The organism is Streptomyces sp. NBC_00285, from assembly GCF_036174265.1.
Lineage (GTDB): Bacteria > Actinomycetota > Actinomycetes > Streptomycetales > Streptomycetaceae > Streptomyces.
In genome coordinates this window covers 3935860-3993530 of sequence record NZ_CP108055.1, presented here as the reverse complement: position 1 = coordinate 3993530, position 57671 = coordinate 3935860, and the positions used below count along the sequence as shown (strand labels likewise).

The following is a 57671-nucleotide window of genomic DNA, read 5'->3' as shown; positions in this document are numbered from 1 at the left end:
GCCCGGGCGACGGCGGGCGCGGACGTCATCCTGTCCCTGAAGGAACAGCCGCTGGGGCTGCTCAACCAGGCCGGGCTGCCGCGCCGCCCGGTCGTGGTCTGTCTGCACCGCTCCGACCCGGAGAACCAGGGCGCCGCCCTCGGCGAACTGAAGGCCGCCATCGCCGACGGCACGGTCGTGGCCTGCGTCTGCTGCGCCGAGTCCACGAGGGCCGCCTACCAGGCCGCCGGCATCCCCGCGGGCCTGCTCCACGTGATCCCCAACGGCGTCGACCTCTTCCGCTTCCGCCCCGACGCGGCCCGCCGTCTCGCGACCCGCACGGAACTCGGCATCGGCCCCGCGGCCCCCGTGGTCGTCTTCGCCGCCCGCTACGACGCCATGAAGAACGTGCCCCTGCTGCTCGCCGCCGCCCGCGCCTGGCTCGGCCGTGTCCCCGACGGGCAGGTGCTGATGTGCGGGGCGGGCATGACGGCGGCGAACACGGGCCTGACGGCTGACGTCGCGGAGGCGTTCGGTACCCGGCCGGGCCTCACGGACCGGCTGCGCCTGCTCGGCGTCCGGCGCGACATGGAGATGCTCTACGCCGCCTCCGACGTTGTCGCCCTCACCTCCGCGTGGGGCGAGGCGGCACCCCTGTGCCTGATCGAGGGCATGATGTGCGGCGCGGTCCCGGTGGCGACCGACGTCGGCGACAGCGCGGCGATCGTGGCGGGCCACGGCCTGGTCACGGCCCCGGACCCGGAGGTGATCGCGGCGGCGTGGTCACAGGCGGTGGCCTCCCGCGCCGACCTCGCCCCGGCCCTCGTCGCGAGCCGTGAACGCTTCAGCCGTACGAGGATGATCGCGTCGTACGCGGCCCTGCTGGACCGCACCGCGGCGGATGTCCTCCCGGAGTTCGACGACTCCCCGGCCGCCTGACCTACTTCACCACGGTGACCGGTGTGCCCATGGCGGCGAACTCCCACATGGCGGCGCCGTCCGCCGCGCGCTCCCGGACGGCGCCGGTGCGAAGACCGGGATTCGGGGACGGCGAGGATCCGTCGACCGCGTTGGAGAAGGCGGAACTGGTTCCGAAGTACACGGCGTGCTCGATCGACACCCCGTCGGATCCCGTGCCCTGTTCCCGCCGGAAGGAGACCTTGTACGACCCGGGGGCCGGGGTGATCGTCCCGGCCCACACGGTGAAGGACCGCAGAGCGGCGCCCTTGTCGTCGACCAGCCACACGCGCTTCTGGCCCGTCGAGTAGACGACCCGCCGCCCCGTGCCGGAATCGCCGGGAACGGGGTTCTGCGGCTTCGGGGTGCTCGACGGGGAGCGCTTGGCGGCCGGCGTGGAGGCGCCGGCACTCAGGCCGTCCTTCGGCGCGTGCTGGTGCGCCTGTACCGTCAGCGCACCCACGGTGACCAGTGCGCCCACCAGCAGGGCGGTTATCCAGGCACCCGAAGGAACTCTGCGGCTCGACACTCGACTATTCTCCACGATCATCCCGACGCGAACACGCGGATGGCCCGCGGTGACCTCAGGCTATCGGAGCGGAGCGACCCGCCCGCCGTCCCGTCCAGGACCGGGCGACCGGTGCGAATCCGCGCCGAACTCCTCGGCCGGCGCCGTGACTTGGAGGAGGGGCCCCCGGCTCCCCGACGCCGACGGCCCCTCCTCTCCCCTCCTGATCCCGCCCCGGTCCGTCACTACCGGGGCAGCACCACGACATAGGCGGCGGGATCCCGGTCGCCGGAGGCCATCAGGGCCGTGCGGACGACCGCCGCCTGCTGTTCCCTCGCGTCCCGGAGCTTGCGCGGGGTGATGTGGACGACCGTGATGCCGAGGCGCTCCAGGTGCTCGCGCTTGCGGGCGTACTCGGACCACACGGCGTCGTCGTCCTGCTGACGGCCCTGACGCGGGGCGCGGGTGTCCAGCTCCACCGCGACAGCCTGCTCCGGCCAGTACGCGTCCAGTCCGCCCAGGTGCGGCCCGCCCGGCAGCCTCAGGTCCACGTTCCACACCGGGTCGGGGAGGCCGTACTCCTCGACCATCCGGTACAGGCGGTCCTCCGCGATCGCGCGGCCCTCGGCGAGCAGGGAGTCCACCGCGTCCACCACGTGCGGGCGGTTCAGGAGCTTGGCGTTGTTCAGCTCGCGGACGACCGCCGCGGGTTCGCAGTGGCCGCCGCGCACCGCCTCGGTGAGCAGCCGGCGTACGGTGCCTGCGTCCGTCAGTTCGGTGACCGCGTCGGCGAGGGCGCGCGGGACCGGGGCGACCGGGACGCCGGTGACCTGCTCGGCGGCGGGGAGTGTCGAGGTGCGGACGATCCGGGCGCCGCCCGCCGAGCGCAGCCGGCGGAGCCGGGGGACCAGGACGTCGATGCGGTCCAGGGAGAGCAGGGGCGGCGTCTCGGTGAAGCCGTGCAGCGTCAGCGCCGCGAGTCCGGTGATCATCGCCTCCGTGTACACCGGCCGGTGCGGTTCCTCCGCGCCCGGCTGGACCGGCACCCCCGTGCCGCGTTCCCGTGCCGCGTACATCAGCACCGCGTGCAGCCGCTCCTCGCTGGTCGGTGGGCCCGCGTGGAGCAGGAACACGCCCGGGAGGATCTGCTGCCAGGGGCCGCCGGGCCTGCACTGCTCGTTCGCCTCGGCGGCAGAGACACCCTGCGAGCGGAGCCGGCCGGCCGTCACGACACGGCGGTGCACCTCGGCGAGGTGGCGCAGGGGGCGGGGGGAGACCGGGGGGACCGGGGCGTTGTGGTTCATGCAGCGGAGATTCCCGCAGTTCGTCCGGCTCCTAACCGCTGTTACACGCCCGTCGACACATACGGACAAGGCGGTACTAAAGGACGGGTGTTCGGGTGCCGAGTACACAGCGAAAACCCCTGGTCCATTCGGGTCGGACCAGGGGTTACGGCTGCTATTGACCGTATTTCGTAACGACTACCGGGCGCCCAAGCTCAGGCCAAAGGTCACCCGTGGTTGACGGCCCCGGCATCGCACGCCTGCCCCCGCAGCGCCCGCGCCAGATCGTCCCGTCCCTCCAGCACCAGCCGCCGCAGCGCGGGTGCCGCGTCCTCGTGCGCGGCGAGCCACGCGTCGGCCGCGTCCAGCGTGGCCTGCGAGTCCTGCAGGGAGGGGAACAGCCCCGACACGATGTTCATCGCGATCTGGATCGACCGCTCCTGCCACACCCGCTCGATCGTCGCGAAGTACTTCTCCGCGTACGGCGCCAGCAGCTCCCGCTGCGACGGCTGCACGAAGCCCGCGATCGTCGCCTCGACCTGCGCGTTGGACAGCGCCTCCGACTCCACGACCTGCACCCACGCCTGCGCCTTGACGGCCGCCGAGGGGCGGGCGGCGAGCGTGCGGACCTGGTGGCGCTTGCCGGACGCGGTGTCGTCCCGGGCCAGTTCGGCGGCCACCACGGCCTCGTCGGCGACGCCGTGCGCGGTCAGCGGCTCCAGGAACGCCCAGCGCAGCTCCTGGTCGACCACCAGCCCGTCCACCTTCTCCGTGCCGTCCAACAGGCCCCGCAGCAGCGCCAGTTCGTCCGGCGCCGACGCCACCGACGCGAAGAACCGCGCCCAGGCCAGTTGTTGCTCGCTGCCGGGCTCGGCGTTCCGCAGATCCCGCTCCGCGATGTGCGCCAGGATCTCCGCACCGATCTCGCGCCACCACGGCGGCGAGTAGTTGACCAGCGCCGAGTTCGCCCACGCGTGCAACATCTGGAGGACGCCGATGTCGGTCTCCCGGCGCCCGTACTGCGCCACCAGGTCGATGAAGTCGGGCGCGAGCAGCAATGCGTCCCGCGTCATGTTCCACAGCGCCGACCAGCACAGGGCGCGCGCCATCGGGTCGGTCAGCGCCCCGAGCCGGTCCCGCAGGGTCGCCAACGACACGGCGTCGAAACGGGTCTTGGCGTACGTGAGGTCCTCGTCGTTGACGAGCACCAGCTCCGGCGCGTCCGCACCGGCCAGCTCCACCACGACCGTACGCGGGCCGTCGACGTCCACCTCGGCCCGCTCGTACCGGACGAGACGCCTGTCCTCCGTCCGGTAGAGGCCCACGACCACCCGGTGCGGGCGGAGTTCGGGGTGGTCCGCCGGGGCAATGGCAGCCGCGTCCTGAAGCACCGTCAGCTCGGCGATCCGGCCACCCTCCACGTCCAACACCACCTGCGGGGTGAGGGAGTTGACCCCGGCCGTCTGGAGCCAGGACCGCGCCCACGTGTCCATGTCGCGCCCGCTGGTCTCCGCCAGCACCGACAGCAGATCACCGAGACCCGTGTTGCCGTACGCGTGCCGCTTGAAGTAGCGCCGCGCGCCCTCCAGGAACGCGTCCTGGCCGACGTACGCGACGAGCTGCTTCAGCACGGACGCGCCCTTGGCGTACGTGATGCCGTCGAAGTTGAGCTTGGCGTCCTGGAGGTCGCGGATGTCGGCGGTGATCGGGTGCGTGGAGGGCAGCTGGTCGGCGCGGTACGCCCAGGCCTTGCGGCGGTTGGCGAAGGTGATCCAGGCGTCCTTGAAGCGGGTCGCGCCGACGTTGGCGAAGGTGCCCATGAAGTCCGCGAAGGACTCCTTCAGCCACAGGTCGTCCCACCACACCATGGTGACCAGGTCGCCGAACCACATGTGCGCCATCTCGTGCAGGATGACGTTGGCCCGGCCCTCGTAGGACGCCTGGGTGACCTTGCCCCGAAAGATGAACTCCTCGCGGAAGGTGACGATCCCCGGGTTCTCCATCGCGCCGAGGTTGTACTCGGGCACGAACGCCTGGTCGTACTTCCCGAAGGGGTACGGGTAGTCGAAGTGCTCGTGGAAGAAGTCCAGGCCCTGCTTGGTGACGAGGAAGACGTCGTCGGAGTCGAAGTAGGGGGCGAGCCCCTTCCGGCACAGGGCACCGAGGGGGATCTCCAGCGTCGTGCCGTCGGCGAAGGTACGGGAGTACGAGTCGGTGACGTAGTGGTACGGCCCCGCCACCACGCACGTGATGTACGTCGAGATCGGCTTCGTCTCCGCGAACCGCCAGACACCGTCGGCCAGGTCCCCGGCCCCGTTGCTCCACACCGTCCAGCCCTCGGGGGCCCGCACCTCGAAGCGGTAGGGCGCCTTGAGGTCCGGCTGCTCGAAGTTCGCGTAGACCCGGCGGGAGTCGGCCGGCTCGTACTGCGTGTAGAGGTAGACCTCGCCGTCCTCGGGGTCGACGAAGCGGTGCATGCCCTCACCGGTGCGGGAGTAGGCGCACTGGGCGTCGACGATCAGCTCGTTGTCGGCCGCCAGGTCCTCCAGGGCGATCCGGGAGCCGTCGAAGACCTCGCCCGGGTCGAGGTCCCGGCCGTTCAGCGAGAGCGCCGTGACGCTCGGCGCGATCAGGTCCGCGAAGCTCGACGCGCCCGGCTCGTTGCACCGGAAGCGGATCGTGGTCACGGACCGGAACGTACGCGGTCCGTCCCCGGCCTGGTCGCCGACCGCCGAGCGCAGGTCGAGGGACACGTCGTACCCGTCGACGGACAGCAGGGCGGCCCGCTCCCGGGCCTCGTCACGGGACAGATTCTCACCGGGCACGGGGGGCACTCCCTCAGGTCGTGTTCAGCATGCGGACAGGCCCGATCCTGCCATGTGCCCCTGACATCGGTCAGCCGGGAATGGGGACGGCGACGGCCGGTGTTGCCAGGGGAAAGAACTCTTCTCTAGGAGACCCATGTCCGAGTCCGCGAGCGCTCCCGGCAAGACCCCCGTCGACTTCTGGTTCGACCCGCTGTGCCCCTGGGCCTGGATGACCTCCCGCTGGGTCCTGGAGGTCGAGAAGGTCCGTGACATCGAGGTGCGCTGGCACATCATGAGCCTGGCGGTGCTGAACGAACCGAAGATCGACGAGCTTCCCGAGGAGTACCGCGAGCTGCTGGAGACCAAGGCCTGGCAGCCGATCCGGGTGGTCACCGCGGCCTGGCAGAAGCACGGCTCCGACATCCTCGGCCCGCTGTACACCGCACTCGGCACCCGTATCCACAACGAGGGCCAGGGCCCGACGCGCGAGGCCGTCGAGGGCGCCCTGGCGGAGGTCGGCCTGCCCGCCGACCTGATCGAGTACTTCGACCAGAAGGACTTCGAGTTCGACGCCGAGCTGCGCGCCTCCCACAAGGAGGGCATCGACAAGGTCGGCCAGGACGTCGGCACCCCGGTCATCGCGGTCCCCGGCCCCGACGGCGAGCAGATCGCCTTCTTCGGCCCGGTCGTCACCCCGGCCCCCAAGGGCGAGGAGGCCGCCCGCCTCTGGGACGGCACCGTGGCGGTCGCCTCGGTCCCGGGCTTCTACGAGATCAAGCGCTCCCGCACGAAGGGGCCGGACTTCAGCAACCTGTAGTCAGTTCTTCGGCTCGGGGAAGGTACCGCCGTCGTGCACGTCGCCCAGCCGCTGGTACCGCCGGCAGCTCCCTCGTGAGCAGCGGTAGTACGCGTTCAGGCGGGTCCACTTCGGCTTGTTCTTGCGGACGTGTGCCTTCTCCTTGTCGTCCCTGAGGGTTTCGAACTCCTCGGACGAGCCGCAGTTCGGGCACGGCATCTTGGGCATGTGACCCCCCGGTGGCCCGAGGCCGGCTGCCTCGGCCCCGCGAGCGTAGGTCCTCGCGAGGCCGGGGCGGCAGCCCGGAACCGGTCCCGCCGCGGCCTCAGCGCCGTGCCCGCCCGCGTGCCTCCCGCAGCCGCACCAGGTGTTCCTCGTACCCCTTCGCGTAGTACGAGGCCCGCCCCGCGTCCGGCTCCACGATCGCCGTCGGCTCGGTCCACGCGGCCGCGTCCAGCGGGACCCCGTAGCGTTCCGCGGCCGCCAGCACCGCTCCCCGGGCGCCCACCTCCCCCTCGACGACCCGCAACGGCCGTCCCAGCACGTCCGCCAGCAACCGCATCCACGCGGAACTCCGCGTCCCGCCCCCGCACACCGCGAGCGACCCCGTCAGCCCCGCCGCCTCCAGACAGTGCCGGGCCGCGTACCCGATGCCCTCGCAGGTCGCCCGGACCAGGTCGGCCCTGGTCGTCTCCAGCGAGACCCCGCTCAGCTCGGCCCGCAGATGCGGCTCGACGAAGGGGGCCCGCTCGCCGGAGGGCGCGAAGTACGGCAGCACCCCGACCCCGTGCGCCCCCGGCGGGGTCGCGGCCAGCAGGTCGTCGACCTCGGCATGGGTGACGCCCGTCGTGGACAGCACCCAGTCCAGCGCCGCCGTCCCGACCATCGCCGGCATCGCCCGCAGCCGGTGCCCCGGCCGGTCGGTGGAGATGTACAGCCCGGCGGGCTCACCGCTCAGATCGAGCTCGGTCGTGGCGACCAGCGCCGCCAGACAGGTGCCGACGATGAGGAGTCCGTCGCCCGGCGCGGTGACCCCGGCGCCGAGCGCACAGGCCGGCAGGTCGTACGGCCCGTTCGACAGCCGGGTCCCGGGCGGCAGCCCCTCTCCCCGGGTCTCGCCGGTGGCGATCGGGTCACCGACGGGAGGCAGCAGCCGACGGCGACGGGTGAGTCCCAGCAGCTCCACCACCCCGTTGTCGTACGACCTCGTCCGCGGATCGAGGAACGGCATGGACGCGTCCGACACGTCCGACACCCCCAGGGTGGCACCCGTCAGCCGCTGGAAGACCATGTCCTTGCAGTACAGGGCGGCCGCGGCGGCATCCAGGGACTTCGGGTCGTGCCGGTCGAGCCAGGCCAGCAACGGCCCCGGCGAGCCGGGGAACATCGCGCCGCCGGTCCGCCGGAACACCGTCTCGAACGTGCCGTCCGCCAGCCACTGGTCGAGCAGTTCGTGGGCCCGCCCGTCCATCCAGGACACCGCGGACCGCACCGGCCGCCCCTCCCGGTCGACCAGCCACACCCCGTCACCCTGCCCGGTCAGTCCGGCCAGCTCCACCGGCTCGGGCACCCGCCCGGTCAGCCTGGCGAGGACGTCGACGACGGCGTCGTAGACCTCCGTCATGTCCTGCTCGACGAACCCGCCGTGCAGGGAGAGCTCCACCGGGCGTGACTCGACGGCCAGTTGACGGCCCTCGGCGTCGAAGGCGGCGGCCTTGACGACGGATGTGCCCACATCGATACCGACGTACATGAAGAAATCCCTTCCAGGTCACGTCAAGCAGTGCGCCAACCGCTCCCCCCGCACCCAGCGGCCCACCTCCTCCGCCGCGATCCTCGCCGCCTTCTCGGCCACCGAGCGGCTCGCCCCGCCGAGGTGCGGGGTCAGGACGACCCGGTCGGCCAGGGCGTGCAGCCGGGACTGGGGAGGCAGCGGTTCGTGCTCGTAGGTGTCGAGGGCTGCGGCCGACAGATGGCCGCTCTCCAGCGCGTCGCACAGGGCGGACTCGTCCAGGAGCGGTCCGCGGGCCACGTTCACCACGACCGCACCCTCGGGCAGCAGCGCCAGTTCACGGGCGCCGATCAGACCGCGGGTCTCGGCGGTGAGGCGGGCGTGCAGGGTGATCACCCGGGAGCGGGCGAGGAGCTGGTCGAGGGAGGAGACGCGCAGGCCGTGGATCTCGCCGCGCACATAGGGGTCGTACACCATCACCTGCGCCCCGAAGGCGCACAGTGCGCGCGCGACCCTGCTGCCGACGGCGCCGTAGCCGACGAGTCCGACGGGCAGGTCCTCCAGCTCCAGACCGCTGTGCTCGTACGTGTAGTAGGCGGCGCCCTCCCAGCTGCCCTGGCCGGCGAGCAGGCCGTGGGCCTGCGGGATGCGGCGCAGCGCGGCGAGCAGTGTGCCGACGGTGAACTCGGCGGTGGCGGCGGCGTTGCGGCCGGGCGCGAAGCACACCCGGACGTCCCGGGCCTTGGCCGCGTCCAGGTTCACGTTGACCGGGCCGCCGCGGCAGACCACGACCAGCCGCAGGGAGTCGGCGGCGGCCAGCACCCGCTCGGTGACCGGGCCCATCTGGGTGACCAGCACCTCCGCTCCCGGGAGCGCCTCGATCAGTTCGTCCTCGGCGTCGCTCGCCTCCGTCACCTCCGCGACGGGACCGAAGGGCTCCAGGGGCCAGCCGAGCGTCAACTCCCTCGTCCTGACCGGGATGCCGCCCAGCTCGGCCGCGACGGCCCCGGCGATCAGCCCCGGCAGCACGAAGTGGTCGCCGGCCGCCACGACACGTACGGGATCGGTCCTCTGGGTCATCGTCGACCTCCGGGTCGTTGCTTCACTGAGACGATGTTGAGCCGCGTGTCCGGGGTACGCATAGACCCCGTGCGGGTGGGAGGCCCCGATGACAGAGATGACAGACGAGAACGAGACGGCGTGGCTGGGGATCGACCTCGGCACCCAGAGCGTCCGCGTGCTGGCGGTGACGGCCGACGGAACCGTGCTGGGCCGGGGCTCCGCCCCGCTCGGCGGCCGGCGCGAGGGCGGGCGGCACGAGCAGGATCCGGGGGAGTGGTGGGAGGCGGTGCGCACGGCGTCCCGGTCCGCGCTCACCACTCTGACGGGCGTACGGATCGGCGGACTCGCGGTGTGCGGGACGTCCGGGACGGTCCTGCTGACGGACGCGGCGGGACGGCCGACGAGCCCGGCGCTGATGTACGACGACTCCCGCGCGGCGGACCGGGCGGCGCGGCTGCGGGAGGCGGGGCTCGCGGTGCAGGACACCTGGGCGCTGCCGAAGGCGCTGTGGCTCGTCGACGCTCACGGAAGGGGCCGCGTCACCCACCAGCCCGACGTCGTCACCGCACGGCTGGCCGGCGGGCCGGTGCCCACCGACTCCAGTCACGCCCTCAAGACGGGTTACGACCTCCGGCGCGACACCTGGCCGGATATCGACCTGGACCTCCCCGAGGTCGTCCTGCCCGGGACCAGGCTCGGCGAGGTCTGCCCGGCTGCCGCCGAGGCGACCGGTATCCCCGCCGGGACCCCCGTCATCGCCGGGATGACCGACGGCTGCGCGGCCCAGATCGCGGCGGGCGCCCTGCGCCACGGCTCCTGGAACTCGGTCCTCGGTACCACCCTCGTCCTCAAGGGGGCCGCCCCGGACCCGGTCCTGGACCCCACCGGAGTGGTCTACAACCACCGGGCGCCGGGCGGGACCTGGCTGCCCGGCGGGGCGTCGAGCGTGGGCGCGGGGGCGCTCCCGGCGGACGCCGACCCCGTGGCGATGGACAAGCGTGCGGCCGCCTTCGAGCCGTCCGGCACGGTCGCCTACCCGCTGGTGTCGCGCGGGGAGCGGTTCCCGTTCCTGGCCCCGGACGCCACCGCCCTCCTCCTGGGCACCCCCGCCGACGACGCCGACCGCTGGGCCGGGCTCCTGCAGGGCGTGGGGTTCGCGGAGCGCCTGTGCCTGGACTACCTGCACCACCTGGGCGCCCCGCTGGACGGCCCGCTCACCTTCACCGGGGGCGCGGCCCGCAGCCCGTACTGGAACCAGCTCCGCGCCGACATCCTCGCCCGCCCGGCCCGCGTCCCCGAACAGCCCGAACCGGCCCTGGGAATGGCCGCGCTGGCCGTCCACGGCACCACCGGGATCCCCCTCGCGGATGCCGCCGAGCGCATGGTCCGCATCCGCACGGTCGTGGAGCCGCGCCCCGGCCGCACCGAGGTCTTCGCCGAGCCGTACGCCCGTCTCCTCGACGAGCTCACGGCCCGAGGGTGGCTCCCCGCGGAGGTGACCGCCCACGCGCGCGCCCGGCTCGACCGGGATGCCGCACACTCATGAACACGCCTTCCCCGCAGCCTTCCGTTGCTCCCGCCGGCCCCGCCCCCGCCCCCGACCCCGACCGAGTGGATCGCCTCATGAGCACGAGTACGACCCTGCTGCTGGCCCGGCACGGGCAGACGATCTGGCACGCCGAGAACCGCTACGCGGGCGTGAGCGACGTCGGGCTCACCGACGAGGGCCGCGCCCAGGCGCAGGCGCTCGGCCGGTGGGCCGCCGTGCACCGCCCCGACGCGGTCTGGACGTCCCCCCTGTCGCGGGCGATCGCCACCGCCGAACCGGCCTGCCGGGCCCTCGGTCTCACCCCGCACCGCGAACCCGGTCTCAGGGAGTGCGACTTCGGGGTGGTGGAGGGCCGTACCCTCGCGGAGTTCGCGGCGGAGGTCCCCGACGCGGCCGAGGCCTTCCGCGCGGACCCGGTGACGTTCCCCTTCCCGGGCGCGGAGGACCCGACGGCGGCCGCCGCCCGCGGCACGGACGCGCTCCGCCGCATCGCCTCCGCCCACCCCGGCGAGCGGGTCCTGGTCGTCGCCCACAACACCCTGCTGCGGCTGGTGCTGTGCAGGCTGCTGTCGATCCCGGCCGGGGAGTACCGCAGAGTGTTCCCGCGGTTGCGCAACGCGGCGATCACCGAACTCCGCCTCGACAAGGACGGATCCGCCGCACTTCTCTCCCTCAATGTGCCGTGCGAGCCGGACCGGTCGTAGCACGATAGGACCATGACGGAGATCGACACCTCGGTGCCGCATTCGGCCCGGATCTGGAACTACTGGCTCGGTGGCAAGGACAACTACCCCGTGGACGAGGCGGCCGGTGACGCGTACACCGCCGTCTTCCCCGGCATCGTCACGATCGCCCGCAGCAGCCGGGCCTTTCTCGGCCGCAGCATCCGGTATCTGGTCGAGGAGGCGGGCATCCGCCAGTTCCTCGACGTCGGCACCGGGCTGCCCACGGTCGACAACACCCACGAGGTCGCCCAGCGCAGCGCCCCCGAATCGAAGATCGTCTACGTCGACAACGACCCGCTGGTCCTCGCCCACGCCCGCGCCCTGCTCACCTCCACCCCGGAGGGTGTGACGGCGTACGAGGACCTGACCCTCTACGAGCCCGAGAAGATCCTCGAAGCGGCCTCCCGCACCCTGGACCTGACCCGTCCCACGGCCCTGATCCTCAGCGGCCTGCTGGGCCATGTCGCCGACTACGACGTGGCCCGGGACCTGGTCCGCCGTCTGCTGGCGGGCCTGCCCTCGGGCAGCCACCTCTGTGTCAACGACGGCTCCCGCGGCACCGACCCGGACTACGAACAGGCCCAGGACGCCTACAACGAGACCGGCGCGGTCCCCTACTTCCTGCGGCCGGTCGACAGGATCGAGGCGTTCTTCGAGGGCCTGGACCTGGTGGACCCGGGTGTGGTGTCCGTCCCGCTGTGGCGTCCCGAGGGCGAGGGGACACCCGCGCCGATCGGCCAGCACGGCGGCGTGGGCCGCAAGCCGTAGCGCGCCCGGCACAGGCGAAGCCCCCGCGAGTCATGTCCTCGCGGGGGCTTCGCTTCTCTCCGCCCGCCGTCATGAAGGTTGAGAAGACGATCACGAGGCAGGACGTTTCGGTGCGGGCCGTTCAGGGCGCCAACAGCAGCACATCCGCACGGGACTTGGCGGCCTCGTGACGCCGGGCCACGTCCTGCCAGTTGACGACGGCCCACATGGCGTCGATGAAGTCGACCTTCTGGTTGCGGTACTGCAGGTAGAAGGCGTGCTCCCAGGCGTCGAAGACCAGGATCGGGGTGGAGCCCTGGCCGACGTTGCCCTGGTGGTCGTAGACCTGCTCGACGATCAGCCGCCCGCTGAGGGGCTCGAAGGCGAGGACGCCCCAGCCTGAACCCTGGGTGGTGGCGGCGGCCTTGGTGAGCTGCGCCTTGAAGCCGGCGTAGGAGCCGAAGGACTCGGCGATCGCGTCCGCCAACTCGCCCAGCCCGTCGGCCTCCAGGGGTTCGCCGCCGCCGTCACCGGTCATGTTGTGCCAGTAGATCGAGTGCAGGATGTGCCCGGAGAGGTGAAAGGCCAGGTTCTTCTCCAGCCCGTTGACCGCGCCCCACGACTCCTTGTCACGCGCCTCCGCCAACTGCTCCAGGGTGTCGTTGGCACCCTTCACATAGGCGGCGTGGTGCTTGTCGTGATGCAGCTCGATGATCTCGGGGCTGATCACGGGCGCGAGCGCGGAGTAGTCGTAGGGCAGCTCGGGCAGCGTGTAGACGGGCATGGGTGGGTCCCCCTCCGAACCTCTTATTGCGAAGAGCTTGCAACTGCACGCTAGCAACAAAAAGCCCCCCGCGGGTGAACGGGGGGTCCTTGTCGGGGTGCCTGGGGGCCGGTCCCCGGCGCGGCCGTCGAGTACGGCCGCGCCGGAACCGTTGTGACTACGCCGCGACGGCCGTGTAGTGCGAGGCGTCGCCCTGGATCGAGTAGCTCTCCTTGCCCTCGATGCCCACCGGCACGTCCCCGGCGACGGTCACCCGGTGCAGCCGGCGCGGCAGACCGTCGTAGTTGTCGACGGCGTAGTGCTGGGTGATGCGGTTGTCGAACAGGACGAGCTGGTTCTCGGACCAGCGGTGCCGCAGCAGGTTCTCCGGCCGGGTGACGTACGACTGGAGCAGGCCGAGCAGCGTGCGCGACTCGCCCGCCGACAGGCCCACGATCCGCTGCGCGAACCCGCCGATGAACAGCCCGCGTTCACCGGTCAACGGGTGGACCCGGACCACCGGATGGGCCGTGCGGTAGGTGATCGAGGTGAACTGGGCGCGCCGGGAGGCCTGTTCCTCGTCCAGCGTCTCGTCCGGCACGGCGTAGTCGTAGTCGTTGGTGTGCTCGGCCCACAGGTTGTCGGCCAACTGCCGCAGGGGCTCCGGCAGATCGCGGTAGGCGGCCGCCGCGTTGGCGATCAGCGTCTCGCCGCCGTACGGCGGGATCGTCAGGCTGCGCAGGGTGCTGGCCTGCGGCGGGTTGAGGACGAAGGTGACGTCGGTGTGCCAGTTGTTGGCGGCCCGGCCGCCCTCGCTGTCGACGGGCAGGACGTTCGGGGCGCCGTCGATCGAGGGCACGGTCGGGTGGGCGGTGGTGAGGTCGCCGAAGTGCCGGGCGAAGGCCTGCTGGCCCGCGTCGTCGAGGTTCACGTCGCTGAAGACCAGCGCCTTGTGGGCGTTGAGGGCGTCGCGCAGTGCGGTGGCCGTCTCCCCGTCGAGGGGCTTGGTGAGGTCGACGCCGGAGATGTGGGCGCCGATGCGGGCGGTGACCTTGCGGATCTCGATACCGGACATGTGAGGGGTCCCTTTCTAGGCGTGGACGGGCTGGGCGAGCACGGGCTGGGCGTACTGGTTCGCGGGGCGGGGGAGGCCGTAGCGGTCCCGCAGGGTCCGGCGCGGGCCGTATTCCGTGCGGAGCAGACCGCGGGTGCGCAGGATCGGGACGACGTGGTCGACGAAGGCGTCGAGGCCGGACGGCAGCACCGCGGGCATGATGTTGAAGCCGTCGGCGGCTCCCTGCGTGAACCACGTCCCGATGGCGTCGGCGACCTGCTCGGGCGTGCCGACGAAGGTGAGGTGGCCGCGTCCGCCGCCGAGCCGTCCGATCAGCTGCCGCACGGTGAGACGGTCCCGCCTGGCCAGCTCCACGACCAGCGTGTAGCGGCTCTTCGCGCCCTCGATGGCGGACTCGGGCGGCAGGTCCGTGGGCAGTCTTTTGTCCAACTCCAGTGTTCCCTCCGGGAGTTGCAGCAGGCGTTCCAGGCCGGCCACGCCGTGCCGGTGCACGATGTGCTCCTCCAGCTCCTGTTCCTTCGCCAGCGCCTCGGCCTCCGTGGCGCCGATGACGGGGACGATGCCGGGCAGCACCTTGATGTGGTCGGGGTCGCGGCCGGCCGCGACGGTACGGGACTTGAGGTCGGCGTAGAAGGCCCGTGCGTCCTCGATGGTCTGCTGTGCGGTGAACACCGCCTCCGCGTAGCGGGCCGCGAACTCCTTGCCGTCCTCGCTGGATCCCGCCTGCACGAGCAGCGGGTAACCCTGGGGTGTGCGCGGCACGTTGAGCGCGCCCTCGACGCTGAAGTACCTCCCCCGGTGGCGCGGCGGGTGGATCTTCGTGTCGTCGCCCCAGACGCCGGCCGCCTTGTCGCCGACGATCGCGTCGTCCTCCCAGCTGTCCCAGAGCTTGAGGGCCACATCGAGGAACTCGGACGCCCGGGCGTACCGCTCGGCGTGCGCGGGCTCCGCGTCCAGGCCGAAGTTGCGTGCGGCCTCCGCACCGGCGGTGGTGACGATGTTCCAGCCGGCCCGGCCGCCGCTGATGATGTCGAGCGAGGCGAACTTGCGGGCCAGGTTGTAGGGCGAGTTGTAGGAGGTGGAGGCCGTCGCGATCAACCCGATGTGCTCGGTGGCCGTCGCCAGCGCGGTCAGCAGGGTCAGCGGCTCCAGCGCGCCCGCGGGCCGCTGCGCCAGGTTGCTCCACAACTGCGGCCCGTCGGCCAGGAAGAGCGAGTCGAAGGTGCCGCGCTCGGCGATCCGGGCCAGGTGCACGAAGTGGTCGAGCTCGACGTGCGCGAACGGGTCGCTCTCCGGGAGCCGCCAGGAGGCCTCGTGATGGCCGGTGTTCATCAGGAACGCGTTGAGGTGGAGCTGTCGTGCGGTCATGCGTGGTCCTCCGTGACGCCGAGTGCGGCCAGCAGCCGTTCGCGGTAGTCGCCCAGCTTCGGGTCCCGGTACGAGCGCGGGTGCGGGCGGTCGATGGTCAGGTCGAGGCCGATGCGGCCCTGGTCGAGTACGAGCACCCGGTCGGCGAGGACGATCGCCTCGTCGACGTCGTGGGTGACGAGCAGCACCGAGGGCTGGTGGCGCTTCCACAGCTCCCGCAGCAGGGCGTGCATCCTGATCCGGGTCAGCGCGTCCAGCGCACCGAACGGCTCGTCGGCCAGCAGGAGTTCGGGCTCCCTGACCAGCGACCGGGCCAGTGCCGCCCGCTGCGCCTCACCGCCGGACAGCTCGTTCGGCCAGGCCCGTTCGCGGCCTGCGAGACCCACCTCGGCGAGCGCCTCGCGGCCCCTCGCCTCGCCGTCCGTGCCCAGCAGGACGTTGTCCAGCACCCGCCGCCAGGGCAGCAGCCGGGAGTCCTGGAAGACCACGGACACCCGCTCGGGGGCGGTGAGCCGACCGCTTCCCACCACCTCGTGATCCAGGCCCGCCACCGCCCGCAGCAGCGTGCTCTTGCCGGAGCCGCTGTGCCCGAGCAGGGCCACGAACTGCCCGGCCGGGATGTCGAGGTCGACGTGGTCGAGGACCGTGCGCCCGTCGAACGACCGGGTCAGTCCCCGCAGCCGTACCGCGGGCCGGGTCAGCTGCTCAGTGTGCGTCGCCATGACAGCACCCTCCGTTCGATGAGACGGACCGCGCTGTCGGAGACCAGGCCGAAGACGCCGTAGACGACGAGACCGACGAGGATCACGTCGCTCTGGCCGTAGTTCTGGGCCTGGAACATCATGTAGCCGAGTCCGCTGGTGGCGTTGATCTGCTCCAGGACGACCAGGCCCAGCCAGGAGCCGGTGACGCCGAGCCGGAGTCCCACGAAGAATCCGGGCAGTGCGCCGGGGACGACGATCTGCCGTACGAAGGCGAACCTCGACAGCCCCTGCACCTCGGCGAGTTCGACGAAGCGGTGGTCGATGCCGGACAGCGCGGCATGCGTGTTCAGATAGATCGGGATGTAGACGACGATCGCGATGATCGCGACCTTGAAGGTCTCGCCGATGCCCAGCCAGAGGATGAACAGCGGGATCAGACCGAGGGTGGGGATCGCCCGGTTGAGATTCACCGTCCCGTCGATCAGTGCCTCGCCGACCCGGCTCAGCCCGGCGGCCAGAGCGAGGGCGACACCGGCGACCAGCCCGATCGCGAACCCGGATCCGGCCCGCCGGAGCGAGGTCAGGATGTCGGTCGGCAGCGTTCCGTCGGTCCACAGCCGGGCGCCGGTCTTCACCACCGTCCAGGGCGCGGGGATCGCGGCCGGATCGAGTCGGCCGGCGGCCGAGGCGGCGGCCCACAGGGCGAGGAGGAGGGCCGGGCCGACGAGCCGGGCGGCGGGCAGGCGCCTGCCGGGGGAGAGCCGGCGGCGCCTGCGGACCTGGGGCGCGTCCTCGGCGGCCACGGCGGGTACGGCCGCGGTCGTGGTCACCGAGGTCGTGGTCACGGCGGTCACCGCCGGTACTCCGCGGCCACGGACTTCGCGGCGATGCCTTCGAAGCGGTGGTCGAAGAGCGAGCTCACGTCGAACTTCTTCACGAAGCCGCCCTCCGCCAGCAGATCCGCGGTCTCCTGCTCCCACTTGACGGCCTCGGCCCAACTCGGCGGGAACAGCGGCTTGTTGGCGAGCGCGGTGACCGCCTTGGCCTGGGGGAGGGTCAGGTTCTGCGTCTTCACGTAGAACTCCTCGTTCCAGAGGTCGGGGTTCTCGTACGTCCACACCTGGCCCTTGGCCCAGTACGGGATGTAGGCGGCGACCGCGGCGGCCTTCGCGGGGTCGCCCAGCACGGAGGCGGGCGCCCACAGCAGGTTGAGCAGGTCGACCACGTCGGTGGTGATGGCGTGGGCGCCCTTGGCCTCGTACTGCTGGAGGTAGGCGGGTGCCTGGCTGTTGGCGAGCGGCGCCACGTCCACCTGGCCGGACTGCAGAGCGGTGAAGAACTGGTTGCTGGTCAGCGGGACGAGCTTCACGTCGTCGTAGGAGAGCCCGGCCTTCTTCAACGCCCGCAGCAGGACGACTCCCTGCGCCTGTCCCTGCGAGAACGCGAGTTTCTTCCCTCTGAAGTCGTCGACCGTGCGGATGTCGCTGCCGGGTTTCGTGGCGAAGAGGTAGTTCGGTTTGCGGGTGATGTTGATCGCGACGATTTTTGCGTCGTAACCCTGGAAGTGCGCCTGGATTGGCGGAATACCCGCGTTGTTGCCGATGTCGAGGGACCCCGCGCGAAAGGCGTTGATGACATCGGGACCGGCCCCGATATTGGCCCAGTCGGTCACCTTGAACGGTAGGCCGCCGAACTTTCCGAGCTTGAACTGGAGTTGCTGGGCGCCCAGATACGAAGCGATTTTCAGGCTCGTACCCGCTGGGACCTTGGCGGCGAGCGGGGCGGACAGTGCGTCCTTGGTGTCGGCGGCGACACTGCTTCCTGCGCAGCCGCTGAGGCCGGCGACACCGGCCGCGGCACCGAGGATCGAGGAGAGGAACAGCCGCCGGTCGACGCCGGACGTACGGGAAACAGACATGGGAGAACTCCCGGAATCAGCGCCGAAACAGCGCAGCAGGAAACGCGGAGAAAGAGATCACGGAGAACGGGACCGTGGAGCGCGAGATCGTGGAAACCGCGTCGCGGAGAACGGGATCAACGCAGGAGAAATGAGCGCGTCACGCGGGGCAGCGTGTCAGCAACAAAGGGTGCGACAGTACAGGTGCGGGCTCATGGAAAGAATGTTCCCGGTCGCACGTGGCCCCTGTCAACATTCGGAGTTTCTGAATTAACTCCGCTCAGGTGACAGGGTCAGCGGATCCCGGTACAGCACATCGAGCGCCACCGCACCGCCGGCCACCGCCAGCACGCCGTCCGGGAAACTCGTCGGCATCACGGAGGCCGCCCGGTCGTCGCCGACCCCCTCGCGCAGCGCGGCGAGGCAGTCCGCCCGGTGGATGGTGCCGACCTCGGTCACGACCACCGTCTCCGGGTTCAGCACGTCCAGCAGCAGCCGCACCGCCCGCCCGACGGCACCCGCCCGCTCCACCAGCAGCCGTACCGCCTCCGGGTCGCCCGCCGCGGCAGCCGTGACCACGTGCATGGGGTTCACGCCCTCGGTGACACCCGCCTGCCGCGCCCGCCGGCACAGCGTCCGCTCGCTCAACTCGGCCTGGAGGCACCCGGTCCGGCCGCACTCGCAGGGCTCCGTGCCGCCCGGCACCGGCAGATGGGCGATGGCGCCCGCCTGGGAGCGCGGCCCGTGGTGCACCTCGTCGTTGGTCGTGAAGGCGGCGTCCACCACGTTGCCGACGAACAGATGCAGCAGACTCCGACTGCCGCGCGCCTGCCCGAACAGCCGCTCCGCGTTGGCCAACGCCCGCGCGTGCCCGTCCACATGGACCGGCAGGCCGGTGCGGGCGCCGAGCACCTCCCGCACCGCCACCTCACGCCAGCCCAGCAGCGGATGCTCGACGACGGTCCCGGAGTCCCGGTCCACCCAGCCGCCGACGGCGACCCCGACGCCCAGCGGCCGGCAACCGGGAGAGCCGGCCAGCAGAGCGGCCAGTCCCTCGGCGGCCCGCGCCAACACCGGCCCGGGCGCGGTGTGTTCATGCTTCAGCTCACGCCGGGCCAGCACCCGGCCGCGCAGATCGAGCAGCGCGACCGTGGTGTACGGCACCGCCACGTGCACACCGCCCACCACGAACCGCGTGTCGTCCAGGTCGACGGGGACGTGCGGGCGGCCCACGCCGTTCGACTGCCGGGGCGCGGCCGACTCGCGGATCAGACCGAGCTCGGTGAAGCGGGAGCAGTAGTCCGTCACCGACGCCGGGGACAGTCCGGTCAGCCGGGCGATGGTGCTGCGCGCCACCGGCCCGTGCTCCAGCACGGACCGCAGGACCACGCTGGCGCTGGTCCGGCGCCGGGAGGTGGGGGTGGGGGCGATGACAGGGGGTGCCTCGGTACGGGGCATGGAAACCGTCCTCGGGAACGGGGGCCGACACGTCTCGGAGAGTGAGGCGCGCCGGAACCCGCCTCACACCGGACGGCGACAGGTGGCCGTGCCCACGCGTCGCAGGTCGACATGACGACGCGACGAGAAGTACCGGGACTGGGCGACCATGTCCGCAAGAGTAGGGCAGGAACCATGAATCCGACCAGACCACTAGGATTCGTTTGGTGGATCCCCACAGCGCCGCCCTCGGCCGCTCCCGTGCCCTCGGCCACCCCACCTCAGTGACCGGGGTCACGCTGAACCGGGTGTAAGCGGCATCCTTTGTCCGAAGCCCACCAAGCCGCCGCTCCCCGCTTTGTCGGACGCTGACGGTGATCGGCCGGAACGCGCTGGGATAGCGTCACGATGTCCCCCGCCGTTCACACCCTCGCGGAGTCCCCATGAGCACCGCCGTCGCCCCCCTTCGCACCGGCCGGGTCCTCGCCGACCTGATCCCCGCCTCCCGCGTCCGGGACGTCGCGCTCGTGGTCGGCGGCGCCGCCCTCACCGGCCTCGCCGCGCAGCTCTCCGTGCCCGTGCCGGGCTCCCCGGTGCCGGTGACCGGGCAGACCTTCGCCGCGCTGCTCGTCGGCACGACTCTCGGCGCCCGCCGTGGTGTCGCCTCCCTCACCCTGTACGCGCTGGCGGGCCTCGCCGGCGTCCCGTGGTTCGCCCAGGGCACCTCCGGGATCTCCGTGTCCTTCGGCTACATCCTCGGCATGATCCTGGCCTCCGCCGCCGTCGGCGCCCTGGCCCGCCGCGGCGCCGACCGCTCGATGCTCCGCACGGCGGGCACGATGCTCGTCGGCGAGGCGATCATCTACGCCGTCGGCGTCCCCTACCTCGCCTACGCCGCCGACATGTCCGCGTCCGCCGCGATCGCCGCCGGCCTCACCCCGTTCCTCCTCGGCGACGCCCTCAAGGCGGCCTTGGCGATGGGCGTCCTGCCCACTGCCTGGAGGCTCGTCAAGCGCTGACACCGCGCGCGGCCCGCGCATGCCGGAGGCATGACCTGACAGGTCCCGTCAGGTCATGCCTCCGTTGTTTTCCCATGCTGTTGCTCCGTGGGATCAGCAGACGGTCCGGGGCCGCCGCTGCGACCACCACAGTCCGGCCGCGCCGGCCGCCATCAGGGACGCCCCCGCCGCCCCCAGCGGCAGCAGATCCCGCCCGACACCGGTCTTGGGCAGCTCGTCGCCGCCGGGTCCCACGGGCGTGTTGTCGGTGCCCAGCAGCAGCGGGGTGGCCGGAGCGTTCGGCGACGGGTTGGCCGTACCGAACGGAACCGGGCCCTGCTGCCAGAACGTCTTCTTTCCGTCGCCGGTCTGCACCGGCAGACAGATCTTGCCGGTCTTTCCGAGATCGAACGTGGCATCGACGGCGTACGACTTCGACTTACCGGCCGCGAGATTGTCGACGGGGCAGGCGAAACCGCTGTTCGAGCCCTCCGGGAGATCCTTTTTATCAATCGGAGAACAGCCTTGAACGTTCTTGACCGTAAGGCCGTCGAAACCGACGACCAAAAGCCTGATCTTTCCGCTGTCCTTGCTCCCGTCGTTCTTCACGGTCGCCGTGATGTCGGTCGCCTTCGAGCTGTTGTCGACGGAGATCTTCTCGGGCAGCGTCGTCGTCAGTTTCACGCCCGCCGGCGCCTCGTCAACGGCCTTTCCCCCCTTGCTGCTTGCAGGCCCCTGGTCGTCCGCGCTCGCGGTGAAGGAAAGGATCATCACCGTCGAGAAAGATGCCGTGACCAGTGATCCGGCGATGGTCGTCATACGACGAGAACTCATGTTCGTCCCCCTTGGCTGCGCCTGAATTCGCAGTACTTGAAGAGGTACCACAAGATTTCTCCGCACTATGCTGGTACGGCGCGAAGTGTGACCATTGTGTTTCAATCGGGGCGTCGTTGAGGGGGGTGCAGCGGATTGCCGGGAAATACGGGAAACACGAGGAGCGGCGGAGTTCCAGGGCTCCTGGTGACGGGACGTTATCGCCTGGTCGAGAGTATCGGCCAGGGGGGAATGGGGCGGGTGTGGCGAGCCGCCGACGAAATGCTCGACCGGCAGGTCGCGGTCAAGGAGATGCGGATCGACGGCCTCGACGCCGAGGACGCCCGCACCCGCCGTGAACGGACCCTGCGCGAGGCCAGGGCCACCGCACGCATCGACCACCCCAACGTCGTACGGGTCTACGACGTCGTGGACGAGGGTGAACGCCTGTGGATCGTCATGGAGTTGGTCACCGGCCGCTCCCTGGAACGGATGATGGTGGAGGACGGCCCGCTGAGCCCGCACGCGGCGGCACTGCTCGGCCTCGGCCTGGTCAAGGCACTGCGCCAGGTGCACGCGCGCGGAGTCCTGCACCGGGACATCAAACCCGGGAACGTCCTGGTGGAGTCCAGTGACCGGACCGGCCGCCGGATCGTCCTCACGGACTTCGGCATCGCCGCGATCCAGGACGCCAAGGCGCTCACCATGGTCGGCATGCTCGTCGGCTCCCCGGACTACATGGCCCCCGAGCGGGTCTCCGGCCGCCCCCAGGGCCCGCCGTCCGACGTCTGGTCCCTCGGCGCGACCCTCTGCGCGGCCCTGGGCGGCCGGTCCCCGTTCTCCCGCGACACCACACTCGCCACACTGCACGCGGTCCTCTACGAGGAGCCGGTACTCCCCGTCTCCGCGGGCCCGTTGACGGACATCCTGGCGGCCCTGCTGGAGAAGGACCCGGCGGTGCGCCCGGACCTGGACGACGTGGAGGCGGCCCTGCACACGGTCGCGTTCCCGACGGTCGCGCCCACGCCGACCCTGCGGGTGGGCGCGGGGGACGGCACCGGGACGGCGGAGCCGGAGGTGCACGTCGACGAGGACGACGAGGCCGACGAGGCCGACGAGGAGCGTGCGGAGGCCGAGGGGCCTGACGCGTCCAGCGGTCCCGGAGCCTCGCCGGACGCGACGCCGCCGTTGCCGTGGGCCCCGCGGGAGTCGCATACGCCCGCCTATCTGGACGGTCGGGTCGTGCGGGCGGCACGCGATCCGCGGCTGCCGGAGTCGGGGGTGCCGGAGCCGGAGGCCGCGGGCGAGACGCCCGTGCCGGAGCGCGACGGTGCGGGGGAGGAGCCCTCGGACGCCGTTCCCGCCGGGCACGCGCCCTCGGACGCGCCGCCGGGGGAGGCAGTGGCCGACGGGACTCCCGTGGCCGCCGATGTCGTGGACGGGCAACCCCGGCCACCCACCCCGGCCGAGCCCTCGGTTCCGCATGTCGCCAGTGCCTCCACCGAGGCCGTCTCCGAGGAACGTTCGGAGGTGCGGTCCGAGGCGCCGTCCGGGAACTCGGTGGGAGCCGTACTCCGGGCGGGCGCCGCCACGACCAGTACGCCCGTCGCGAGCGCTCCCACCCAGGACTCCCTCTCGGCGGGCGCCCCCACGGAGCACTACCCGATGCCGGACGCGCCGACTCGGGACACCCCCACGCGCGCCGCCTCCGCCCCCACCCGCGTCACACCGGTACCGGGGGCCTCCCGCGGTTCCCGCCCCGGTGTCTCCCTGATCCGCGGCCGACAGGCCGTACCCGCCCCGAACTCCGACCCGAACTCCGCCCCGGGCGACGGCGCAGGTCCCGCCCCCGAGCCCCGTCCCGACTCCGCCCGGGACCCGGATCCCGCACTCCCGGTCCCGGCCACCGCCTCCGACCCGACCGCCGCACCCGACCCCGGCTCAGCCCTCGTCCTCGGTCCGCACCCCCTCCGCATGCCCCCCGGCGAACTCCCCGGCCCCGCCGTGCCCGCCGTGCCCGGGACGCCCCGACGCGGCCGTCGCCGGACCGCCCTCGTGGCTGCCGGAAGCGTGCTCGTGGTGGGTGCCGCAGTGGTCGGCGTGCTCCTCGCGAACACCTCGGGCTCGCCCGGCGACGACAAGGCCGGTAACTCCCCGTCCGCGTCGGTGTCGGCCTCCGTGTCGCAGTCCGGCTCGTCCACCGGTGGCTCCCCGTCCTCGCCGTCCTCCACCGTCGAGGGCACCTCCCGCCCCCGTTCCCTCCCGCCCGGCGCACACGAGGAGGCCGGAGGGTTCGCGTGGGCGACACCCACCGGCTGGCGACGGGACGTACGGACCGGGGCGGAGGTCCACTACACCTCGCCCGACGGGAAGCAGGAACTCGTGGCCAAGTCCTCCCTGGCCCGGGGCAACCTGATGGAGACCTGGGAGACCTCCGAGCAGAACGCCCACCAGGGCCAGGACTACAGCAAGATCCGCCTGGAGGAGACGACGTTCCAGGACCATCCCGCGGTCGTCTGGGAGTACACCTTCACCCTCGGCGGAGTCCCCTGGCACGCCCAACTGCTGGGTTTCAACGTGGGAGACAAGTCGTACCAGGTCAACACCTGGTACCAGCCGGACATCGAGGCAGCGGCCCTCAAGACGTACGGCAGGGTGAAGGACAGCTTCACCGTCCTGTAGGCACGGATGAAGGGCCCCGCGGCACACGCCGCGGGGCCCTTCACCACATGGTCGAACAGGTCAGCCGACGGACACCTTGTCCGTCACCTCGCCCACCGGGCCCGAAGCCGTACGCCGTCCCCGGAGCCTCTCCTTCACCACGGCGATGGCCAGCACCACCGCCGCGACGAGCAGCGACAGCAGTACGGTCTCCCGTCCGTCGTGCTCCGTGTCGGTCAGCATGTATCCGAGGACGAACACGATCAACGCGGCCGTCGCCCAGGTCAGATACGGGTACAGCCACATCTTCACGACCAGCTTCTCCGGCGCCTCGGCCTGGATGATCTTCCGCATCCGTAGCTGCGAGAAGCAGATGACCAGCCACACGAACAGGGCCACCGCACCGGAGGAGTTGACCAGGAAGAGGAAGACCTTGTCGGGGGAGAGGTAGTTGAAGAAGACGGCCACGAAGCCGAACACCACCGACGAGAGGATCGCCGCCATCGGCACGCCCCGGCCGTTGACCCGGGCGAACGCCTTCGGCGCGTCTCCCCGCTCGCCGAGCGAGAAGGCCATCCGGGAGGCCGTGTAGAGGCCGGAGTTGAGACAGGACAGTACCGAGGTCAGCACGATGAAGTTCATGATCTGACCGGCGTGCGCGATGCCGAGGGAGTCGAGTGCGGCGACGTAGGAGCCGTTGTCCTGGATGGACTTGGAGTCCCACGGGATCAACGTCACGACGACGAAGATCGAGCCGAGGTAGAACACGGCGATACGCCAGATGATGCTGTTGGTCGACTTGGTCACCGCCCGCTGCGGGTCCTCCGACTCACCGGCCGCGAGGGTCGCGATCTCGCTCCCCATGAAGGAGAAGACGACGAGGAGTACTCCGGTGAGGATGGCGCCGGCTCCGTGGGGGAGGAAGCCGCCGTGGTCGGTGAGGTTGGACAGCCCCGCCTGGTCGGTGTCGGCGCCGGGCAGCACGCCGAAGACGGCGAGCAGGCCGATGACGACGAACGCTCCGATGGCGACGACCTTGATCCCGGCGAACCAGAACTCGAACTCGCCGTAGGACCCCACGGAGACGAGGTTGGTGGCGGTCAGCACCACCATCACGATGAGCGCCCATCCCCACTGCGGTACGGCGGGGATCCACCCTTCGAGGATCTTGGCACCGGCGGTCGCCTCGACCGCGAGCACGACGACCCAGAAGAACCAGTAGAGCCAGCCGATGGAGAAGCCGGCCCAGCGCCCGAGCGCGCGGTCGGCATGCGCGGAGAACGAACCCGAGGTCGGGTTCGCGGCGGACATCTCACCGAGCATCCGCATGACGAGGACGACGAGAGTGCCGACCAGGGCGTACGACAGCAGGATGCCGGGTCCGGCGGTGGCGATACCGGAGCTGGAGCCCACGAAGAGGCCCGCTCCGATGACACCGCCGATGGCGATCATCGTGAGGTGACGGTTCTTGAGTCCGGCCTGGAGACCAGTCATACGGGGAGTTCCTTCGTACCGGGTGTGGGGGTCCCCGCACGAGCAACGTACGGGTCGGTCCAGTGAATCGGAGGCAAAGAAATCCGTGAACCTTTGAATCCAGATCGTTACTTGAGGTTTTCTTGAGCTTCTATTACTGGGCTCACATTTTTCCTGGCCGACACCCGGGGCTGCTGCCCCGAAACAGCCGTGTCACACTCATCCCATGCGCGTGTACATCGGCTCCGACCATGCGGGCTTCGAACTCAAGAACCACCTCGTCGACTGGCTGAAGGTGGCCGGTCACGACGCGGTCGACTGCGGCCCCCACATCTACGACGCCCAGGACGACTACCCGCCGTTCTGCCTCCGCGCCGCCGAGCGCACGGCCGCCGACGCCGGCTCCCTCGGCATCGTGATCGGCGGCTCCGGCAACGGTGAGCAGATCGCCGCGAACAAGGTGAAGGGCGTCCGGGCGGCGCTCGCCTGGAGCGTGGAGACCGCGTCGCTGGGCCGTCAGCACAACGACGCCAACGTCGTCGCGGTGGGCGGGCGCATGCACACGGAGGAGGAGGCGACGAAGTTCGTCGAGACCTTCCTCAACACCCCGTTCTCCGGCGACGAACGCCACCAGCGCCGCATCGACATGCTGGCCGACTACGAGACCACGGGCGACCTCCCCCCGATCCCGCCCCACCACCCGCAGCAGTAGCAACCCAGCCCCTCCGGCGGCAAATCCAGCCCCTCCGGCGTTTGAGGAGCGGGGGCCCGGGGGCGGAGCCCCCGAAGGACGGGACGGGTAGGGGCGGCGGGGGCGAGAAAACCGCCCCCGGGCAGCGCCCCCGCCCGCGGACGAACAAGGAGCCACCGTGCCTGAGGGGCACACCATCCACCGCCTGGCCCAGGACTACGGCGCCGCATTCCTGCGCACCGAACCCCGGGTCACCAGCCCCCAGGGCAAGTTCTCCGACGCCGCCGCCCTCCTCGACGGCTCCCCCCTCACCCACACGGAAGCCCACGGAAAGCACCTCTTCCTGGGCTTCCGCACCACCGACTGGATCCACATCCACCTCGGCCTCTTCGGCAAGGTCACCTTCGGCGGCGCCCCCGCGCCCCCGCCCACCGACACGGTCCGCCTCCGCCTCGCGAACAGCACGGCGTACGTCGACCTCCGCGGCCCCACGACCTGCGCCCTGATCACCCCCGCTGAGAAGCAGTCGGTGCACGACCGCCTGGGCCCCGACCCCCTCCGGGCCGACGTCGACGCCGACCCGCAGACCGCGTACCGACGGATCTCCGGCAGCCGTACGACGATCGCCGCCCTCCTGATGGACCAGAAGGTCATCGCGGGCGTGGGCAACGTCTACCGGGCGGAGGTCCTCTTCCGGCACCGCATCGACCCCTACCGTGCGGGCCGGGACATCACCCCCGCCGAGTGGGACGCGATCTGGGCCGACCTGGTCGGCCTCATGCGCGAGGGCGTCCGCAACAACCGCATCGACACCGTCCGCCCCGAACACATGCCGGAGGCGATGGGCCGCCCGCCCCGCGTGGACGACCACGGCGGCGAGGTCTACGTCTACCGCAGGGCCAATCTGCCGTGCCACATCTGTGGTGGCGAGATCCGCACCGCCGGTCTCGCCGCCCGCAACCTCTTCTGGTGCCCGACCTGCCAGAAGAGGTGAACTCCAGGAACCCGCCGCAGAGCGCCGGGGCCCGTCAGAACCCGTGCGGCAGCCAGGGTGCCACCGCCGACCCGAACCCCACCGCGGCCTGGGCCAGCGCCCCCTGCCGCACCTCCCGCACCAGCCCGGCCGCGGCCAACGAGGCGAGGCTCACGCCACCGAGGTAGGCCGCCCCCAACTCCCGTACGGACAGAGCGAGATCGGCCGAGTCCGTCGTACGCTCGCACGACGCGCCCTTGGTGTCCCCGCTGAGCCGCCAACGCCCGGAGTTCCAGGGGCAGAAGGCGTCCTCGACCTCCAACACCAGGTCCACCGGCGCCTGGTAGGTCCGCGACTGCAGCGCGGCCCCGACGTCCACCAGCCGTACGTGCAGCGCGTCCCGCACCAGCAGTGAGCAGCGCCGGACGTCGGAGACGAGGTACTGCCAGGGCTCGTCAACCGGCCGCCGCTTGACCTCGATCCGCGAGGTGAGGTCGAGGTCGAACAGGAACCGCCACAGCGCGCCGTGCACGGCCGGATCCAGCGCGTCCAGATCGGAGACCACCACCGTGCCCTTGGGCCCGGCCGCCTCCCATTCCGCCTTGACCCGGAAGCGCACGAACCCCACGACCTCCCCGTCCCGCTCCGCGACCACGCACTGCAGCGGCGAGGCGCCGTCCCGCTCGCTCTCCGGGTCGAGCAGCCACAGCCGCTCCCAGCCGGGGACCCGCGCGACCATTCCCGGCCGCCGCGACACGAGCTGGGCGTACACCGCCTCGCACGCGTCGAGCACGTCGGCGGGCGCGGCGTACCGCAGTTGTACGTCGTCGGTGCCGGGCGGCACGGACAGCCGTACGCGGGTCGTGTCGATGTCGGCGTTGAGGTGGTATGTGCCGACGCCGTACCCGAACCGGCCGTAGATCACCGGCTCGGAGGCGGTGAGCACGGCCAGCGGCTCGCCCCAGGCGTGCACGTCGTCCAACTGCCGCCGCATCATCGACGTCAGCACCCCGCGCCGCCGGTGCGTGCCCGCCACGCTCACCATCGTGACGCCCGCGGCCGGCACCGACGCACCGCCCGGCACGGTCAGGCGGAAGCGGAACGCCCCCGCCGTGCCCACCCACCGGTCGCCGTCCCAGGCCCCGATGGACCGGTCGTACGCGGTGAGCTCGCGGAACAGCTCCCGCTCCTCGGCCGACTCCGGAACCCCGCCGAAAGCGCGGATCAGGTTGTCGTACCACTCGTCCCAGTCGTCCTGCCGAAGCACCCGCAAGTCAGTCCCCATGGACCATGCCTACCAGGGCTTTGCGGGACGAGCGAGGGAATTTCGGCTGATCACGCAGCTGAGAATACTGTGAAGTCGAAGCTCGCACGGGGGACAAGTCGTACCTCCTGTGCCAAGCAGGGGGTTCGACGGATAAGGTCCCGAACTAATGGCAGCAGGACGAGAGCGGCGCGCGGAAGCCGAGACGTTCACGGCCCGGTTGAAGATGCAATGGCACCGGGCCCGCACCGGCCTGCGCAGAAGTGCCGTCGACTACTTCCGCGGCGACGGCTCGGACTGGGTCGCGCTGGCCGGTCTGCTCCTCACCGTCCCGCTGATCACCGCCAGCACTTTGATGAACTCCGTGTGGGTTTCACCGGCCGCGCTGGTCCTGCCGATCGTCGCCGGCGGCCTGCTGCTGCGCCCGGCGAGCCTGCTCAGCCTGTACGCGGCGGCGGCGACCGCGCTGATCGTGGAGTCGGTGCGCCTCGGGCCGTACACCGAGGGCGCGGCGCGGGTCACCCCCGGCGTGGTGCTGGTCGTGGCCGCCTGCGGCTTCTTCGGTCTGCTCATCGCCCAGTTCCGCAGCCGGGTCGGGGTGCCCTGGCGGCGCGGCGGCACCATGCTCTTCGACCTCCGTGAACGCATCCGGGTACAGAGCAAGTTGCCCCACCTGCCCCATGGTTGGCACCGCGAGATGGCGTTGCGTCCCGCGGGCGGACAGTCGTTCTCCGGCGACTTCGTGGTCGCGGCGCGGACCAACGGCGGCCGGACCATGGAGGTCGTCCTCACGGACGTGTCCGGCAAGGGCATGGACGCGGCCTCGCGCGCGCTGCTGCTGTCGGGCGCGTTCGGCGGCCTGCTGGGTTCGCTGCCCCCGCACGCCTTCCTGCCCGCCGCGAACGGCTATCTGCTCCGCCAGGACTGGGACGAGGGATTCGCGACCTCGATCCACCTGGTCCTGGACCTGGACTCGGGCGACTACGAGCTCTACTCGGCCGGCCATCCGCCGGGCCTCCAGCTCAGCGCCGGCAGCGGCCGCTGGGAGGAGAAGGCCGCCGAGGGCCCTCTCCTCGGCGTCTACGACGGAGCGCAGTTCGACCCGGTGAAGGGCTCGCTGCGCCCCGGTGACGTCCTGATGCTCTTCACGGACGGTCTGGTGGAGACCTCCGAGCGGGACATAGTGGAGGGCATCGACCGGCTGACGGGCGAGGCCGACCGCTATGTCGCCGGCGGCTTCCACGGCGCGGCCTGGCATCTCATCGAGGCGGTCGCCAAGGACGTCAACGACGACCGGGCGCTGCTGCTGATCTGCCGGGAAGGGCCCACGGCCGCGGCGATGCCCCGCTGACCGACGGCACGTCACACCCGCCCGCCCGTGGGAGGGGCTGCACCTCCCGCCGACCGCCGAAGCGAGCACCATGCGGCCCGCTCGCGGCCGACCCGCCGACGCTGTGAGGCGGCACACTGAACGCGTGACGCACACCCCCGAGTTGACCCTGGCCGAAGTGGAGACCCTCGCCCGCGCCGCGCACGAGGGCCAGACCGACAAGGCGGGACGGCCCTACGCCGAACACCTGCGGGCCGTCGCCGAGGGCGTACGCGCGCGGGGCGGCGACGACGAGCAGATCGCCGCGGCCTGGCTGCACGACTCCGTCGAGGACGACGCCCTCTCCGAGCACTGGCTCGATCAGGCCGCGCTGAGCCGCCGTACCAAGGACATCGTGCTCGCGGTCACCAAACGGGCCGGAGAGCCGCCCGAGGCGTACGCCGGGCGCATCCTCGCCACCCCGGGCGCCCTGCTGGTGAAGGAGGCGGACCTGGCGCACAACGCGGACCCGGCGCGCCTGGCGGTCCTGGACGAGGCGACGCGGAAACGGCTGACCGAGAAGTACGCGACGATGCGCGCGCTTCTCGGTCGGGTTGAGCCGTCGCTCTAGGCGTCGACCGTCTCGCGAGGGGCGGTCTTGCGGGGCGCTTCCCGTCCCCGCACCGCCTCGGCCGCGTCCCGCCTGAACGCCCAGTTCATGTCGGGCTCCATCACGAACCGGAAGACCCGGCGCACGGGCGAGGTGCACAGCAGGGTGACGGCGACCGCGGCGAGGGCGCTCACGAAGATCTCGCCCAGCGGCCGGTGCAGCCACGCCTGGTCGAACCAGCCCGCGAAACCGGCGCCCTTGATCAGGAAGCCGTGCAGCAGATAGCCGTACAGCGTGCCCGCGCCGAGCGCGGTGAACCACATGCGCCGGCCCGGCACCCAGGCGAAGAAGCAGGCCGTCAGCAGCAGCGAGGCGCCGAACATGGCCAGCACCATGACCGGTCCCGTCCACCAGGGCGCGCCCATGTCCTGGACGGCGTCGCGGTGGTAGAACCACGCGGTGTTCATGCGCGGCACCGCCCACCAGCCGACGGCGAGGGCCGCCACGAACACCGGCACCGCCACGATCCGCACCGAGCGCCGGCGCACCATCCGGAAGTGCTCGGGCTTCATGACCAGACCCAGCACGAAGTAGGGCAGGAACTGGAGCACCCGCTGCAGGTCCAGGTCGTCGCCGATGCCCGGGGTCACGGACGCCAGCATCGCGATGCCGAGCGCGAGCGGCAGCGGCCACCGCACCAGGTTCCAGATCGGCGTGGTGAGCCGCCAGATGAACAGCGCCACCAGGAACCAGGTCAGGAACCACGGGTCCAGGAGACTGATCTCCATGCCCGGGTCGTGGTCGGCGTAGCGCTTGAAGAGGGAGTACGCCGTCTCGAAGACGATGTACGGCACGGCGACGCCGGTGATCAGCCGTTTCAGCCGGTCCGGACGCATGTCGAAACTGCGCGAGAAGAAGCCGGAGATGATGATGAACGCCGGCATGTGGAACGAGTACACGACCGTGTACACGCCCTCCAGGATCCGGCTGTCGCCCTTGACCGGCTCCCAGGAGTGCGCGACCGCCACCAGGACGATCGCCAGGTACTTGGCGTTGTCGAAGAAGGCGTCGCGCTGCCGGCCGGGCGGCGGATTCTGAGGCGAGCGTGGACGGGGGACTGCGTCGGCGGCGGCTGGAAACATCTGAGGCACCTTAGTGCGGGCTGTGTGTTTCCGTGAAAACAGCTGTGTTGTTGCTGGTTGTTCGCTTCCAAGTAGGTTTCGGTACGCCTGCATTGTCGTGATTAGTCCGCCGGAACCGTTCCATTTCGACACCCCTGGCACATCTGTGCCGACGATTCGAATTGTCTGCGAACGGGATGTGCGGACGCGGTGGGCGCATACCGAAAGGAACCGGCCAGGTGAGGCGGGGCAGGTATGGGCATGGCCAAACGTTGCCTCACCCGCCGCATATGCGGGCCGCGTTGGTGGCACGATGGTTCTGGCGGGGGTCGCGGGGTCGCGTCCCCGGGCCGGGAGAGCGGGACCGACCAAGGGTGTGATCAGTTGTGGCCATTTCGCTGTCAGTGGTGCTGCTGTTGGGGATCATCCTGGTGGTGTTGATGCGGGGAGGGTCCATCAAGGCCGGCCCCGCCATAGTCGCGGTGCTCTTCGGCTTCTTCCTCGCCTCGACCGGCATGGCCGACGACATCCAACGCTTCCTGAACTCGATAGCGGACACCATCAACTCGATCCAGTTCTAGCCCCGGATCACCGGACGAACACGACAAAGACCTCCGGCCCGACCCCCTCGGGGAACCGGGCCGGAGGCCTGTTCGGAGCGGGCGAGGGGAATCCCCCCGCTCGGCACCTCGGCTGATCGTGCACTGGACGCCGACCGCCGCACGCCGCCCGGACAAGCATTGCCGTCACTCGGCGGACGGCCCGGAGCCGGCCCGACGCCTCACCTGTACAGCCAGGACCAGCGCCGTCGTGACCGCCAGTACAAGGATCAGCGTGTCAGCAGCCATGACGATGGCGAAGGGTGCGCCGACCATGTGCGGCACCTTGGCGACGATCATGCCAAGACCGATGAGCAGGGGCATCCATATCGCGTAGAAGCGCATGCCCTGGCGGGAGCGTGTTCCTTTGCGCACATGTGCCCGCTCCCACCAGCGGCAGCCGAAGCTGAGAAGAACCAGCAAGCAGCCCATCACGACGACGGACCAGTCCATGAACCCGAGCATCGACACTCCTCGTCGGCATGGATCTGCGTGGAGCCCCCGGAAACGAGTCAGGGCCAGGTGGAGAATCGAACCTCTGACCTGGCCCCGCGTCGTATGGAGCGGGCGACGGGAATCGAACCCGCGTAGCTAGTTTGGAAGACTAGGGCTCTACCATTGAGCTACGCCCGCACAGCACGCGCCGTGGATCACTGCCCGGCGGCACGGAAGCATCGTAGCGGGTCGTGCCGCCCCGCCGCACATTCCTTCCCCCGCCAACCCCCTGCGCGGGCGCACTCCGTCCCGGCGCTCGTGAAATGCGGCAACCCCGCTGCCTGCGGGCATGTACCCTACGTGACGCACCAGACGGGGTGTGGCGCAGCTTGGTAGCGCGTCCGCTTTGGGAGCGGAAGGCCGTGGGTTCAAATCCCGCCACCCCGACCACCTGCGCGATCTCTCGCGGACCGGCTGCGCGATCACCTCGCGCGACCGGGTTCGTGATCGCCTTTGGGGCGTGTCGCCGCTGCCGTTACTATGCAAGCTGCACGCCCGTGTGCCTCATCCACTGGATCTCCACTGGACGACCCCCGGGCGGCTAATCCGCCGGAGCCGTTCTGGCGCCGGCAGAAACCAAGAAGTCAGCCCCCAAGGAGACCGAACCGTGAAGAGCGCCGTGGAGACCCTGAACCCGACTCGGGTTCGGCTCAGCATCGAGGTGCCCTTCGAGGAGCTCAAGGACAGCCTCGACGCGGCGTACAAGAAGATCAACCAGCAGGTCACGGTGAAGGGCTTCCGCAAGGGCAAGATCCCGGCCCGCGTCATCGACCAGCGGTTCGGCCGCGGTGCGGTGCTGGAGGAGGCGGTCAACGACGCGCTTCCCAAGTTCTACACCGAGGCGGTCAACGAGGCCGAGATCGACGTCCTCGGCCAGCCCGAGGTCGACATCACCGAGCTGAAGGACGGCGAGACGCTGAACTTCACCGCCGAGGTCGACGTCCGCCCGGCCATCGAGATCCCGGACTACTCCGGCATCGAGGTCGAGGTCGACTCCGTCGAGGTCACCGACGAGGACATCGCGAAGTCGGTCGAGCAGCTCCGCGAGCGCTTCGCCTCGACCTCCCCGGTCGAGCGTGCCGCCGAGGACGGCGACGTCGTCACCATCGACCTGGAGGCCAAGGTCGAGGGCGAGGTCCTGGAGGACGGCGTCGCCAGCGGCGTCTCCTACACGATCGGCTCCGGCGAGCTCCTCGAAGGCATCGACGACGCCGTGAAGGGCCTGGAGGCCGGTGGCGAGGCCACCTTCGCGTCCGAGCTCAAGGGCGGCTCGGCGGCCGGCAAGGAGGCCGAGGTCACCGTCAAGGTCACCCAGGTCGCCGCCCGTGAACTGCCCGAGCTGGACGACGAGTTCGCGCAGCTCGCCTCCGAGTTCGACACCCTCGAGGAGCTGCGGGCCGACAGCCGCAAGCGCCTTGAGAACATGAAGCAGTACGACCAGGCCACGCAGGCCCAGGAGCGCGTCCTGGAGAAGCTGCTGGAGCTCGTCGAGGTGCCCGTCCCCGAGAAGCTGCTCGAGGAAGAGATCAACACCCGCAAGCACAACCTGGAGCACCACCAGCTCGGCCAGATGGGCCTCGACTTCGAGAAGTACCTGGAAATCCAGGGCAAGACCGAGGAGGAGTTCGTCGCCGAGACCAAGGAAGCCGCGGTCAAGGGCATCAAGACGCAGTTCGTCCTCGACGAGCTCGTCAAGCGGGAGAAGCTGAACGTCAACCAGGAGGAGCTCACCGAGCACCTCATGCGCCGCGCCGCCTCCTCCGGCATGTCCCCGGACCAGTTCGCCCAGGCGGTCGTCGAGGGCGGTCAGGTCCCGCTCCTCGTCGGCGAGGTCGCCCGCGGCAAGGCCCTGGCCGTCGTGGTCGAGGCCGCCACGGTCAAGGACACCAACGGCGAGGTCGTCGACCTGGACGACGACGAGGACGAGACGGCCGAGACCGTCGAGGCCGCCTCCGAGGACGCCCCGGCCGAGGCCGCGGCCGAGGAGAAGACCGAGGGCTGAAGCCCCCGGCGCCTCTGACAGCAGTACGACGGGCCCCCGGGAGTCACTCCCGGGGGCCCGTGCCGTCCGGCCGGCCGGTGACCGGCCCAGGGGACACCGGGGACCGCGCGACCGGCACCCGAGGGCCCGTGACCGTCCGGCTGCCCGGGGCCCCCGGCGCTACGCCCCCGGCGAACAGCCACGTATCCGGGATTCTCCGAAGGGACCAGCGCGTTAGGGTCCATGAACAAGAGGGCGATTGGAGTCCTCCAATGGCTCCAGCCCCGCAGGGAACACGCAGGGAAACGTGAGACGGCCCGGCGCCGTCGTAAGACGAGCAGGTGGATACGTGACGAATCTGATGCCCTCCGCCGCCGGCGAGCCCTCCATCGGTGGTGGCCTCGGCGACCAGGTCTACAACCGGCTGCTCAACGAGCGGATCATCTTCCTCGGCCAGCCGGTCGACGATGACATCGCAAACAAGATCACCGCGCAGTTGCTGCTCCTTGCCGCGGCCGATCCCGACAAGGACATCAACCTCTACATCAACAGCCCGGGCGGTTCGATCACGGCCGGTATGGCGATCTACGACACCATGCAGTTCATCAAGAACGACGTGATGACCATCGCGATGGGTCTGGCCGCCTCCATGGGGCAGTTCCTGCTCAGCGCGGGCACCCCCGGAAAGCGCTTCGCGCTGCCGAACGCCGAGATCCTGATCCACCAGCCCTCCGCCGGTCTCGCGGGTTCCGCGTCGGACATCAAGATCCACGCCGAGCGGCTGCTGCACACCAAGAAGCGCATGGCCGAACTCACGTCCCAGCACACGGGCCAGACGGTCGAGCAGGTCACCCGTGACTCGGACCGCGACCGCTGGTTCGACCCCGCGGAGGCCAAGGCGTACGGCCTCATCGACGACGTGATCAGCACGGCTGCCGGCATCCCGGGCGGCGGCGGCACCGGGGCCTGACCGCCCCACGGGGCCGGAACGGCCCCAGGAAGCCCCCAGTCGACCGCCACAGCCCCTAGGAGACAGACAGTGAACGACTTCCCCGGCAGCGGCCTGTACGACCGCACACGCGCCGAGTACGCGGGACCCGTCGCCGAGTCCCGCTACGTGATCCCCCGCTTCGTCGAGCGCACCTCGCAGGGCGTCCGCGAGTACGACCCGTACGCGAAGCTCTTCGAGGAGCGCGTGATCTTCCTCGGCGTGCAGATCGACGACGCCTCCGCCAACGACGTCATGGCGCAGCTGCTGTGCCTGGAGTCGATGGACCCCGACCGGGACATCTCGGTCTACATCAACAGCCCCGGTGGCTCCTTCACGGCGCTCACTGCGATTTACGACACCATGCAGTTCGTGAAGCCCGACGTCCAGACGGTCTGCATGGGCCAGGCCGCCTCGGCCGCCGCCATCCTGCTGGCCGCCGGCACACCGGGCAAGCGCATGGCGCTCCCGAACGCCCGGGTGCTGATCCACCAGCCCTACAGCGAGACCGGCCGCGGACAGGTCTCCGACCTGGAGATCGCCGCCAACGAGATCCTCCGGATGCGCGCCCAGCTGGAAGACCTGCTGGCCAAGCACTCCACGACGCCGATCGAGAAGATCCGCGAGGACATCGAGCGCGACAAGATCCTCACGGCCGACGACGCCCTGGCGTACGGCCTGATCGACCAGATCATCTCCACCCGGAAGATGAACAACGCCACCGTCCGCTGACGCGGAGCCGTAGGATATGCCGCCCCTTGGCACAGTGCACGTCGAAGTGAACCCTGCCAAGGGGGGCCCGAACGGGGGGCCCGGCAAGGTACCGTCGGACATAAGGCAGCACCAGGAGCCGCTGGACCTAGGCGTCTCCCAGGCGAAGGGGAAGCACACCGTGGCACGCATCGGTGACGGCGGCGATCTGCTCAAGTGCTCGTTCTGCGGCAAGAGCCAGAAGCAGGTCAAGAAGCTCATCGCAGGGCCTGGTGTGTACATCTGCGACGAGTGCATCGATCTCTGCAACGAGATCATCGAGGAAGAACTCGCGGAGACGAGCGAGGTGCGCTGGGAGGAACTCCCCAAGCCCCGCGAGATCTACGAGTTCCTCGAGGGCTATGTCGTGGGCCAGGAATCGGCCAAGAAGGCCCTCTCCGTGGCGGTGTACAACCACTACAAGCGGGTCCAGGCCGGTGAGAACAGTGGCGGCAGCAGCCGTGACGACGCGATCGAGTTGGCGAAGTCCAACATCCTCCTGCTGGGCCCCACGGGCTCCGGCAAGACGCTCCTCGCGCAGACCCTCGCCCGCATGCTGAACGTCCCGTTCGCGATCGCCGACGCGACGGCGCTCACCGAGGCGGGGTACGTCGGCGAGGACGTCGAGAACATCCTGCTGAAGCTCATCCAGGCGGCGGACTACGACGTCAAGAAGGCCGAGACCGGGATCATCTACATCGATGAGATCGACAAGGTCGCGCGGAAGAGTGAAAACCCCTCCATCACGCGGGACGTGAGCGGCGAGGGCGTGCAGCAGGCACTGCTCAAGATCCTCGAGGGCACCACCGCCTCGGTCCCGCCGCAGGGCGGACGCAAGCACCCGCACCAGGAGTTCATCCAGATCGACACGACGAACGTCCTGTTCATCGTGGGCGGTGCCTTCGCGGGCCTGGAGAAGCTCATCGAGTCCCGGGCGGGTGCCAAGGGCATCGGCTTCGGCGCGACGATCCGCTCCAAGCTCGAGCTGCAGTCCAAGGACCAGTTCGAGGCCGTCATGCCGGAGGACCTGGTCAAGTTCGGCATGATCCCCGAGTTCATCGGGCGTCTCCCCGTCATCACCTCGGTGCACAACCTCGACCGCGAGGCGCTCCTCCAGATCCTCATCGAGCCGCGCAACGCGCTGGTGAAGCAGTACCAGCGCCTCTTCGAACTCGACGGCGTGGAGCTGGACTTCGAGCGCGAGGCGCTGGAAGCCATCGCAGACCAGGCCATCCTCCGCCAGACCGGTGCGCGAGGCCTGCGCGCCATCATGGAAGAGGTCCTGCAGGGCGTCATGTACGAGATCCCGTCCCGCAAGGACGTGGCCCGCGTCGTCATCACGGCGGACGTCGTCCACTCCAACGTCAACCCGACCCTCATCCCGCGGGACGCCCGCGGACGCGGCCCGGGCGAGCAGAAGACGGCGTAACCCACCGCACATGCCGAAGGGGCCCCGGTCAATCGACCGGGGCCCCTTCGTGGTTGAGCCGTGGGCCGGTGTCCGTCAGGACGCGACACGCACGTCGTTGCGGACCTTGGCCGTCAGTTCGGCCGCTTCCGTCATCGTGGTGCTCTTGCCTTCGGTCAGGGCGGCCATGTCGTACGCGAACACGTAGGTGACCGTGCTGTGGTCACCCCAGATGCACACGGGCATCGAGATGGTCTGACCGGACTCGGTGGTCTTGATCTCCTGGCACTTCATGACGCCGTTGTCGAAGCCCGTGGGGGTGAACTCCTTGGGGCTGCCCACGAACGAGCCCGAGCCGGAGTCCTTCGAGGAGCCCTTCTTGGCCTGGGCGAACATCGAGTCGACGACCTTCTCCGGGTCGTCGATCGTGCCGTACACGCCCGCGAACATCAGGGACTTCGTGCTGAGGCCGGTGCCCGAGGAGTAGGTCGCGCTGACGTCCTTGGCGTCCTTGACGCCCCACGACTCGGCGTCCTTGACGTCGCTCTCGCTCAGCGCACCGAGCCCGGCGTCGCTGCCCTTCTTGTAGTCCCCACCGAGGATCGTCGCCGGGGCCGCCAGCTTGTGCGCCCCGTCGTCCGCGACGTCCGAACCGCCGCCGCCCCCGCCCCCGCCGATCACCAGGTACGCGCCGACCGCGATCGCGGCCACGACCGCCACCGCGCCGAGGATGATGCCGATCTTCTTCCCGCTGCCGCCACCGGGCGCCGGGGGCTGCGGGACGCCGTAGGGGGCCTGGCCGTAGGACGGCTGCTGCCCGTACGGGGCTTGCTGTCCGTACGGGGCCTGCTGGCCGTAGGGAGCCTGCGGCTGACCGTACGGCGGGGTCTGCGGCGGGACGCCGCCCTGCTGCGGGTAGCCGTAGCCGGGCTGCTCCTGGGGCTGGCCCTGAGGGGCCTGCGGGGGCTGCTGCGGGTAGCCGTAGCCGGGCTGGGGGGCCTGCGGCGGCTGGCCGTAGGGGCCCGGCTGGCCGTACGGCCCGGGCTGTTGCGGCTGCCCGGGCTGTTGAGGCTGCCCGTACGGGCCCGGCTGGTTGTGACTCATCTCTGGGTTCCCCTCCAGATGCTTATGTGTTCCTGACATCCTGGCTCAGGCGCAGGCGGCACACGGCGTCGGGGTCCCCACCGTTACAGAACAAACGCGTTTCGGGGCAGGCCCACGACACCCCTAAACTGACCCCGTGACCGAGAACGCTCAGCAGCAGCCCACAGCGCCCAGCACCGAACTGCCGACCCAGTACACGCCGGCCGAGGTAGAGGGGACGCTGTACGAGCGCTGGGTGGAGCGCGGTTACTTCACCGCCGACGCGAAGAGCGACAAGCCTCCGTACACCATCGTCATCCCGCCGCCTAACGTCACCGGCAGCCTGCACCTCGGGCACGCTTTTCAGCACACCCTCATGGACGCCCTGACGCGCCGCAAGCGCATGCAGGGCTACGAGTCGCTGTGGCTGCCGGGCATGGACCACGCCGGTATCGCGACCCAGAACAAGGTCGAGCAGCAGCTCGCCGAGGAGGGCAAGTCCCGACACGACCTGGGGCGCGAGGAGTTCGTCGAGCGCGTCTGGCAGTGGAAGGAGGAGTACGGCGGCCGGATCCTCGGCCAGATGCGACGCCTCGGTGACGGTGTCGACTGGAGCCGTGAGCGGTTCACGATGGACGAGGGCCTGTCCAAGGCCGTCCTCACCATCTTCAAGCGGCTCTACGACGACGAGCTGATCTACCGCGCCGAGCGCATCATCAACTGGTGCCCGCGCTGTCTGACGGCCATCTCGGACATCGAGGTGGAATACCAGGAGGACGCGGGCGAGTTGGTCTCCATCCGCTACGGCGAGGGCGAGGACAGCGTCGTCGTCGCGACCACGCGCGCGGAGACGATGCTCGGTGACACGGCGGTCGCCGTCCACCCCGACGACGAGCGCTACAAGCACCTCATCGGCAAGCAGATCAAGCTTCCGCTGACCGACCGCACCATCCCGGTCGTCGCCGACACCCACGTCGACCCCGAGTTCGGTACGGGCGCGGTCAAGGTGACGCCGGCACACGACCCGAACGACTTCGAGATCGGCCGGCGCCACGACCTGCCGTCCCTGACGATCATGGACGAGCACGGCATCATCACCGTCCACGGCCCCTTCCTCGGCCTGGACCGCTTCGAGGCCCGCTCGACCGTCGTCGGCGCCCTCAAGGAGCAGGGCCGCATCGTCGCCGAGAAGCGCCCCTACATGCACTCCGTCGGCCACTGCTCGCGCTGCAAGACCACGGTCGAGCCGCGCCTTTCGATGCAGTGGTGGGTCAAGGTCGGCCCGCTCGCCAAGGCGGCAGGCGACGCGGTCCGTGACGGCCGGGTCAGGATCCACCCCGAGGAGATGTCGAAGCGCTACTTCGACTGGGTCGACAACATGCACGACTGGTGCATCTCGCGCCAGCTGTGGTGGGGCCACCGCATCCCGATCTGGTACGGCCCGGGCGGCGAGGTCGTCTGCGTCGGCCCCGACGAGGAGCCGCCGGCGGGTGAGGGGTGGACCCAGGACCCGGACGTCCTCGACACCTGGTTCTCGTCCGGCCTGTGGCCGTTCTCCACGCTCGGCTGGCCCGAACAGACCGAGGATCTGCGGAAGTTCTATCCGACCGACGTCCTGCTCACCGGCCACGACATCATCTTCTTCTGGGTCGCCCGGATGATGATGTTCGGCCTGTACGCCATGGACGGCGTCGCCCCCTTCCACACCATCGCCCTCACCGGCCTCGTCCGCGACGAGTTCGGCAAGAAGATGTCCAAGTCGAACCCCAACGCGGTCGACCCGCTCGTGTGGATGGACGCGTACGGCTCCGACGCCGTCCGCTTCACCCTCGCCAACGGCGCCAACCCGGGCGCGGACGTGCCGATCGGCGAGGACTGGGTCAAGGCCTCCCGGAACTTCACCAACAAGATCTGGAACGCCACCCGCTTCGCCCTGATGAACGGCGCCACCGTCGAGGGCCCGCTGCCGGACGCCTCGCAGATGTCGGCGACGGACCGCTGGATCCTGTCCCGGCTCAACACCACGGTCGCCCAGGTCGACGCGTACTACGACGACTACCAGTTCGCCAAGCTCGCCGACGCGCTCTACCACTTCGCGTGGGACGAGGTCTTCGACTGGTACGTCGAGCTGTCGAAGACGACGTTCTTCGCGGGCGGCGAGCAGGCGCAGATCTCCGGCCGGGTCCTCGGCGAGGTCCTGGACGTGACGCTGCGCCTCCTCCACCCGGTCATCCCGTTCGTGACGGACGCACTGTGGACCACCCTGACCGGCGGCGAGTCCCTGGTCGTCGGCGAGTGGCCGACGGACAGCGGCTTCCGCGACAAGGACGCCGAGGACGAGATCGCGCTGGTCCAGCGGGTCGTCACCGAGGTGCGCCGGTTCCGCAAGGACCAGGGACTGAAGGACGGCCAGAAGGTCCCCGCCCGTCTGGAACTGGGCGGCACCGCGCTCGCCCCGCACGAGCCGGCCATCCGCCAGCTTCTGCGTCTGCAGCCGGAGGGCGATGCCTTCGCGGCCACGGCGACCCTCCCGGTCGCCGGTGCCACGGTCGCCCTCGACCTCTCCGGCACGATCGACGTCGCCGCCGAGCGCAAGCGCCTCGCGAAGGACCTGGCGGCGGCCGAGAAGGAGAAGGCCCAGGCGAACGCCAAGCTCGGCAACGAGGCGTTCCTCGCGAAGGCCCCGGACAACGTCGTGGACAAGATCCGCGGCCGTCTGGCCAAGGCGGACGAGGACATCGCCCGTATCCAGGCCCAGCTGGAAAACCTGCCCGAGCAGTAGGACACCCAAGGGGCGCGGGGCCGCATCGATGTGCGGCTCCGCCGCGGGGCGCGACCAGCCACAGGCTCCCCGCGCCCGCCGAACGGGACCAGCCACCCCCTTCCTGACACGCAGCCCTAAACTGGCCGTGTGAGTGACAGCGACCCCTTCGACGAGATCATCGCCAACGAGACCGACCGGGACCCCGACCTCGCGGTCATCGAGGCCGGCAGCCGCACCCTGCGCACCCAGGGCGGCCCGCCGGAGGCCGATGTGCCCGGACGCCCCGAGGACCCCGAGGTCGACAAGGCCCTGCGCGAGGTCGAGGCGGAGCTCGCCACCCGCTGGGGCGAGACCAAGCTGGAGCCCTCGGTCAGCAGGATCGCCGCGCTGATGGACGTGCTGGGCGAGCCGCAGCGGTCGTACCCCTCGATCCACATCACGGGGACGAACGGCAAGACCTCCACCGCCCGCATGATCGAGGCCCTCCTCAGTGCCTTCGAGCTGCGTACGGGGCGGTACACCAGCCCCCACGTCCAGTCGATCACCGAGCGCATCAGCCTGGACGGCGCCCCGATCTCCGCCGAGCGGTTCATCGAGACGTACGAGGACATCAAGCCTTACATCGGGATGATCGACGCCCAGCAGCAGTACCGGCTGTCGTTCTTCGAGGTGCTGACCGGGATGGCGTACGCCGCGTTCGCGGACGCTCCCGTCGACGTGGCCGTCGTGGAAGTGGGGATGGGCGGCTCCTGGGACGCCACCAACGTGATCGACGGTGATGTCGCCGTGGTCACCCCCATCGACCTGGACCACACCGACCGGCTCGGTGAGACGCCCGGCGCGATCGCCGTCGAGAAGGCCGGGATCATCAAGCAGGACGCGACCGTGATCCTGGCCCAGCAGCCGGTGGACGCGGCGCAGGTGCTCCTGAAAAAGGCCGTCGAGGTGGACGCCACGGTCGCGCGCGAGGGCCTGGAGTTCGGGATCGTGTCCCGCCAGGTCGCCGTCGGCGGCCAGCTGGTGACCCTGCGCGGTCTCGGCGGCGAGTACGAAGAGGTGTACCTGCCGCTGCACGGCCCCTACCAGGCGCACAACGCGGTTGTGGCGCTCGCCGCCGTGGAGGCGTTCTTCGGCGTCGGCGCCCAGCGTCCGGACCGCCTCGACATCGACACCGTGCGCAAGGCCTTCGCCGCCGTCTCCTCTCCGGGCCGCCTGGAGGTCGTACGGCGCTCCCCGTCCGTCGTCCTGGACGCCGCGCACAATCCGGCGGGCGCGCGCGCCACCGCGGAAGCGGTCGGCGAGGCCTTCGAGTTCAGCCGGCTCATCGGCGTGGTGGGCGCGAGCAGCGACAAGAACGTGCGGGGGCTCCTCGAAGCCTTCGAGCCGATCTTCGCCGAGGTCGTGATCACCCAGAACTCCAGCCACCGCGCGATGGACGCCGACGAACTGGCCGCGATCGCCGTCGAGGTGTTCGGCGAGGACCGCGTCCAGGTCGAACCGCGACTGCCGGACGCCCTGGAGGAGGCGATCACGCTGGCCGAGGAGGACGGCGAGTTCGCGGGCGGCGGAGTGCTCGTCACCGGGTCGGTCATCACGGTCGGCGAGGCCCGGCTGCTGCTCGGAAGGGGCTGAGCCGGTCATGCGTACGCTCTGTGCCTCGACCCTGATCGGCGAGTTCTTCGTCATCGGCTTCGCCGGGCTGGTGGCGATGAAGGACCCCGATCTGGCCGGCTCCACGGTGTGGACGGTCAGCGGTATCGCCATGTTCGCGTGTCTCGCGCTGTGCGGGGTGGTGACCCGGCCCGGCGGCATCGCCCTCGGCTGGGCGCTGCAGATCGCCCTGATCGTCTCCGGCTTCGTCGTGCCGACCATGTTCTTCATGGGGGCGGTCTTCGCAGCCCTGTGGTGGGCCTCCGTGCACTACGGCCGGAAGATCGACGAGGCCAAGGCGAGATTCGCCGCCCAGGCGGACCCCACTACACCTGACGCTGCGTAACGGAGGCGCCGACACGCCCTGTAACCTCGTTCTACCGCACATGTCAGCAGGTAGGAGCCCCTCGTGAGCCAGCGCACCCTCGTCCTCCTCAAGCCCGACGCCGTCCGTCGTGGCCTGACCGGCGAGATCATCAGCCGCATCGAGCGCAAGGCGGGCTGGGCGATCACCGCGCTGGAGCTGCGCACTCTGGACCAGGACACCCTGGAGCAGCACTACGGCGAGCACAAGGGCAAGCCCTTCTACGAGCCGCTGGTGGAGTTCATGGCCTCCGGTCCGGTCGTCGCGCTGATCGTCGAGGGGGAGCGGGTCATCGAGGGCGTGCGCGCGCTGGCCGGCCCGACCGACCCGATCGCCGCCGCGCCCGGGTCCATCCGCGGCGACTTCGGTGTCATCGTCCGCGAGAACCTCATCCACGCGAGCGACTCCGTCGAGTCGGCCGAGCGGGAGATGAAGATCTTCTTCCCGGGCGGGGCGGCCTGACCGGGTTGCGGAGAAGGTTCTTAGGGAGTTTTCGTGGACGTTTCTGATGAGACGTCAGTTCAAACCCTCGCCTGACCTGGGGCGGCCGGATGTTTTCGGCCGTCCCTCGGCATATGCGCGCCGATCGGGGGAACGGGTGCCCCCTATGGACCGTCTCCACAAGCGAGGCGGCGTTTGATCTGCTGACAATGGCGAAGACCCTCGCGCAGTGTTCGGGCAGGCGCGTCTACGATGGAAGCCTTCACGTCACTGCACCCACTTCGCCGACCTGAAAAGCCCTCAAAAGCTCCCAGGGAAGGCCACACGAATCCTGATGGGGAACTCAATGTCGTTCATCGGCCGTGACATGGCTGTCGACCTCGGGACCGCCAACACGCTGGTGTACGTCAGGGGTCGCGGGATCGTACTCAACGAGCCGTCCGTCGTCGCGATCAACACCAACACCGGTGGCATCCTCGCGGTCGGCTCCGAAGCGAAGAAGATGATCGGGCGGACCCCCGGCAACATCGTTGCCGTGCGCCCGCTGAAGGACGGCGTGATCGCCGACTTCGAGATCACCGAGCGGATGCTCCGCTACTTCATTCTGAAGATCCACAAGCGGCGGTATCTCGCGAGGCCGCGCGTCGTCGTGTGTGTCCCCTCGGGCATCACCGGCGTCGAGCGCCGCGCCGTCATCGAGGCGTCGTCCCAGGCCGGCGCCCGCCAGGTGCACATCATCGAGGAGCCCATGGCCGCGGCCATCGGCTCCGGCCTGCCGGTCCACGAGGCCACGGGCAACATGGTGGTGGACATCGGCGGCGGCACCACGGAGGTCGCGGTCATCTCCCTCGGCGGCATCGTCACCGCCCAGTCCATCCGGGTCGCGGGTGACGAGCTGGACAACGCGATCATCCAGCACATCAAGAAGGAGTACTCCCTTCTGCTGGGTGAGCGGACGTCCGAACAGATCAAGATCACGATCGGTTCGGCATACGACCTCGACGCTGACGAACACACCGAAATCCGCGGCCGGGACCTCGTCTCCGGGCTGCCCAAGACCGTCGTCATCTCGGCCGCCGAAGTCCGCAAGGCGATCGAGGAACCCGTCAACGCCATCGTCGACGCCGTCAAGACGACCCTCGACAAGTGCCCGCCGGAACTCTCCGGCGACATCATGGACCGCGGGATCGTCCTCACCGGCGGCGGCGCCCTGCTGCGCGGACTCGACGAGCGGCTGCGCCGGGAGACCGGTATGCCGATCCACATCGCCGAGGACCCGCTGGACAGCGTGGCCCTCGGTGCGGGCAAGTGCGTCGAGGAGTTCGAGGCGCTCCAGCAGGTGCTCGACGCCCAGCCCCGCAGATGACGTAACTCTTCGATTCCGCCGTACGAGATGATCTCCTCTCGTGCGGCGGATCGTTGATATAGAGGCATAGGCTCCGCAGAAGACTCAGTCGCCACAAAGAACTCTGTTGCCACAAAAGACTCTATTGAGGAAGGCACGGCCGCCGTACGTGAGGGACACACGAGAGAGCCGGCTGCTCCTGGTGCTGCTGATCGCCGTCGCATTCGCGCTGATCACAGTCGATATCCGCGGTGGGGAGGACTCACCTGTCGACGGTGCCCGCCAGGGCGCGGCCACCGTGTTCGGCCCGATCGAGGACGGGGTGTCGGCCGCGGTGGACCCGGTCGGCAACGCCGTGTCGGCCATCCGCGACTCCGGCGACCGGCACGACCGGCTCGCCGTGCTGCAGACGGAGAACGCGGCCCTCAAGGCGAGGCTCGGCAGCGACGACCGCAACGCCAGCCGCCTCAAACAGCTCAACAAGATGATCAAGGTCGCCGGTGAGGGCCAGTACGGCATCAAGGGCGCCCAGGTCATCGCCATAGGAGCGGCCCAGGGCTTCTCCTGGACCATCACCATCGATGTCGGCGCCAACGACGGCATCCAGCGCGACATGACCGTCCTCAACGGCGACGGCCTGGTCGGGCGGGTGACGACGGTCGGCCCGAACACCGCCACCGTGCTCCTGGCCAACGACCCCGACTTCACCGTCGGCACCCGCATGGAGGCCACCGACGAACTCGGCTTCGCCTCCGGACAGGGCGACCGCCCGCTGCGCGTCGAACTCCTCAACGGCAAGGCCGACGTGAAGAAGGGCGACCGCCTGGTCACCTTCGGCTCGCAGGCCGACAAGCCCTTCGTCCCCGGCGTCCCGGTCGGCGTGGTCTCCCGCGTCGACCCCTCCGGCGGCGACCTCACCCGCACCCTCTACGTCACGCCGTACGTCAGCTTCACCAAGCTCGACATCGTCGGCGTCGTCGTCGAGGCACCGAAGAAGGACCCGCGCGACACGGTGCTGCCCGCCAAACCGAAGCCGACGCCCACGCCCACGGTGACGGTCACCGTCACCCCGTCCGCGAACGCGCCGGTCGACGGCGAGATCCTGCAACAGCAGTAGGAGCTGTACCTGATGCGCGTCAACCGGATCCTGCTCTCGTCGGCCCTGATCGTCGTCGCCCTGGTACTCCAGGTGAGCGTCCTCGCCCGCCTCCACCTCCCGGGAGCCGTCCCCGACCTGCTGCTCCTCACCGTCCTGGGCCTCGCCCTGGTCTACGGCCATGTCGGCGGCTCCCTCGTCGGCTTCGGCGCCGGTCTGCTCGCCGACCTCGCCCCGCCCGCCGACCACGCCGCCGGCCGTTACGCCCTGGTGCTGTGCGTCATCGGCTACCTCGCCGGCCTCGCCAAACCGGAGAACGGCCGGCTCAAGTCGGCCACCGGCCCCATGGTCGTCGTGGTCGCCGCCGCCGTCGGCACCACCCTGCTGTACGCCGGTGTCGGCGCCCTCGTCGGCGACACCGCCGCCCGCCATGTCGGCCTCCCCAGCCTGCTGTTCACGGCCTCCCTGTACGACCTGCTGCTCGCCCCGTTCGTCGTCCCCGGCATCATGGCGCTCGCCCGCCGCGCCGAGAACGACCCGCTGGCCGACACCGGCTCCGCGGCCAAGTCGGCGGACATCTCCTCCGGTTGGCTCTCCTCGGGCACGGGGCTGAAGATCGGCGGCCAGCGCGGCGGCCTGGGCAGCCTGAAGACCAGGGCACGGACCCGGACGACCCGGGTGGGGCGCATCAAGGGAGTCAAGCGGCTGTGACCCCACGGAGGTTGGCGGATCACGTTCACAGGTTCGCCGTATATGACACATACACACACTGAGAGGGGGCGGCAGCCACAGTGACCAACATCCCCGAGACCGGACGGACCCCACGGGTCCAGATCCGACTCGTCGTCATCCAGATCCTCGTGCTGTCCCTCCTCGGCACCCTCGGCGGACGCCTCTGGTACCTCCAGATCCGCGAGGGCGACGCGTACGCCAAGGAGGCGTCGGGCAACCACGTCCAGCAGGTCGTCGAACCCGCCGTGCGCGGCTCGATACTGGACGCCCGCGGAGTGCCGCTCGCCGACAACGAGACCCGGCTGGTGGTCTCCGCCTCCCGCACCGACCTGCTGAAGATGAAGGACGACGGCAAGGCCGTCCTCACCAAGCTGGCCAAGGTCCTCGGCATGACCCCCGCGGAGGTCACGCAGAAGGTCCGGCTGTGCGACGCGAAGACGCCCCAGCCCTGCTGGAACGGCTCGCCCTACCAGCCGATCCCCATCACCGACGAGGCCACCGCCAAGCAGGCTCTGCAGATCCGTGAGCGCTCCGAGGACTTCCCCGGCATCACCGCCGAACCCGAGGCCGTGCGCCGCTACGCCGCCCCCGGCAAGTCCAACAGCGCCCAGGTCCTCGGCTACCTCTCGCCCGTCACCGACGACGAGATCACCAAGGCCCAGGACACCGACTCGCCCTACCTGCGCTCCGACCAGGTCGGCCGCTCCGGCCTGGAGCGCCAGTACGACAAGGAACTGCGCGGCAAGGCGGGCGTCACCCGCTACGAGGTCGACAACCTCGGCCGCGTCATCGGCGAGGCGAAGGCGGACGAGGCCCAGCCCGGCGCCAACCTGGTCACCAGCATCGACGCCCGTGTCCAGCGCGTCGCCGAGTTCGAGCTGAACCAGGCGATGAAGACCGCCCGCCAGCAGTTCGACAAGATCACCGGCGAGAACTACAAAGCCGACTCGGGCGCCGTCGTCGTGATGGAGGCCAAGACCGGCCGGGTCGTCGCCATGGCGTCGGCGCCGACGTACGACCCGAACGTCTGGGTCGGCGGAATCTCCGCCAAGGACTACAAGAAGCTCACCGGCAAGAACTCCGACTACCCGCTGCTCAACAGGGCCATACAGGGTCAGTCCGCGCCCGGTTCGACGTTCAAGGTGGTCTCCACGGCCGCCGCGGTCGAGGCCGGCTACGAGTGGGACGGCGGCTACCCCTGCACCAGCTCGTACTCGGTCGGCGGCCAGGTCTTCAAGAACTTCGAGGGCGAGAGCTTCGGCCCCATCTCGCTGGGCCGTGCCCTCGAGGTCTCCTGCGACACCGTCTTCTACGGCCTCGCCGACCGAGAGTGGAAGAGGGACGGCGGCATCAACCCCAAGAAGGGCGAGCCGAAGGACTACTTCTACAAGGCCGCCCACCAGTTCGGCCTCGGCAAGGAGACCGGCATCGACCTCCCCAACGAGGTCACCGGCCGCGTCCCCGACCGCCAGTGGAAGGAGTCGTACTGGAAGGCCAACAAGGACGCATGGTGCAGGACCGGCAAGAAGGACGGCACCTACGTCGAGAAGATCGCGTACGAGAACTGCCTCGAAGGCAACAAGATGCGCGAGGGTGACTCCATCAACTACTCCATCGGTCAGGGCGACACCCTCGTCACCCCGATCCAGGAGGCCAGGATCTACGGGGCGCTCGCCAACGGCGGGACCCTGTACGAGCCGAGCATCGGCAAGGCGATCATCAGCGCCGACGGCAAGACCGTCCAGGAGATCAAGCCCAAGGCGACCGGCAGACTTCCGATCAGCCAGGCCACCATCAAGGGCATGGACGCCGCCCTGGAAGGCGTCGTCACCCGCGGTACGGCCGCCTGGAAGTTCGGCGGCTGGCCGCAGGACAAGATCCCGCTGCACGCCAAGACCGGCACCGCCGAGGTCTACGGCAAGCAGACCACGTCCTGGCTGGCCACGTACTCCAAGGACTACACGGTCGTCATGACGATCGCCCAGGCCGGTACCGGCTCCGGCGCCTCGGGTGAGGCCGTGCGCCACATCTACAACGCCATGTACGGCGTCTCGGCCGACGGCACGATCGACAAGAAGAACGCGCTCCTGCCGACTCCGCAGACGAGCCTGCCGAAGATCCAGACCGACGGGACCATCAAGTCCCCGAAGATCGCCAAGGACCCGGCCAAGGACCAGCGGGCGAGCCAGGAGGCCACGCCCGAGCCGGACGGGACACAGCAGGGCGCGACCGTGAACACGCCCACCAACGGGAACCGCGACACCCGCAGGCGCCGCCGCGGGCGGGGAAGCCGGAGGATGCTCACATGACCGGGGCGAACAGCTTCCAGGTCTCCGGATACGGCCCCGCGCGCGCGGGCTGGACCCGGCTGCTGGCCCGCGACTCGCTCGCCCGCCGGCTGGACTGGCCGATACTGTTCTCGGCCCTCGCCCTGTCCATGATCGGATCGATCCTCGTCTTCTCGGCGACCCGCAACCGCACCGAGATCAACCAGGGCGACCCGTACTACTTCCTGCTGCGCCACCTCATGAACACCGGCATCGGGTTCGGCCTGATGATCGGCGTGGTGTGGGTCGGCCACCGCACCCTGCGCACCGCGGTGCCCCTGCTCTACGGAGCCTCGGTGCTCCTGCTCCTGATGGTGCTCACCCCGCTGGGCTCCACGGTCAACGGCGCCCACTCCTGGATCGTGCTCGGCGGCGGCTTCTCGCTCCAGCCCTCGGAGTTCGTGAAGATCACGATCATCCTGGGCATGGCGATGCTGCTGTCGGCCCGGGTCGACGCGGGCGACAAGCCCTACCCCGACCACCGCACGGTGCTCCAGGCGCTCGGCCTGGCCGCCGTACCCATGCTGGTCGTGATGCTCATGCCGGACCTCGGGTCGGTCATGGTCATGGTCATCATCGTGCTCGGTGTGCTGCTCGCCTCCGGCGCCTCCAACCGCTGGGTCTTCGGCCTGCTCGCCGCCGGCGCGACCGGCGCGATCGCGGTCTGGCAGCTGCACATCCTGGACGAGTACCAGATCGCCCGCTTCGCCGCCTTCGCCAATCCCAGCCTCGACCCGGCGGGCGTCGGCTACAACACCAACCAGGCCCGGATCGCCATCGGTTCGGGCGGACTGACGGGTGCCGGCCTCTTCCACGGTTCGCAGACCACGGGCCAGTTCGTGCCGGAACAGCAGACCGACTTCGTCTTCACCGTCGCCGGTGAGGAGCTGGGCTTCCTCGGCGCGGGCCTGATCATCGTCCTGCTCGGGGTCGTCCTGTGGCGGGCCTGCCGGATCGCCCGCGAGACGACCGAGCTGTACGGCACGATCGTCGCCGCCGGGATCGTCGCGTGGTTCGCCTTCCAGGCCTTCGAGAACATCGGCATGACCCTCGGGATCATGCCGGTCACCGGACTGCCGCTGCCCTTCGTGTCGTACGGCGGATCGTCGATGTTCGCGGTGTGGGTGGCGATCGGGCTGCTGCAGTCGATCAGAGTGGAGAGGCCGATGTCCGCGTAGGCCAGATGGGCCGTGAGGCCGGGTGAACCGGCGGGTGGGCGGCGCCGTCGGGGTGAGCCGGGCGGCGGTGGCCCTCTGCCGTAACAGCCGCCCGGCCACTAGATTCGGGTCATGGCGGACACAAAGCGGGAGATCGAGCGGAAGTACGAGTCCCACGAGAGCGGCCTGCCCGACCTCACGGGAGTCGCCGGCGTCGAGGCGGTCGTGGACAAGGGCGTGGCGCATCTGGACGCCACCTACTACGACACCGTCGACGAACGCCTCATCACATCCTCGATCACCCTGCGCCGCCGCACCGGCGGATCCGACGCGGGCTGGCACCTGAAGTTCCCCGTCGCCCCCGGCGTACGCGACGAGATCCAGGCGCCGATGTCCGACACCCTTCCCGACGAGCTCTCCGCTCTGGTGCGCTCCCGGGTCCGGGAGAGCGAGGTCCTGCCCGTGGTCCGCCTGCGTTCGGACCGTGACGTGCGCCACCTCCTCGACGCGCAGGGCAGGATCCTCGCCGAGGTCAGCGTGGACGCGGTGCACGCCGAGCGGCTCAGCGGCGGCGCCGGCGACGCCCAGTGGACCGAGATCGAGGTGGAGCTCGCCGACGGCGGCGACCCCGCCTTTCTCGACAAGGTGGAGAAACGGTTGCGCAAGGCGGGCGTACGGCCCTCCGCGTCGTCCTCGAAACTGGCCCGGGCCCTCGCGGAGACGGCACCCAAGAAGAAGCGCCCCGTCACCGGGGACCCCGTGACCGCGGGCGACCACGTCCTCGCGTATGTCCGCGCCCAGCGGGACGCGATCGTCGAGCTCGACCCGGCCGTCCGCCGGGACGTCGAGGACTCCGTGCACAGCATGCGCGTCGCCACCCGCCGACTGCGCAGCACCCTCAAGTCGTACGACACCGTCCTCGACCGGGCCGTCACCGACCCGATCGGCGACGAACTGAAATGGCTGGCCGGCGAACTGGGCGTGGACCGCGACCGCGAGGTGCTGACCGAACGCCTCACAGCCGCCCTCGACGAGGTTCCCCCGGCACTGGTCTCGGGTTCCGTCGCCCAGCGGCTGGCCATGTGGGCCGGTGACCGGCCCGGCGGGGCCAGTGCGCGGCTGATCGGTGTCCTGGACTCCCGCCGCTACCTCGCCCTGCTCGACACCATGGACGCGCTGATCGCCGACCCGCCCCTGCTGAAGGCGGCCGCGAAGAAGCCGGAGACGGTGCTGACCAAGGCGGTGAAGAAGAGCTTCGGGAAGGTCACCGGCCTCGTCGAACAGGCCCTGGAGCTCGACCCCGGCAGCGACCGGGACATCGCGATCCACGAGGCCCGCAAGAAGACCAAGCGCACCCGCTACGCGGCGGAGACGGCCCACCCCGCCCTCGGCAAGCCCGCCAAGGACCTCGTCAAGTCCATGAAGTCGCTGCAGACCCTCCTGGGCGAGCACCAGGACAGCGTCATGGCCCGGCAGACCCTGCGTGAGCTGTCCGCGGTCGCCCACGCGTCGGGCGAGAGCGCCTTCACGTACGGGCTGCTCTACGGGCGCGAGGAGCAGCGGGCGGCGGCCGTGGAGACCGAGCTGCCCGGCTTCTGGGACGGCATCAAGGACGGGGCGCAGGCACTGTGACCTTCCGGGCGTTCGAGGGGTGGCCGCCACCGCGTTAGGCTGGGTGGTCATCCCTGTCAGTTCAGTCCAGCCCACGAAGGTGTGCGAGATGCCTGCCGAAGTCGCTGCGGCCGCGGAGTCTGTGTTCCCGCAGCTAGAAGCTCTGCTCCCGCATGTGCAGAAGCCGATCCAGTACGTCGGCGGAGAGCTCAACTCCACCGTCAAGCCGTGGGAGTCCTGCGACGTCCGCTGGGCGCTGATGTACCCGGACGCCTACGAGGTGGGTCTGCCCAACCAGGGCGTCATGATCCTGTACGAGGTGCTGAACGAGCAGGAGGGCGTCCTCGCCGAGCGCACGTACAGCGTGTGGCCGGACCTGGAGGCGTTGATGCGGGAGCACGACGTCCCGCAGTTCACGGTGGACAGCCACCGCCCGGTCGGCGCCTTCGACGTGTTCGGCCTGTCCTTCTCCACGGAGCTGGGCTACACGAACATGCTGACGGCGCTGGACCTGGCGGGCATTCCCCTGGAGTCCCGCGAGCGCGGGCTGGACGACCCGATCGTGCTGGCCGGCGGCCACGCGGCCTTCAACCCCGAGCCGATCGCCGACTTCATCGACGCGGCGGTCATCGGCGACGGCGAGCAGGCCGTCCTCGACATGACGAAGATCATCCGTGCCTGGAAGGCGGAGGGCCGGCCGGGCGGCCGCGAGGAGGTCCTCCTTCGCCTGGCCCGTACCGGCGGGGTGTACATCCCGGCGTTCTACGACGTGGAGTACCTCCCGGACGGCCGTATCGCGCGCGTGGTCCCCAACAGGTCGGGCGTCCCGTGGCGGGTGTCCAAGCACACGGTCATGGACCTGGACGAGTGGCCCTACCCCAAGCAGCCCCTCGTCCCCCTGGCCGAGACAGTCCACGAGCGGATGTCGGTCGAGATCTTCCGCGGCTGCACCCGCGGCTGCCGCTTCTGCCAGGCCGGCATGATCACCCGCCCGGTCCGTGAACGCTCGATCACGGGCATCGGCGACATGGTGGAGAAGGGCCTGAAGGCGACCGGCTTCGAGGAGGTGGGCCTTCTCTCGCTCTCCTCGGCGGACCACTCGGAGATCGGCGACATCGCCAAGGGCCTGGCCGACAGGTACGAAGAGGACAAGATCGGCCTCTCGCTCCCCTCCACCCGCGTGGACGCGTTCAACGTGGACCTGGCGAACGAACTGACCCGCAACGGCCGCCGCTCCGGCCTGACCTTCGCCCCCGAGGGCGGCTCGGAGCGCTTGCGCAAGGTCATCAACAAGATGGTCTCGGAAGAGGACCTGATCAGGACGGTCTCCACCGCCTACGGCAACGGCTGGCGCCAGGTGAAGCTGTACTTCATGTGCGGCCTGCCGACCGAGACCGACGAGGACGTCCTGCAGATCGCCGACATGGCGATGAACGTGATCGCCGAGGGCCGCAAGGCCTCCGGCCAGAACGACATCCGCTGCACCGTCTCGATCGGCGGCTTCGTCCCCAAGCCCCACACCCCCTTCCAGTGGGCCCCGCAGCTCTCCGCGCAGGAGACCGACGCCCGCCTGGAGAAGCTCCGCAACAAGATCCGCGGCGACAAGAAGTACGGCCGCTCGATCGGCTTCCGCTACCACGACGGCAAGCCCGGCATCGTGGAAGGCCTCCTCTCCCGGGGCGACCGCCGCATCGGCGCCGTCATCCGCGCCGTCTACGAGGACGGCGGCCGCTTCGACGGCTGGCGCGAGCACTTCTCCTACGACCGCTGGATGGCCTGCGCCGACAAGACGCTGCCCGCCTTCGGCGTGGACGTCGACTGGTACACGACCCGCGAGAAGACGTACGAGGAAGTCCTCCCCTGGGACCACCTGGACTCGGGGCTGGACAAGGACTGGCTCTGGGAGGACTGGCAGGACGCCCTCGACGAGACGGAGGTCGAGGACTGCCGGTGGACACCTTGCTTCGACTGCGGGGTGTGTCCTCAGCTCGACACGCACATTCAGATCGGGCCGACGGGCAAGACCTTGTTGCCGTTGACAGTGAAGAACGCGGCGCCGGCCTCCGGTGGGCATGTGCACTGAGGTGCCGGGGCGTTGAGCGGGTGCTGAGGGGTGGGGGTTGACCCTCGACCTTGTTCAGGGGCCAGGGTGCTGGGTGTGGAGAACGACATGCGCAGCATTGGGGAGACAGCCCGCGACAGCGGCCTGGGCGTGAGCGCCCTGCGGTTCTACGACCGTGCCGGTGTGCTGGTTCCGGCCTGGGTGGATCCGGTGAGCGGATACCGCTGGTACGAGCAGGGGCAGTTGGAGGAGGCGCGTCTGCTGGCCCGGCTGCGTCGCGGCGGGATGCCGTTGGCGGACATCCGGCTGGTGCTGGCCAGTTGGTCCGGCGCGGACACCGATCTGATCCGGAAACTGCTCACGGCACACCTGAGCCGTCTCGAACAGGGACTGTCCGATGCCCGCATCGAGTTCTCCGCGCTCCGTGCCCTGCTCGATCACCGGGAGAACTCCGTGACTTCGCTCCGTACCGCCACCGTCCGGCTGTCCATCGCCGCGCCCGCGCTCGCTGCCGCCCTGGACGCGGTCCGCTTCGCGGTGAGCACCGATCCGGAGCTGCCGATGCTCGGCGGGGTCCTGTTCGACGTCGAGGGCGAGAGCCTCCACGTCGTGGCCACCGACCGGTACCGCATGGCTGTGGCGCGGGCCGAGGCCGCCGGGTACGACGGAAGCCGCGTGCAGGTCATCGTGCCCACTCCGCTCGTCGATGCGATGCGGGCGCTGTCGGACAGCGGGGGACCCGTGCGGCTGTCGGTCGACGGTGACCGCGTGACTCTGGAGGCGGGGGACGGGCAGGCGGCCGGTCAGTGCCTCGACCACGACTTCCCCGACTACCGTCGTCTCCTGCCCGTGGCCGGCGGGCGCCGCGCCCTGGTCGAGGTGGCGGCCTTCCGCGCGGCCCTGGAGACCGGTCCTGTCCGTGCGGGCGAGGCCGGAGCGCATGACCTCAGCGTGCTCAGGGTGCAGGACGGCTCCACGGTGATCCTGTGCGCCGACGGTGACGACGACCCGGACCGCGTCGCGGTCAACCGTGAGTTCCTCCTGGACGCGCTGGCCGCCGGAGCCGGGGACCGACTGCTGCTGGAGCTGGGTGCCCCCACGGTTCCGGTCGTGATCCGTCGGCCCGACGACGAAGGCACCTTCTCGATGCTGATGCCGGTCAGGCTGGAGGACTGACGGTCCGCCCCCGTGGCTCAGTGCGCGCCGCCGGAGTCCGGGCCGTAGAGCGCGGCGATGTCCTTGGAACCGGCCCAGCGGCTGTAGGTGGGGGACTGGGGCCAGCCTTCGGGTGAGTCCTGCCATTCCTCCTGGCGGCCGTAGGGGAGCAGGTCGATCAGGGCGAAGGTGTGGCTGAGTTGTTCGGTGCCCCGGCCGTCGGTGTGCCAGGTGCGGTAGACGGCGTCGCCGTCGCGCAGGAAGACGTTGACCGCGAATCCGGCGTCGGGCGGTGCGCCGACGTCGGCCCCGAACGAGCTGTTCGCGGTCGAGTACCACGGCATCCGGTTGCCCACCCGCTGCTTGTAGGCGAGGGCTTCCTCGATCGGGCCCTGGGTGACGACGACGAATCGGGCGTCGTAGTTGTCGAGGAACTCCAGGCGGGTGTACTGCGAGGTGAACCCCGTGCAGCCCGGGCACTGCCATTCCTTGCCGGCGAACCACATGTGGTTGTAGACGATCTGTTGCCGCTTGCCTTCGAAAACGTCCGCCAGCCTGACGGGGCCGTTCTCGCTCTCCAGCGTGTAGTCGGGCATCTCGACCATCGGCAGGTGGCGACGCTCGGCGGCGATGGCGTCGAGTTCGCGCGTCGCGGCCTTCTCCCGGGCTCGTAGCGTCCGGAGCCGCTGCTCCCACGTCCCGGCGTCGACGACAGGTGGTAGGGCGTGTGTGGTCATGGGTCCCCTCACGGCGTTCGTGCACGGTTTGGCTTGTCGGGAGGGTGACTCCGCCGGGCACCGGAACTCATCGGTCGGCGGCCGGCGAGGGTGCGTTCAGCGGGGTCCAGGGACCCGGGCAGTTCGGGCTGGCCGGGCTGGCGTTGGCCTCCGTGCAGATGGTCTCGTGGACCAGGCCCGTCGTGGTGATGATGTCGATCTTGATGCCGGCCAGATCCTGGTTGCCCTGGCTGTGCTCGTTGACGGACGAGGGTGCTCAGGTCGGTCCACCTCATGGTGTGGACTGCGTTGGGGCGGACGTCGCGGATGCCCGCGTACGTGATGCCGTTGCTGACCGCGCCCCGGACCTCGTACACCTGCTGGTCCTGGAAGCCGTCGATGTCGACGCAGGGGGGCGAGGAGGTGTACTGCTCGCTGCTACGACCGGCCGGCCGCGATGGACGCGTTCTCACGTGCCTGGGACGCACGTCCGGGGCGGCTCGAAGCCTGCTACGAGCCGGCCGCGGGAGTCCGCCTGCGGGGCCGACATCACACCGCGCACGCGCTGCTCGGTCAGGTCGTCGGGCGGCCGGAGCCGGACGATCTGCTGTTCACCCGGTCCTGGGTGTACCGGTGGGGGGCTGCTCTTCGAGTTCTCCATCAGGCCGCCGTGCGGGCGTGCGGGCGTGCGACCGGCTGCCGGCACTGCCGGAACTGCCCGAGGCCATCCGCGGCCAGACCGTGATCAACCGGCAGTTCTCCGCCCCGCGTGTGCCGAGGCCTTCGTCCCCCGCACGGAGGCCGAAGGCGGGCAGGGGCCGGAAAGAAGTAGCGGGGGTGCCACAGTTCCACAGGCGCTGTGGCACCCCCTCCGGCGACTTGTTACCTGCTACTTGCTCACGGCGAAGCGCATCAGGGCCAGTTGGTCCCCCTGCTTGATCTTGCCGGTCACGTTGATGACTTCGAGCTTCCAGGTGCTGCCCACCCGCACCGCCTTGGCCACGGCGCAGCCGTTGTCCGTGGTGAGCATGCTCGGCCAGATGTCGGCGACCTGCTGCGTGCTGCCGCCGGTGGCGTCGTAGACCTTGAAGCTGATGTTGCGGGCCTTCTGGAATGAGCTGCCCTTCTTGTAGGCGGCGGCGACGAAGACGACCGACGTGATGTGCGGCGGGAGCTTCGCGAACTCGACGGTGACCGTCTCGTCGTCGCCGTCCCCATGGCCGGTCTGGTTGTCGCCGCTGTGCAGCAGGGAGCCGTTGCCGATGGGGTCGAGAGAGTCGAGGCCCGCCAGGCGTACCGGGTCGCCGTCGTGCATGGCGATGGCGATCAGGTCGAGGTCCGTGCCGCTCTTGCGCCGGAGCTTGCCCAGTACTCCGCCGCTGGCACCCGCGGTGGGGTCCCAGGAGGCCCCTATGGACAGATGGGTCACGCCGTCCAGGTCGGCGGGGCCGTCTTCCTTCGTAAGGGTAATCATGGGGACATACTGCACGGGCTTTCGCCGAGGTCCCAGAACGGGCCCGCCGTGACGGCCGGAGCTTCCCGAGGAGACGCCGCCAACAGGACTTCGTCGGGGGTGTGTTGTCGTCGAGGAGGACGGCCGGGATGCGCCTGCCACGAACCCGTCGTACTGGCTCACGTCCCTTCG

49 protein-coding genes and 2 tRNA genes (1 of these 51 running past the window's edge) are annotated in these 57671 nt (G+C 70.2%); 29 read left to right on the top strand and 22 right to left on the bottom strand.

From position 1 onward, the window contains the following. On the top strand, positions 1-918 hold the 3' portion of the coding sequence (locus tag OHT57_RS18470; protein ID WP_328753240.1) for a glycosyltransferase. 267 nt of this gene lie to the left of the window's left edge; the window shows 918 of its 1185 coding nt (coding positions 268-1185); its start codon lies off the left edge, out of view; its stop codon occupies positions 916-918. Between the two features lies 1 nt (position 919). On the opposite strand, the gene OHT57_RS18465 is transcribed toward OHT57_RS18470, so the two are convergent. The 3 genes from OHT57_RS18465 to pepN form a co-directional block, all read right to left on the bottom strand. Further along, positions 920-1486: a hypothetical protein gene (locus OHT57_RS18465; protein WP_328747527.1), complete on the bottom strand. Its 567-nt coding sequence runs from the start codon at positions 1484-1486 to the stop codon at positions 920-922. A gap of 203 nt (positions 1487-1689) precedes the next feature. Next, positions 1690-2748, bottom strand: coding sequence for a hypothetical protein (locus tag OHT57_RS18460; RefSeq protein WP_328747526.1), 1059 nt, complete (start codon positions 2746-2748; stop codon positions 1690-1692). A gap of 206 nt (positions 2749-2954) precedes the next feature. Further along, complete coding sequence (gene pepN, locus OHT57_RS18455; protein ID WP_328747525.1) at positions 2955-5552, bottom strand: aminopeptidase N; 2598 nt, start codon at positions 5550-5552, stop codon at positions 2955-2957. 136 nt (positions 5553-5688) lie between these two features. Here pepN and OHT57_RS18450 point away from each other — a divergent pair, with 136 nt between their 5' ends. After that, positions 5689-6351, top strand: a complete 663-nt coding sequence (locus tag OHT57_RS18450) for a mycothiol-dependent nitroreductase Rv2466c family protein (protein WP_328747524.1) — start codon at positions 5689-5691, stop codon at positions 6349-6351. Here the strand turns inward: OHT57_RS18450 and OHT57_RS18445 are convergent, their stop codons facing one another. The 3 genes from OHT57_RS18445 to OHT57_RS18435 form a co-directional block, all read right to left on the bottom strand. Then, positions 6352-6558 (bottom strand): hypothetical protein, encoded by a 207-nt coding sequence (locus OHT57_RS18445; RefSeq protein ID WP_328747523.1) that lies wholly within the window; start codon positions 6556-6558, stop codon positions 6352-6354. 97 nt (positions 6559-6655) lie between these two features. Beyond that, the gene (locus OHT57_RS18440) at positions 6656-8083 is read right to left on the bottom strand and encodes an FGGY-family carbohydrate kinase (RefSeq protein ID WP_328747522.1); all 1428 of its coding nucleotides are present in this window, start codon (positions 8081-8083) and stop codon (positions 6656-6658) included. 18 nt (positions 8084-8101) lie between these two features. Then, a complete protein-coding gene (locus OHT57_RS18435; RefSeq protein ID WP_328747521.1) occupies positions 8102-9142 on the bottom strand; it encodes a 2-hydroxyacid dehydrogenase in 1041 nt (346 codons plus the stop codon). A 97-nt stretch (positions 9143-9239) separates the two neighbouring features. On the opposite strand from OHT57_RS18435, the gene OHT57_RS18430 reads away from it, so the two are divergent. From OHT57_RS18430 to OHT57_RS18420, 3 genes are all read left to right on the top strand, one after another. Next, on the top strand, positions 9240-10670 hold the full coding sequence (locus OHT57_RS18430; RefSeq protein WP_328753238.1) for an FGGY-family carbohydrate kinase: 1431 nt from the start codon (positions 9240-9242) through the stop codon (positions 10668-10670). Between the two features lie 77 nt (positions 10671-10747). Continuing rightward, positions 10748-11377 carry a histidine phosphatase family protein gene (locus OHT57_RS18425; RefSeq protein WP_328747520.1) on the top strand — a complete coding sequence of 210 codons (630 nt, stop codon included), beginning with the start codon at positions 10748-10750 and terminating at the stop codon, positions 11375-11377. Positions 11378-11389: 12 nt separating this feature from the next. After that, positions 11390-12166 carry an SAM-dependent methyltransferase gene (locus tag OHT57_RS18420; RefSeq protein WP_328747519.1) on the top strand — a complete coding sequence of 259 codons (777 nt, stop codon included), beginning with the start codon at positions 11390-11392 and terminating at the stop codon, positions 12164-12166. 121 nt (positions 12167-12287) lie between these two features. On the opposite strand, the gene OHT57_RS18415 is transcribed toward OHT57_RS18420, so the two are convergent. From OHT57_RS18415 to OHT57_RS18385, 7 genes are all read right to left on the bottom strand, one after another. Next, positions 12288-12929 carry a superoxide dismutase gene (locus OHT57_RS18415; protein WP_328747518.1) on the bottom strand — a complete coding sequence of 214 codons (642 nt, stop codon included), beginning with the start codon at positions 12927-12929 and terminating at the stop codon, positions 12288-12290. Positions 12930-13086: 157 nt separating this feature from the next. Next, positions 13087-13983, bottom strand: a complete 897-nt coding sequence (locus OHT57_RS18410; protein ID WP_328747517.1) for a TauD/TfdA dioxygenase family protein — start codon at positions 13981-13983, stop codon at positions 13087-13089. Between the two features lie 15 nt (positions 13984-13998). Continuing rightward, positions 13999-15351 (bottom strand): LLM class flavin-dependent oxidoreductase, encoded by a 1353-nt coding sequence (locus OHT57_RS18405; RefSeq protein ID WP_328747516.1) that lies wholly within the window; start codon positions 15349-15351, stop codon positions 13999-14001. After that, on the bottom strand, positions 15348-16073 hold the full coding sequence (locus tag OHT57_RS18400) for an ABC transporter ATP-binding protein (protein ID WP_328747515.1): 726 nt from the start codon (positions 16071-16073) through the stop codon (positions 15348-15350). Before OHT57_RS18400 ends, OHT57_RS18405 begins: the two co-directional genes overlap by 4 nt. After that, a complete protein-coding gene (locus OHT57_RS18395; RefSeq protein ID WP_328747514.1) occupies positions 16049-16909 on the bottom strand; it encodes an ABC transporter permease in 861 nt (286 codons plus the stop codon). Before OHT57_RS18395 ends, OHT57_RS18400 begins: the two co-directional genes overlap by 25 nt. Then, complete coding sequence (locus OHT57_RS18390) at positions 16906-17973, bottom strand: ABC transporter substrate-binding protein (protein ID WP_328747513.1); 1068 nt, start codon at positions 17971-17973, stop codon at positions 16906-16908. The genes OHT57_RS18395 and OHT57_RS18390 overlap by 4 nt, the downstream gene beginning before the upstream one ends. 249 nt (positions 17974-18222) lie before the next feature. Next, the gene (locus tag OHT57_RS18385) at positions 18223-19410 is read right to left on the bottom strand and encodes an ROK family transcriptional regulator (RefSeq protein ID WP_328747512.1); all 1188 of its coding nucleotides are present in this window, start codon (positions 19408-19410) and stop codon (positions 18223-18225) included. A gap of 422 nt (positions 19411-19832) precedes the next feature. On the opposite strand from OHT57_RS18385, the gene OHT57_RS18380 reads away from it, so the two are divergent. Continuing rightward, complete coding sequence (locus OHT57_RS18380) at positions 19833-20408, top strand: biotin transporter BioY (protein WP_328747511.1); 576 nt, start codon at positions 19833-19835, stop codon at positions 20406-20408. 93 nt (positions 20409-20501) lie between these two features. On the opposite strand, the gene OHT57_RS18375 is transcribed toward OHT57_RS18380, so the two are convergent. Then, positions 20502-21221: an LPXTG cell wall anchor domain-containing protein gene (locus OHT57_RS18375; protein WP_328747510.1), complete on the bottom strand. Its 720-nt coding sequence runs from the start codon at positions 21219-21221 to the stop codon at positions 20502-20504. 231 nt (positions 21222-21452) lie between these two features. On the opposite strand from OHT57_RS18375, the gene OHT57_RS18370 reads away from it, so the two are divergent. Continuing rightward, positions 21453-23882 (top strand): serine/threonine protein kinase, encoded by a 2430-nt coding sequence (locus tag OHT57_RS18370; protein ID WP_328753237.1) that lies wholly within the window; start codon positions 21453-21455, stop codon positions 23880-23882. Between the two features lie 60 nt (positions 23883-23942). On the opposite strand, the gene OHT57_RS18365 is transcribed toward OHT57_RS18370, so the two are convergent. Beyond that, on the bottom strand, positions 23943-25355 hold the full coding sequence (locus tag OHT57_RS18365; RefSeq protein WP_328747509.1) for an amino acid permease: 1413 nt from the start codon (positions 25353-25355) through the stop codon (positions 23943-23945). A 205-nt stretch (positions 25356-25560) separates the two neighbouring features. Between OHT57_RS18365 and OHT57_RS18360 the strand changes: the two genes are divergently transcribed. Next, positions 25561-26046: a ribose-5-phosphate isomerase gene (locus tag OHT57_RS18360; protein WP_328747508.1), complete on the top strand. Its 486-nt coding sequence runs from the start codon at positions 25561-25563 to the stop codon at positions 26044-26046. A gap of 157 nt (positions 26047-26203) precedes the next feature. After that, positions 26204-27019 carry an Fpg/Nei family DNA glycosylase gene (locus OHT57_RS18355; protein WP_328747507.1) on the top strand — a complete coding sequence of 272 codons (816 nt, stop codon included), beginning with the start codon at positions 26204-26206 and terminating at the stop codon, positions 27017-27019. Between the two features lie 34 nt (positions 27020-27053). Here the strand turns inward: OHT57_RS18355 and OHT57_RS18350 are convergent, their stop codons facing one another. Then, the gene (locus tag OHT57_RS18350) at positions 27054-28283 is read right to left on the bottom strand and encodes a GNAT family N-acetyltransferase (protein ID WP_328747506.1); all 1230 of its coding nucleotides are present in this window, start codon (positions 28281-28283) and stop codon (positions 27054-27056) included. Between the two features lie 148 nt (positions 28284-28431). Between OHT57_RS18350 and OHT57_RS18345 the strand changes: the two genes are divergently transcribed. Together OHT57_RS18345 and OHT57_RS18340 are read left to right on the top strand one after the other, a co-directional pair. Then, on the top strand, positions 28432-29613 hold the full coding sequence (locus OHT57_RS18345; protein ID WP_328747505.1) for a PP2C family protein-serine/threonine phosphatase: 1182 nt from the start codon (positions 28432-28434) through the stop codon (positions 29611-29613). Between the two features lie 124 nt (positions 29614-29737). Next, positions 29738-30202, top strand: coding sequence for an HD domain-containing protein (locus OHT57_RS18340; RefSeq protein WP_328747503.1), 465 nt, complete (start codon positions 29738-29740; stop codon positions 30200-30202). Here the strand turns inward: OHT57_RS18340 and OHT57_RS18335 are convergent. After that, entirely contained in the window at positions 30199-31323 is a 1125-nt protein-coding gene (locus OHT57_RS18335) for an acyltransferase family protein (RefSeq protein ID WP_328747501.1), read from the bottom strand. The two genes, OHT57_RS18340 and OHT57_RS18335, sit on opposite strands and share 4 nt — an antisense overlap. A gap of 365 nt (positions 31324-31688) precedes the next feature. Between OHT57_RS18335 and OHT57_RS18330 the strand changes: the two genes are divergently transcribed. Continuing rightward, positions 31689-31883 carry a hypothetical protein gene (locus OHT57_RS18330; protein ID WP_328747500.1) on the top strand — a complete coding sequence of 65 codons (195 nt, stop codon included), beginning with the start codon at positions 31689-31691 and terminating at the stop codon, positions 31881-31883. Positions 31884-32048: 165 nt separating this feature from the next. On the opposite strand, the gene OHT57_RS18325 is transcribed toward OHT57_RS18330, so the two are convergent. Both OHT57_RS18325 and OHT57_RS18320 read right to left on the bottom strand, forming a co-directional pair. Next, a complete protein-coding gene (locus tag OHT57_RS18325; protein ID WP_328747499.1) occupies positions 32049-32354 on the bottom strand; it encodes a hypothetical protein in 306 nt (101 codons plus the stop codon). Between the two features lie 106 nt (positions 32355-32460). Then, positions 32461-32534: transfer RNA gene (locus OHT57_RS18320), tRNA-Gly, on the bottom strand. 175 nt (positions 32535-32709) lie between these two features. On the opposite strand from OHT57_RS18320, the gene OHT57_RS18315 reads away from it, so the two are divergent. The 5 genes from OHT57_RS18315 to clpX all read left to right on the top strand — a co-directional run bounded on the left by OHT57_RS18315 (position 32710) and on the right by clpX (position 37544). Beyond that, a tRNA-Pro gene (locus OHT57_RS18315) sits at positions 32710-32786 on the top strand. A gap of 217 nt (positions 32787-33003) precedes the next feature. Next, positions 33004-34398, top strand: a complete 1395-nt coding sequence (gene tig, locus OHT57_RS18310) for a trigger factor (protein ID WP_328747498.1) — start codon at positions 33004-33006, stop codon at positions 34396-34398. 340 nt (positions 34399-34738) lie between these two features. Next, positions 34739-35347 carry an ATP-dependent Clp protease proteolytic subunit gene (locus tag OHT57_RS18305; protein ID WP_328753236.1) on the top strand — a complete coding sequence of 203 codons (609 nt, stop codon included), beginning with the start codon at positions 34739-34741 and terminating at the stop codon, positions 35345-35347. 69 nt (positions 35348-35416) lie between these two features. Next, positions 35417-36097 (top strand): ATP-dependent Clp protease proteolytic subunit, encoded by a 681-nt coding sequence (locus tag OHT57_RS18300; protein WP_328747497.1) that lies wholly within the window; start codon positions 35417-35419, stop codon positions 36095-36097. A gap of 160 nt (positions 36098-36257) precedes the next feature. Continuing rightward, positions 36258-37544, top strand: a complete 1287-nt coding sequence (clpX, locus tag OHT57_RS18295; RefSeq protein WP_328747496.1) for an ATP-dependent Clp protease ATP-binding subunit ClpX — start codon at positions 36258-36260, stop codon at positions 37542-37544. 75 nt (positions 37545-37619) lie between these two features. On the opposite strand, the gene OHT57_RS18290 is transcribed toward clpX, so the two are convergent. Next, a complete protein-coding gene (locus OHT57_RS18290; RefSeq protein ID WP_328747495.1) occupies positions 37620-38627 on the bottom strand; it encodes a hypothetical protein in 1008 nt (335 codons plus the stop codon). Positions 38628-38763: 136 nt separating this feature from the next. Here OHT57_RS18290 and OHT57_RS18285 point away from each other — a divergent pair, with 136 nt between their 5' ends. From OHT57_RS18285 to OHT57_RS18230, 12 genes are all read left to right on the top strand, one after another. Beyond that, a complete protein-coding gene (locus tag OHT57_RS18285; protein WP_328747494.1) occupies positions 38764-41388 on the top strand; it encodes a valine--tRNA ligase in 2625 nt (874 codons plus the stop codon). A gap of 129 nt (positions 41389-41517) precedes the next feature. Then, positions 41518-43002, top strand: a complete 1485-nt coding sequence (gene folC / locus OHT57_RS18280) for a bifunctional tetrahydrofolate synthase/dihydrofolate synthase (RefSeq protein ID WP_328747493.1) — start codon at positions 41518-41520, stop codon at positions 43000-43002. A 7-nt stretch (positions 43003-43009) separates the two neighbouring features. Then, complete coding sequence (locus tag OHT57_RS18275) at positions 43010-43366, top strand: DUF4233 domain-containing protein (protein WP_328747492.1); 357 nt, start codon at positions 43010-43012, stop codon at positions 43364-43366. Between the two features lie 63 nt (positions 43367-43429). Next, positions 43430-43846, top strand: a complete 417-nt coding sequence (gene ndk, locus OHT57_RS18270; RefSeq protein ID WP_328747491.1) for a nucleoside-diphosphate kinase — start codon at positions 43430-43432, stop codon at positions 43844-43846. A gap of 325 nt (positions 43847-44171) precedes the next feature. After that, on the top strand, positions 44172-45191 hold the full coding sequence (locus OHT57_RS18265) for a rod shape-determining protein (RefSeq protein WP_328747490.1): 1020 nt from the start codon (positions 44172-44174) through the stop codon (positions 45189-45191). A gap of 148 nt (positions 45192-45339) precedes the next feature. Then, the gene (gene mreC, locus OHT57_RS18260; RefSeq protein ID WP_328747489.1) at positions 45340-46287 is read left to right on the top strand and encodes a rod shape-determining protein MreC; all 948 of its coding nucleotides are present in this window, start codon (positions 45340-45342) and stop codon (positions 46285-46287) included. A 12-nt stretch (positions 46288-46299) separates the two neighbouring features. Then, positions 46300-46977, top strand: coding sequence for a rod shape-determining protein MreD (gene mreD / locus OHT57_RS18255; RefSeq protein WP_328747488.1), 678 nt, complete (start codon positions 46300-46302; stop codon positions 46975-46977). 80 nt (positions 46978-47057) lie between these two features. Beyond that, positions 47058-49307, top strand: coding sequence for a penicillin-binding protein 2 (gene mrdA, locus OHT57_RS18250; RefSeq protein WP_328747487.1), 2250 nt, complete (start codon positions 47058-47060; stop codon positions 49305-49307). Next, complete coding sequence (gene rodA / locus OHT57_RS18245; RefSeq protein WP_328747486.1) at positions 49304-50503, top strand: rod shape-determining protein RodA; 1200 nt, start codon at positions 49304-49306, stop codon at positions 50501-50503. The genes mrdA and rodA overlap by 4 nt, the downstream gene beginning before the upstream one ends. A 111-nt stretch (positions 50504-50614) precedes the next feature. Further along, positions 50615-52114, top strand: a complete 1500-nt coding sequence (locus OHT57_RS18240; RefSeq protein WP_328747485.1) for a CYTH and CHAD domain-containing protein — start codon at positions 50615-50617, stop codon at positions 52112-52114. Positions 52115-52202: 88 nt separating this feature from the next. Then, positions 52203-54176: a TIGR03960 family B12-binding radical SAM protein gene (locus tag OHT57_RS18235; RefSeq protein ID WP_328747484.1), complete on the top strand. Its 1974-nt coding sequence runs from the start codon at positions 52203-52205 to the stop codon at positions 54174-54176. A gap of 87 nt (positions 54177-54263) precedes the next feature. Beyond that, the gene (locus OHT57_RS18230; RefSeq protein WP_328747483.1) at positions 54264-55331 is read left to right on the top strand and encodes a DNA polymerase III subunit beta family protein; all 1068 of its coding nucleotides are present in this window, start codon (positions 54264-54266) and stop codon (positions 55329-55331) included. A gap of 17 nt (positions 55332-55348) precedes the next feature. On the opposite strand, the gene OHT57_RS18225 is transcribed toward OHT57_RS18230, so the two are convergent. Together OHT57_RS18225 and OHT57_RS18220 are read right to left on the bottom strand one after the other, a co-directional pair. After that, complete coding sequence (locus OHT57_RS18225; protein WP_328747482.1) at positions 55349-56047, bottom strand: DUF899 domain-containing protein; 699 nt, start codon at positions 56045-56047, stop codon at positions 55349-55351. A gap of 868 nt (positions 56048-56915) precedes the next feature. Next, positions 56916-57500 (bottom strand): TerD family protein, encoded by a 585-nt coding sequence (locus OHT57_RS18220; RefSeq protein WP_328747481.1) that lies wholly within the window; start codon positions 57498-57500, stop codon positions 56916-56918. Positions 57501-57671 lie beyond the last annotated feature (171 nt).

Coding starts and splice junctions, on each gene's coding strand:
- OHT57_RS18465 (WP_328747527.1), bottom strand. CDS start 1,486: ATGATCGTGGAGAATAGTCGAGTGTCGAGCCGCAGAGTTCCTTCGGGT.
- OHT57_RS18460 (WP_328747526.1), bottom strand. CDS start 2,748: ATGAACCACAACGCCCCGGTCCCCCCGGTCTCCCCCCGCCCCCTGCGC.
- OHT57_RS18450 (WP_328747524.1), top strand. CDS start 5,689: ATGTCCGAGTCCGCGAGCGCTCCCGGCAAGACCCCCGTCGACTTCTGG.
- OHT57_RS18445 (WP_328747523.1), bottom strand. CDS start 6,558: ATGCCCAAGATGCCGTGCCCGAACTGCGGCTCGTCCGAGGAGTTCGAA.
- OHT57_RS18440 (WP_328747522.1), bottom strand. CDS start 8,083: ATGTACGTCGGTATCGATGTGGGCACATCCGTCGTCAAGGCCGCCGCC.
- OHT57_RS18435 (WP_328747521.1), bottom strand. CDS start 9,142: ATGACCCAGAGGACCGATCCCGTACGTGTCGTGGCGGCCGGCGACCAC.
- OHT57_RS18430 (WP_328753238.1), top strand. CDS start 9,240: ATGACAGACGAGAACGAGACGGCGTGGCTGGGGATCGACCTCGGCACC.
- OHT57_RS18425 (WP_328747520.1), top strand. CDS start 10,748: ATGAGCACGAGTACGACCCTGCTGCTGGCCCGGCACGGGCAGACGATC.
- OHT57_RS18420 (WP_328747519.1), top strand. CDS start 11,390: ATGACGGAGATCGACACCTCGGTGCCGCATTCGGCCCGGATCTGGAAC.
- OHT57_RS18415 (WP_328747518.1), bottom strand. CDS start 12,929: ATGCCCGTCTACACGCTGCCCGAGCTGCCCTACGACTACTCCGCGCTC.
- OHT57_RS18410 (WP_328747517.1), bottom strand. CDS start 13,983: ATGTCCGGTATCGAGATCCGCAAGGTCACCGCCCGCATCGGCGCCCAC.
- OHT57_RS18405 (WP_328747516.1), bottom strand. CDS start 15,351: ATGACCGCACGACAGCTCCACCTCAACGCGTTCCTGATGAACACCGGC.
- OHT57_RS18400 (WP_328747515.1), bottom strand. CDS start 16,073: ATGGCGACGCACACTGAGCAGCTGACCCGGCCCGCGGTACGGCTGCGG.
- OHT57_RS18390 (WP_328747513.1), bottom strand. CDS start 17,973: ATGTCTGTTTCCCGTACGTCCGGCGTCGACCGGCGGCTGTTCCTCTCC.
- OHT57_RS18385 (WP_328747512.1), bottom strand. CDS start 19,410: ATGCCCCGTACCGAGGCACCCCCTGTCATCGCCCCCACCCCCACCTCC.
- OHT57_RS18380 (WP_328747511.1), top strand. CDS start 19,833: ATGAGCACCGCCGTCGCCCCCCTTCGCACCGGCCGGGTCCTCGCCGAC.
- OHT57_RS18375 (WP_328747510.1), bottom strand. CDS start 21,221: ATGAGTTCTCGTCGTATGACGACCATCGCCGGATCACTGGTCACGGCA.
- OHT57_RS18370 (WP_328753237.1), top strand. CDS start 21,453: ATGGGGCGGGTGTGGCGAGCCGCCGACGAAATGCTCGACCGGCAGGTC.
- OHT57_RS18365 (WP_328747509.1), bottom strand. CDS start 25,355: ATGACTGGTCTCCAGGCCGGACTCAAGAACCGTCACCTCACGATGATC.
- OHT57_RS18360 (WP_328747508.1), top strand. CDS start 25,561: ATGCGCGTGTACATCGGCTCCGACCATGCGGGCTTCGAACTCAAGAAC.
- OHT57_RS18350 (WP_328747506.1), bottom strand. CDS start 28,283: ATGGGGACTGACTTGCGGGTGCTTCGGCAGGACGACTGGGACGAGTGG.
- OHT57_RS18345 (WP_328747505.1), top strand. CDS start 28,432: ATGGCAGCAGGACGAGAGCGGCGCGCGGAAGCCGAGACGTTCACGGCC.
- OHT57_RS18335 (WP_328747501.1), bottom strand. CDS start 31,323: ATGTTTCCAGCCGCCGCCGACGCAGTCCCCCGTCCACGCTCGCCTCAG.
- OHT57_RS18325 (WP_328747499.1), bottom strand. CDS start 32,354: ATGGACTGGTCCGTCGTCGTGATGGGCTGCTTGCTGGTTCTTCTCAGC.
- OHT57_RS18305 (WP_328753236.1), top strand. CDS start 34,739: ATGCCCTCCGCCGCCGGCGAGCCCTCCATCGGTGGTGGCCTCGGCGAC.
- OHT57_RS18290 (WP_328747495.1), bottom strand. CDS start 38,627: ATGAGTCACAACCAGCCGGGCCCGTACGGGCAGCCTCAACAGCCCGGG.
- OHT57_RS18275 (WP_328747492.1), top strand. CDS start 43,010: ATGCGTACGCTCTGTGCCTCGACCCTGATCGGCGAGTTCTTCGTCATC.
- OHT57_RS18265 (WP_328747490.1), top strand. CDS start 44,172: ATGTCGTTCATCGGCCGTGACATGGCTGTCGACCTCGGGACCGCCAAC.
- mreD (WP_328747488.1), top strand. CDS start 46,300: ATGCGCGTCAACCGGATCCTGCTCTCGTCGGCCCTGATCGTCGTCGCC.
- rodA (WP_328747486.1), top strand. CDS start 49,304: ATGACCGGGGCGAACAGCTTCCAGGTCTCCGGATACGGCCCCGCGCGC.
- OHT57_RS18240 (WP_328747485.1), top strand. CDS start 50,615: ATGGCGGACACAAAGCGGGAGATCGAGCGGAAGTACGAGTCCCACGAG.
- OHT57_RS18235 (WP_328747484.1), top strand. CDS start 52,203: ATGCCTGCCGAAGTCGCTGCGGCCGCGGAGTCTGTGTTCCCGCAGCTA.
- OHT57_RS18230 (WP_328747483.1), top strand. CDS start 54,264: ATGCGCAGCATTGGGGAGACAGCCCGCGACAGCGGCCTGGGCGTGAGC.
- OHT57_RS18225 (WP_328747482.1), bottom strand. CDS start 56,047: ATGACCACACACGCCCTACCACCTGTCGTCGACGCCGGGACGTGGGAG.
- OHT57_RS18220 (WP_328747481.1), bottom strand. CDS start 57,500: ATGATTACCCTTACGAAGGAAGACGGCCCCGCCGACCTGGACGGCGTG.